Origin of the sequence: Kosakonia sp. H02 (assembly GCA_030704225.1) — a bacterium.
GTDB lineage: Bacteria > Pseudomonadota > Gammaproteobacteria > Enterobacterales > Enterobacteriaceae > Kosakonia.
Window position 1 is genome coordinate 860,666 of record CP131915.1, and the last position, 57,671, is coordinate 918,336.

The 57,671-nt window shown below is 54.5% G+C and carries 50 protein-coding genes and 1 tRNA gene (1 of these 51 cut by a window edge); 24 read left to right on the plus strand and 27 right to left on the minus strand.

Annotated elements, in window-relative coordinates; genetic code table 11:
- Positions 1-278: 278 nt before the first annotated feature.
- On the minus strand, positions 279-1,217 hold the full coding sequence (gene dusC, locus Q5705_04165; protein WLI77761.1) for a tRNA dihydrouridine(16) synthase DusC: 939 nt from the start codon (positions 1,215-1,217) through the stop codon (positions 279-281).
- A 281-nt stretch (positions 1,218-1,498) separates the two neighbouring features.
- Here dusC and Q5705_04170 point away from each other — a divergent pair, with 281 nt between their 5' ends.
- The 5 genes from Q5705_04170 (at position 1,499) to sanA (ending at position 6,497) form a co-directional block, all read left to right on the plus strand.
- Positions 1,499-3,379 (plus strand): TonB-dependent copper receptor, encoded by a 1,881-nt coding sequence (locus tag Q5705_04170; protein WLI78966.1) that lies wholly within the window; start codon positions 1,499-1,501, stop codon positions 3,377-3,379.
- 173 nt (positions 3,380-3,552) lie between these two features.
- Positions 3,553-3,951, plus strand: a complete 399-nt coding sequence (locus Q5705_04175; GenBank protein ID WLI77762.1) for a CidA/LrgA family protein — start codon at positions 3,553-3,555, stop codon at positions 3,949-3,951.
- Positions 3,948-4,643 (plus strand): CidB/LrgB family autolysis modulator, encoded by a 696-nt coding sequence (locus Q5705_04180; GenBank protein WLI77763.1) that lies wholly within the window; start codon positions 3,948-3,950, stop codon positions 4,641-4,643. Before Q5705_04175 ends, Q5705_04180 begins: the two co-directional genes overlap by 4 nt.
- A gap of 128 nt (positions 4,644-4,771) precedes the next feature.
- Positions 4,772-5,653 (plus strand): cytidine deaminase, encoded by an 882-nt coding sequence (gene cdd, locus Q5705_04185; protein WLI77764.1) that lies wholly within the window; start codon positions 4,772-4,774, stop codon positions 5,651-5,653.
- 124 nt (positions 5,654-5,777) lie between these two features.
- Complete coding sequence (sanA, locus tag Q5705_04190) at positions 5,778-6,497, plus strand: outer membrane permeability protein SanA (GenBank protein WLI77765.1); 720 nt, start codon at positions 5,778-5,780, stop codon at positions 6,495-6,497.
- A gap of 10 nt (positions 6,498-6,507) precedes the next feature.
- Here the strand turns inward: sanA and Q5705_04195 are convergent, their stop codons facing one another.
- The 8 genes from Q5705_04195 to Q5705_04230 form a co-directional block, all read right to left on the minus strand.
- Positions 6,508-6,933: a hypothetical protein gene (locus Q5705_04195; protein ID WLI77766.1), complete on the minus strand. Its 426-nt coding sequence runs from the start codon at positions 6,931-6,933 to the stop codon at positions 6,508-6,510.
- Between the two features lie 317 nt (positions 6,934-7,250).
- Complete coding sequence (gene mglC, locus Q5705_04200) at positions 7,251-8,261, minus strand: galactose/methyl galactoside ABC transporter permease MglC (protein ID WLI77767.1); 1,011 nt, start codon at positions 8,259-8,261, stop codon at positions 7,251-7,253.
- 15 nt (positions 8,262-8,276) lie between these two features.
- The gene (gene mglA, locus Q5705_04205) at positions 8,277-9,797 is read right to left on the minus strand and encodes a galactose/methyl galactoside ABC transporter ATP-binding protein MglA (protein WLI77768.1); all 1,521 of its coding nucleotides are present in this window, start codon (positions 9,795-9,797) and stop codon (positions 8,277-8,279) included.
- Positions 9,798-9,881: 84 nt separating this feature from the next.
- Positions 9,882-10,880 (minus strand): galactose/glucose ABC transporter substrate-binding protein MglB, encoded by a 999-nt coding sequence (gene mglB, locus Q5705_04210; GenBank protein ID WLI77769.1) that lies wholly within the window; start codon positions 10,878-10,880, stop codon positions 9,882-9,884.
- 295 nt (positions 10,881-11,175) lie between these two features.
- Positions 11,176-12,201, minus strand: coding sequence for an HTH-type transcriptional regulator GalS (gene galS / locus Q5705_04215; protein WLI77770.1), 1,026 nt, complete (start codon positions 12,199-12,201; stop codon positions 11,176-11,178).
- A 155-nt stretch (positions 12,202-12,356) separates the two neighbouring features.
- The gene (yeiB, locus tag Q5705_04220) at positions 12,357-13,517 is read right to left on the minus strand and encodes a DUF418 domain-containing protein YeiB (protein WLI77771.1); all 1,161 of its coding nucleotides are present in this window, start codon (positions 13,515-13,517) and stop codon (positions 12,357-12,359) included.
- Positions 13,518-13,531: 14 nt separating this feature from the next.
- Positions 13,532-14,200, minus strand: a complete 669-nt coding sequence (folE, locus tag Q5705_04225) for a GTP cyclohydrolase I FolE (protein WLI77772.1) — start codon at positions 14,198-14,200, stop codon at positions 13,532-13,534.
- Between the two features lie 123 nt (positions 14,201-14,323).
- A complete protein-coding gene (locus Q5705_04230) occupies positions 14,324-15,451 on the minus strand; it encodes a YbfB/YjiJ family MFS transporter (GenBank protein ID WLI77773.1) in 1,128 nt (375 codons plus the stop codon).
- Between the two features lie 140 nt (positions 15,452-15,591).
- On the opposite strand from Q5705_04230, the gene fghA reads away from it, so the two are divergent.
- Entirely contained in the window at positions 15,592-16,428 is an 837-nt protein-coding gene (gene fghA, locus Q5705_04235) for an S-formylglutathione hydrolase (protein WLI77774.1), read from the plus strand.
- 39 nt (positions 16,429-16,467) lie between these two features.
- Here the strand turns inward: fghA and cirA are convergent, their stop codons facing one another.
- From cirA to yieE, 3 genes are all read right to left on the minus strand, one after another.
- Positions 16,468-18,450, minus strand: a complete 1,983-nt coding sequence (gene cirA / locus Q5705_04240) for a catecholate siderophore receptor CirA (GenBank protein ID WLI77775.1) — start codon at positions 18,448-18,450, stop codon at positions 16,468-16,470.
- Between the two features lie 273 nt (positions 18,451-18,723).
- Positions 18,724-20,193 carry an amino acid permease gene (locus Q5705_04245; protein ID WLI77776.1) on the minus strand — a complete coding sequence of 490 codons (1,470 nt, stop codon included), beginning with the start codon at positions 20,191-20,193 and terminating at the stop codon, positions 18,724-18,726.
- A gap of 165 nt (positions 20,194-20,358) precedes the next feature.
- Positions 20,359-21,225: a DNA-binding transcriptional regulator YeiE gene (yieE, locus tag Q5705_04250; protein WLI77777.1), complete on the minus strand. Its 867-nt coding sequence runs from the start codon at positions 21,223-21,225 to the stop codon at positions 20,359-20,361.
- Between the two features lie 102 nt (positions 21,226-21,327).
- Between yieE and Q5705_04255 the strand changes: the two genes are divergently transcribed.
- Both Q5705_04255 and nfo read left to right on the plus strand, forming a co-directional pair.
- The gene (locus tag Q5705_04255; protein WLI77778.1) at positions 21,328-22,377 is read left to right on the plus strand and encodes a YeiH family putative sulfate export transporter; all 1,050 of its coding nucleotides are present in this window, start codon (positions 21,328-21,330) and stop codon (positions 22,375-22,377) included.
- 72 nt (positions 22,378-22,449) lie between these two features.
- Entirely contained in the window at positions 22,450-23,304 is an 855-nt protein-coding gene (gene nfo, locus Q5705_04260) for a deoxyribonuclease IV (protein WLI77779.1), read from the plus strand.
- Positions 23,305-23,376: 72 nt separating this feature from the next.
- Here nfo and fruA read toward each other — a convergent pair whose 3' ends face one another.
- The 4 genes from fruA to Q5705_04280 all read right to left on the minus strand — a co-directional run bounded on the left by fruA (position 23,377) and on the right by Q5705_04280 (position 27,669).
- Complete coding sequence (gene fruA, locus Q5705_04265; protein ID WLI77780.1) at positions 23,377-25,065, minus strand: PTS fructose transporter subunit IIBC; 1,689 nt, start codon at positions 25,063-25,065, stop codon at positions 23,377-23,379.
- 16 nt (positions 25,066-25,081) lie between these two features.
- On the minus strand, positions 25,082-26,020 hold the full coding sequence (gene fruK, locus Q5705_04270) for a 1-phosphofructokinase (protein WLI77781.1): 939 nt from the start codon (positions 26,018-26,020) through the stop codon (positions 25,082-25,084).
- Positions 26,021-27,151, minus strand: a complete 1,131-nt coding sequence (fruB, locus tag Q5705_04275) for a fused PTS fructose transporter subunit IIA/HPr protein (protein WLI77782.1) — start codon at positions 27,149-27,151, stop codon at positions 26,021-26,023.
- A gap of 263 nt (positions 27,152-27,414) precedes the next feature.
- On the minus strand, positions 27,415-27,669 hold the full coding sequence (locus Q5705_04280) for a YkgJ family cysteine cluster protein (GenBank protein ID WLI77783.1): 255 nt from the start codon (positions 27,667-27,669) through the stop codon (positions 27,415-27,417).
- Positions 27,670-27,834: 165 nt separating this feature from the next.
- Between Q5705_04280 and yeiP the strand changes: the two genes are divergently transcribed.
- The gene (yeiP, locus tag Q5705_04285) at positions 27,835-28,407 is read left to right on the plus strand and encodes an elongation factor P-like protein YeiP (protein WLI77784.1); all 573 of its coding nucleotides are present in this window, start codon (positions 27,835-27,837) and stop codon (positions 28,405-28,407) included.
- Between the two features lie 64 nt (positions 28,408-28,471).
- On the opposite strand, the gene uxuA is transcribed toward yeiP, so the two are convergent.
- On the minus strand, positions 28,472-29,662 hold the full coding sequence (uxuA, locus tag Q5705_04290; GenBank protein ID WLI77785.1) for a mannonate dehydratase: 1,191 nt from the start codon (positions 29,660-29,662) through the stop codon (positions 28,472-28,474).
- 205 nt (positions 29,663-29,867) lie between these two features.
- Between uxuA and Q5705_04295 the strand changes: the two genes are divergently transcribed.
- The 9 genes from Q5705_04295 (at position 29,868) to yejF (ending at position 41,514) form a co-directional block, all read left to right on the plus strand.
- Entirely contained in the window at positions 29,868-31,334 is a 1,467-nt protein-coding gene (locus Q5705_04295; GenBank protein WLI77786.1) for a fructuronate reductase, read from the plus strand.
- A 115-nt stretch (positions 31,335-31,449) separates the two neighbouring features.
- Positions 31,450-32,427, plus strand: a complete 978-nt coding sequence (locus Q5705_04300) for a GTP-binding protein (protein ID WLI77787.1) — start codon at positions 31,450-31,452, stop codon at positions 32,425-32,427.
- Between the two features lie 43 nt (positions 32,428-32,470).
- On the plus strand, positions 32,471-33,172 hold the full coding sequence (locus Q5705_04305; GenBank protein WLI78967.1) for a phosphatase PAP2 family protein: 702 nt from the start codon (positions 32,471-32,473) through the stop codon (positions 33,170-33,172).
- Between the two features lie 423 nt (positions 33,173-33,595).
- Complete coding sequence (mepS, locus tag Q5705_04310; GenBank protein ID WLI77788.1) at positions 33,596-34,162, plus strand: bifunctional murein DD-endopeptidase/murein LD-carboxypeptidase; 567 nt, start codon at positions 33,596-33,598, stop codon at positions 34,160-34,162.
- Positions 34,163-34,329: 167 nt separating this feature from the next.
- Entirely contained in the window at positions 34,330-35,886 is a 1,557-nt protein-coding gene (locus Q5705_04315; protein ID WLI77789.1) for a cyclic di-GMP phosphodiesterase, read from the plus strand.
- Between the two features lie 93 nt (positions 35,887-35,979).
- The gene (locus Q5705_04320) at positions 35,980-37,788 is read left to right on the plus strand and encodes an extracellular solute-binding protein (GenBank protein WLI77790.1); all 1,809 of its coding nucleotides are present in this window, start codon (positions 35,980-35,982) and stop codon (positions 37,786-37,788) included.
- Between the two features lie 9 nt (positions 37,789-37,797).
- Positions 37,798-38,898 carry a microcin C ABC transporter permease YejB gene (locus Q5705_04325; protein WLI77791.1) on the plus strand — a complete coding sequence of 367 codons (1,101 nt, stop codon included), beginning with the start codon at positions 37,798-37,800 and terminating at the stop codon, positions 38,896-38,898.
- A complete protein-coding gene (locus tag Q5705_04330) occupies positions 38,898-39,923 on the plus strand; it encodes a microcin C ABC transporter permease (protein ID WLI77792.1) in 1,026 nt (341 codons plus the stop codon). Before Q5705_04325 ends, Q5705_04330 begins: the two co-directional genes overlap by 1 nt.
- Position 39,924: 1 nt before the next feature.
- The gene (yejF, locus tag Q5705_04335; protein ID WLI77793.1) at positions 39,925-41,514 is read left to right on the plus strand and encodes a microcin C ABC transporter ATP-binding protein YejF; all 1,590 of its coding nucleotides are present in this window, start codon (positions 39,925-39,927) and stop codon (positions 41,512-41,514) included.
- Between the two features lie 3 nt (positions 41,515-41,517).
- On the opposite strand, the gene Q5705_04340 is transcribed toward yejF, so the two are convergent.
- From Q5705_04340 to rsuA, 3 genes are all read right to left on the minus strand, one after another.
- Positions 41,518-41,862: a YejG family protein gene (locus Q5705_04340; protein WLI77794.1), complete on the minus strand. Its 345-nt coding sequence runs from the start codon at positions 41,860-41,862 to the stop codon at positions 41,518-41,520.
- A gap of 336 nt (positions 41,863-42,198) precedes the next feature.
- Positions 42,199-43,392 carry a Bcr/CflA family multidrug efflux MFS transporter gene (locus Q5705_04345; protein WLI77795.1) on the minus strand — a complete coding sequence of 398 codons (1,194 nt, stop codon included), beginning with the start codon at positions 43,390-43,392 and terminating at the stop codon, positions 42,199-42,201.
- Between the two features lie 15 nt (positions 43,393-43,407).
- A complete protein-coding gene (gene rsuA / locus Q5705_04350; protein WLI77796.1) occupies positions 43,408-44,115 on the minus strand; it encodes a 16S rRNA pseudouridine(516) synthase RsuA in 708 nt (235 codons plus the stop codon).
- A gap of 148 nt (positions 44,116-44,263) precedes the next feature.
- On the opposite strand from rsuA, the gene Q5705_04355 reads away from it, so the two are divergent.
- Positions 44,264-46,024, plus strand: coding sequence for a DEAD/DEAH box helicase (locus Q5705_04355; GenBank protein WLI77797.1), 1,761 nt, complete (start codon positions 44,264-44,266; stop codon positions 46,022-46,024).
- Between the two features lie 123 nt (positions 46,025-46,147).
- A complete protein-coding gene (rplY, locus tag Q5705_04360; protein ID WLI77798.1) occupies positions 46,148-46,432 on the plus strand; it encodes a 50S ribosomal protein L25 in 285 nt (94 codons plus the stop codon).
- 49 nt (positions 46,433-46,481) lie between these two features.
- Here the strand turns inward: rplY and yejK are convergent, their stop codons facing one another.
- Positions 46,482-47,489, minus strand: coding sequence for a nucleoid-associated protein YejK (gene yejK / locus Q5705_04365; GenBank protein ID WLI77799.1), 1,008 nt, complete (start codon positions 47,487-47,489; stop codon positions 46,482-46,484).
- A gap of 133 nt (positions 47,490-47,622) precedes the next feature.
- Here yejK and Q5705_04370 point away from each other — a divergent pair, with 133 nt between their 5' ends.
- From Q5705_04370 to Q5705_04380, 3 genes are all read left to right on the plus strand, one after another.
- On the plus strand, positions 47,623-47,850 hold the full coding sequence (locus Q5705_04370) for a YejL family protein (protein WLI77800.1): 228 nt from the start codon (positions 47,623-47,625) through the stop codon (positions 47,848-47,850).
- An 18-nt stretch (positions 47,851-47,868) separates the two neighbouring features.
- Complete coding sequence (yejM, locus tag Q5705_04375; protein ID WLI77801.1) at positions 47,869-49,629, plus strand: LPS biosynthesis-modulating metalloenzyme YejM; 1,761 nt, start codon at positions 47,869-47,871, stop codon at positions 49,627-49,629.
- Positions 49,630-49,705: 76 nt separating this feature from the next.
- Positions 49,706-49,782 (plus strand) — tRNA-Pro (locus Q5705_04380).
- 99 nt (positions 49,783-49,881) lie between these two features.
- Here the strand turns inward: Q5705_04380 and Q5705_04385 are convergent.
- From Q5705_04385 to mqo, 3 genes are all read right to left on the minus strand, one after another.
- Positions 49,882-50,271: a hypothetical protein gene (locus tag Q5705_04385; GenBank protein WLI77802.1), complete on the minus strand. Its 390-nt coding sequence runs from the start codon at positions 50,269-50,271 to the stop codon at positions 49,882-49,884.
- Between the two features lie 3 nt (positions 50,272-50,274).
- A complete protein-coding gene (locus Q5705_04390; protein ID WLI77803.1) occupies positions 50,275-50,823 on the minus strand; it encodes a type IV secretion protein Rhs in 549 nt (182 codons plus the stop codon).
- A 202-nt stretch (positions 50,824-51,025) separates the two neighbouring features.
- Complete coding sequence (gene mqo, locus Q5705_04395; GenBank protein ID WLI77804.1) at positions 51,026-52,681, minus strand: malate dehydrogenase (quinone); 1,656 nt, start codon at positions 52,679-52,681, stop codon at positions 51,026-51,028.
- Positions 52,682-52,957: 276 nt separating this feature from the next.
- On the opposite strand from mqo, the gene Q5705_04400 reads away from it, so the two are divergent.
- A complete protein-coding gene (locus Q5705_04400) occupies positions 52,958-54,193 on the plus strand; it encodes a SulP family inorganic anion transporter (protein ID WLI77805.1) in 1,236 nt (411 codons plus the stop codon).
- Here Q5705_04400 and mgtE read toward each other — a convergent pair.
- The 3 genes from mgtE to alkB all read right to left on the minus strand — a co-directional run.
- Positions 54,156-55,592: a magnesium transporter gene (mgtE, locus tag Q5705_04405; protein WLI77806.1), complete on the minus strand. Its 1,437-nt coding sequence runs from the start codon at positions 55,590-55,592 to the stop codon at positions 54,156-54,158. The genes Q5705_04400 and mgtE overlap by 38 nt on opposite strands.
- Before the next feature lie 142 nt (positions 55,593-55,734).
- Positions 55,735-57,378: a multidrug ABC transporter permease/ATP-binding protein gene (locus tag Q5705_04410; protein ID WLI77807.1), complete on the minus strand. Its 1,644-nt coding sequence runs from the start codon at positions 57,376-57,378 to the stop codon at positions 55,735-55,737.
- A gap of 68 nt (positions 57,379-57,446) precedes the next feature.
- On the minus strand, positions 57,447-57,671 hold the final stretch of the coding sequence (alkB, locus tag Q5705_04415) for a DNA oxidative demethylase AlkB (protein WLI77808.1). The gene runs 432 nt beyond the window's last position; the window shows 225 of its 657 coding nt (coding positions 433-657); its start codon lies off the right edge, out of view — the gene reads right to left on this strand; the stop codon is at positions 57,447-57,449.

Below are 57,671 nucleotides of genomic sequence, written 5' to 3' on the forward strand. Positions count from 1 at the left end.
CGATGCTAAAGGCTCAGACAATTCCTTTTAATTATTTCGTTTTACTGTTGTTATTTACGCACGCCATGAAAACAAAAAAACCCAAACCCGAAATTCACACGCGGTGAATTCTGACGGTTTAGGTTTTGCCTGTTTAACAGTAACAACCCTGATATGGCGTGGAGAGATAAATACCATTTCAGGAAAAAATAATCTATCCGCAATTTAACTAAGTGATAAAAGTGTGACTTAGATAACGCTACGATTTTTTTGATATTTCATAACGCGACAAGTTTCGTTTATATTTCGGCGCGCGCGATCGCTGCGGCAATTTCGCCCGACGTTTTATAAGTACGGATTTCAGTAAAGAGATCGCTGGCTTGTGTATATTCTTTGCGCAAATAGCCGAGCCACTGTTTAATACGCGCGACGTGATACAGACCCGTATCGCCTTGTTTCTCCAGCCGGGAATATTTTGCCAGTAGCGCCACCACTTCGGGCCACGGCATACGCGGTTCATTGTATTTCACCACCCGGCTGAGGTTCGGCACATTCAGCGCGCCGCGCCCGATCATCACCGCATCACAGCCGGTAATGGCCATACACTCCTGCGCGCTTTGCCAGTCCCAAATTTCGCCATTAGCGATAACCGGAATCTTCAACCGCTGGCGGATCTTGCCGATCGCCTGCCAGTTAATACACTCCGCTTTGTAACCCTCTTCTTTGGTACGCCCGTGCACCGCAAGTTCACTGGCTCCTGCCTGCTGCACGGCATCGGCAATCTCAAACTGCCGCGCCGGGCTGTCCCAGCCGAGACGGACTTTCACCGTCACCGGCAGATGCGACGGCACCGCTTCGCGCATCGCTTTCGCACCGCGATAAATCAGCTCAGGATCTTTGAGTAACGTTGCGCCGCCACCGCTACCGTTCACCAGTTTCGACGGGCAACCGCAATTCAGATCAACGCCCCAGGAGCCAAGCTCCACCGCGCGCGCAGCGTTTTCCGCCAGCCACTCTGGGTACTGACCGAGTAATTGAATGCGCACCAGCGTGCCGGAAGGGGTGCGGCTCTGGCGTTGCAACTCGGGGCAGATTTTATGAAAGGATTTTACCGGCAGCAGTTGATCGACCACGCGCAAAAACTCGGTGATGCACAGATCATAATCGTTAACCTCGCTCAGCAGCTCGCGCACCAGCGAGTCGAGCACGCCTTCCATTGGAGCCAGTAATACACGCATAAATCACCCCGGAAAAATGAGGCGACATAGTAGCTTCTCTGTCAAAGGGAGGAAAGCGCCTTTATCGCCCCGAGGTTGCTGACCAGCTTCACATTCTGCAAACAGCGATTTACGAATCTGTAACAGTACAAATTCTCTTCAGTTACACTGCGCCAAACGCATTTCCATGGATGAATTGCGCATAACGCTCAGGGCTGTATCCGCGTTATGCATTATCAACAGTAAGGAAGCTTATGAAAATACAAACAGTTATACCCGCAATCCTGGCACCATCATTCCTGATGGTGCCGCTGACACAGGCCGCTTTGCCACACGATTCGCTGATGATTGTGACGTCACCCATCCCCTCCCCGCTTGAAATTATCACCTCGCCGAAAGCGTCCCACCCGCTGCTTCCCGCCAGCGACGGTGCAGATTACCTGAAAAACCTGCCCGGATTTTCACAAGTGCGCAACGGCGGCACCAACGGCGACCCGGTGTTTCGCGGCATGTTCGGCTCGCGCCTGCGTATTTTGGCCGACAACGGCGAAATGCTCGGCGCCTGCGGCGGCAGAATGGATGCGCCGAGTGCTTATATCTCGCCGGAAAATTTCGATCTGCTGACGCTCATCAAAGGCCCGGAAACGGTGCTGTGGGGGCCGGGCAACTCCGCCGGGACAATCCGTTTTGAGCGCGAACCGCCGCGCTTTGATAAACCGGGAATGGAAGGAAGCGCTTCGCTGCTGGCGGGCTCCAGCACGCGCCGGGATGAACGTGCCGATGTGAGCCTCGGCAACGAAGAGGGATATTTACGCCTGCTCGGCAATCACGCTCGTGCCGGGGATTATAAAGACGGGCGCGGCGATCGGGTGCCGTCGAAATGGCGAAAATGGAATGGCGATCTGGAACTCGGCTGGACGCCGGATAAAACAACCTTGCTGGCGCTCACCGCCGGGAAAGGCGACGGGGAAGCCCGCTACGCCGGGCGCACCATGGACGGAACGCAGTTCAAACGTGAAAGCCTGGGCCTGCGGGTGGAAAAATCCGCGCTGGGCGAGGTGTTCGAGAAGTTCGAGGCCAGTCTCTACAGCAACGCTGCCGACCACATTATGGATAACTACACGCTGCGCCCGCAGCCAAAGATGCCGATGCGCAAGCAGGTTGAGCGTAAAACCCTCGGCGGGCGAATGATGGGCACCTGGCACTGGTCACAGGTTGAACTACGCGGCGGCACGGACGCGCAGCACAATACCCATTACCGCCATATTGCGAGCCACCAGGTGCAGGATGCCCGTTTTCGCGATGCGGGTGTGTTCAGCGAATTAACCTGGCATGCCACAGCGCAGAGCCATCTCGTTAGTGGCGCGCGTGTCGACAGCGTTAAAGTGACGCGCTTTGCCGCGCACCGTACAGAGACGCTACCCGCCGGGTTTGTGCGTATCGAACATCAACCTGTGGGTTTGTCGACCATGCTCTATGCGGGGCTGGGTTATACCGAACGCTTTCCCGATTATTGGGAACTGTTTTCCTCAACCCGTAGCGATCAAGCATTCGCCAGGCTCAAGAGCGAAAAGACCACCCAGCTTGATATCGGCGCACATTATACCGGGACACAACTCAATGGCTGGGTGTCGGCGTATCTGGGTCGGGTGCATGATTTTATCCTGTTTCGCTACGCCCCGCCCAAGGCGCGGTTAAGCCAGGTGGATAACATCAACGCCACGATTTTGGGCAGCGAAACCGGGGTCAGTTATCAGCTCACGCAAGCCTGGAAAACCGAGGCCAGCCTGGCCTATGCATGGGGAGAAAATCGTGATGATCACCGGCCATTACCGCAAATCCCCCCGCTTGATGCCCGTTTCGGGCTGAGCTGGCAACAAGGCGACTGGAGCAGCAGCGGCTTGCTGCGCCTGGTCAGCGCCCAGCACCGCGTGGCGATTAACCAGGGCAATGTGGTCGGCAAAGACTTTTCCCGCAGCGCCGGGTTTGCGGTGCTTTCAGCCGATGCGGCGTATCGTATGACGACACAGGTTAAGCTGAGCGCCGGGGTCGATAATCTTCTCAACAGAACCTACAGTGAGCATTTGAATCTCGCGGGAAATCGCAGTTTTGGCTATACGGCCAACAGGCCGATAAATGAACCCGGCAGAACCGTTTGGGGCAAACTGAACGTCACCTTCTGAACGCATCCCGGCTCCATGAGCCGGGACGTTCACCCGCAGCGCACAGCAAATCCTGGAGGAATGCATAACCTTACTCAATGGAATGTTTGGTATGCTCAGAATTCATGATGTGATCAGTAGCACGTTTTTCGCTTTAATTGTATGATGAATGCGTTTCGGCAAGGGCTTTCACCATGAGTAAATCATTGAATATTATCTGGCAGTACCTTCGTGCTTTTGTGCTTATCTACGCGTGTTTATACGCCGGTATTTTTGTCGCCTCGCTGCTGCCTATTGCCATTCCCGGCAGCATTATTGGCATGCTGATTATGTTTGTCCTGCTGGCGCTGCAAATCCTGCCCGCCAAATGGGTAAACCCCGGCTGCTTTTTCTTTATCCGCTATATGGTGTTGCTGTTCGTGCCTATCGGTGTGGGTGTGATGCAGTATTACGACCTGCTGCGGGCGCAGTTCGGCCCGATTATTGTTTCCTGTGCGGTCAGTACCGCGATTGTCTTTTTGGTGGTGAGCTGGAGCACGCATCTGGTGCACGGCGAGCGTAACGTGGTCGGCAAAAAAGGGCGTAAGAAATGATGACGTATATCTGGTGGTCGCTGCCGCTAACCCTGGCGGTATTTTTTGCCGCGCGTAAACTTGCCGCCCGTTTCAAATCGCCGCTGCTTAACCCGCTGCTGGTGGCGATGGTGGTGATTATCCCGATCCTGCTGTTGACCGGCACGCCGTACGATCACTATTTCCAGGGCAGCAAAATCCTCAACGATCTGCTGCAACCCGCCGTCGTCGCGCTGGCCTTTCCACTGTATGAGCAGTTACACCAGATCCGCGCCCGCTGGAAATCCATCATCACTATCTGCTTTATCGGCAGCCTGGTGGCGATGATCAGCGGTACATTGATTGCGCTGTTGATGGGTGCGACGCCGGAAATTGCCGCCTCAATTTTGCCCAAATCCGTTACCACACCGATTGCGATGGCGGTGGGCGGCAGCCTCGGCGGTATCCCGGCGATCAGCGCCGTGTGCGTAATTTTCGTCGGCGTATTGGGCGCAGTATTTGGTCATACCTTGCTGAACCTGATGCGTATCAAAACCAAATCGGCGCGCGGGCTGGCAATGGGAACGGCGTCCCATGCATTGGGGACTGCGCGTTGTGCCGAGCTGGATTATCAGGAAGGGGCGTTCAGTTCTCTGGCGCTGGTGATCTGCGGGATAATCACCTCGCTGCTGGCTCCGTTCCTGTTCCCGCTGCTCCTTGCGCTGTGGGGTTAAAATTTGCGATGCGTCGCGCAATATTCATCTGAGTTACATAAGTTGCACATGCAATGTGAAGTGAGTCACACATAAGAGCGATACGGACCCGTAAACTACGGTTCCAATACACGCTATGAGGCACTGCTATGCATTCACGTTTTCACACTGCTTATTCCGGGCTTGCGGAGAATTTACAGGCCGCGTTGGCTCCTCTGCTGGCGGATGATCATTTCCCCGCCATGCTGAGTGCAGAGCAGGTGGCAACGTTGCAAAGCGCGACGCAACTGGACGCCGATGCATTGGCCTTCGCCCTGCTTCCTCTCGCCGCCGCGTGTGCCCGCACTGACCTTTCCCATTTTAATGTCGGGGCCATTGCGCGAGGCATCAGCGGCAACTGGTACTTTGGTGCCAATATGGAGTTTCGCGGCGCGACCATGCAACAAACGGTACATGCCGAACAGAGCGCCATCAGCCACGCCTGGCTGCGCGGTGAAAACGCGCTGGCCGCTGTCACGGTCAATTACACGCCCTGCGGCCACTGCCGCCAGTTTATGAACGAGCTCAACAGTGGGCTGAGCCTGCGCATTCATCTGCCAGGCCGTGCGCCGCACACGCTGGGCGATTACCTGCCGGATGCGTTTGGCCCAAAAGATCTCGACATCAAAACATTGTTGATGGATGAGCAGAACCACAGCTTCCCGCTGCGCGGTGATAAGCTGACGCAAGCGGCAATCGCTGCCGCGAATCAAAGCCATTCCCCTTATACCCAGTCGCCTTCTGGTGTGGCCCTTGCCGGTCGTAACGGGCAGATTTTCAGCGGGCGCTACGCCGAAAACGCCGCTTTTAACCCCACATTGCCGCCGCTGCAAGGCGCGTTAAATCTTCTGAGCCTGAGCGGTTTTGATTATGCGGATATCGAGCGCGCGGTGCTGGCAGAACGTGCCGATGCGCCGTTAACGCAGTGGGATGCCACGCTGGCAACCTTGCGGGCGCTGGGTTGCGAGCAGGTTGAACGCGTGCTGCTCTAAGCGTATTACTGCGGGTTCCGGCCCGCAGTGATGAAAAACCCCGCAATTGAACCTGCGTTTCTTGCGCTTGCCGTGCGGGTAAAGTAGCCTGAGTGAAATTTCCATTCCCTACCGAGTCAGCTTCATGTTTAAGCGTTTTTTCTACAGCCTGTTAGTCCTGATCGGCCTGCTGCTGTTGACTGCGCTTGGCTTAGACCGCTGGATGAGCTGGAAAACCGCCCCCTATATTTACGACGACTTGCAGGATCTCCCCTGGCGTCAGGTGGGCGTTGTACTCGGCACCGCCAAATATTACCGCACTGGTGTTATCAACCAATATTATCGCTACCGCATTCAGGGCGCGCTTAACGCCTATAACAGCGGCAAGGTCAATTACCTGCTGCTGAGCGGTGACAATGCCCTGCAAAGCTATAATGAGCCGATGACCATGCGCAAAGACTTGATTGCCGCAGGCGTCGATCCTGCGGACATCGTGCTCGATTACGCGGGTTTCCGCACGCTGGACTCAATAGTCCGTACCCGCAAAGTGTTTGATACCAACGATTTCATCATTATCACCCAGCGTTTTCACTGCGAGCGGGCGCTGTTTATCGCCCGGCATTTAGGCATTCAGGCGCAGTGTTATGCGGTGCCGTCACCAAAAGATATGTGGAGCGTGCGGGCGCGTGAGTTTGGCGCGCGGCTCGGCACCATTGCCGATTTGTATCTGTTTAAGCGCGAACCCCGTTTTCTGGGGCCGCTGGTGCCAATCCCTTCAATGCAGGAAGTGCCAAACGATGCGCAAGGCTACCCGGCGGTCACCGCCGAGCAGCTGATTGATATGCAAAAGAGAGGAAAAAACTGACAGTGCGCCGTTAATTCAGCGGTGCAGGACGGTTATTACTTTTAATTGGGCGGATAAGCGTAAATGCCCGCGCCATAAAGTCCTGATGGTTAATCCGCGCGGCGGTAGTTTTATCCAGCGTCCACATGCCGTTAAGTGCGTTAAATGGCAGCACAATCTCCCCTTCCGGTGTATTCACCAAATAGTCACCGGTCTTTAAATAACCTGCGCTACAAACGACACGCGCTGGCGGATTATTGTTCATTCTGAATTCTATTTTGCGAAACCCGGTCGGCACGCTACAAAAGTAGAAGAATGGCAACGCGGTAACGTTAATATCGCCGGGCGTGGCGATAACGTCACCGTCACGAAGAAGTTCAACGTTCTTTAACTGGAAATTGACCTGATTCGTTTTTTCATGCGGCAGATTATCCACCTTAAAATAGACAATATTCATAAGCATCCCCCTGAGCTGCGCTTACAACTTTCACAGATTCATTGTTTCAAGCGTAAGTAGCGAGCGGAAAGATGGCCTTCAGAATTCCCTTAAATTTAACAGAATCTTCAATGAGATGCGTTTTCAGGGGCCTTTTCAGCCCAAAAAAGAGGTATGCAAAAGCGTAGCGAATGCTGGCTGACGTATGCCATTCAGGCAGGGATAGAGCGTAGCAGCGAAGTGAAATTTCACCATGGCGAAGCGGTGAAGTTTTTTAATAATCGAACGCCATAAAAAAAGCCCGCTAAAATAAGCGGGCTTGAAGTGCAGAACAGAAATTATTTTTTACGCGCGTACTTCAGGGAGTCCAGTGCCACGGCGAAGATAATAATGCCGCCCTTGATGATGTACTGCCAGTACGGGTTGATACCGATATAGGTCAGGCCGTAGTTGATAACGGTGAAGATAATCACACCGGTCACCACGCCCACCACGGTGCCTACCCCGCCGCTGAAAGAGACGCCGCCCACCACACACGCGGCGATAGCATCCAGTTCATACATAAAGCCAAGGTTATTGGTCGCTGAACCGATGCGGCCCGCTTCCAGCATTCCGCCGAAGGCGTAGAACACACCGGAGAGCGCATAAATCATCAGCAGGTTCAGGGCAACGTTCACACCAGAAACTTTTGCTGCTTCCGGGTTACCGCCGATAGCGAAAATGTTTTTACCGAAGCGGGTTTTATTCCACAGCACCCAGACAAAGCCGACGGCAATCAACGCGTAGAAGGTGATATAGGAGAGGCGGAAACTGCCCATCGCAATAAAGCCTTGCGTAAAGGTCGAGAAGCCGCTGTCGAAGCCGGAGATCGGCGACGCACCCACAAAGTCGTAATAGAGGGAGTTGATACCGTAAACGATAATCATCGTACCCAGCGTGGTGATAAACGGCGTCACATTCAGGTAAGCAATGATGATACCGTTGACCAGGCCGATAATCGCGCCGATGACGCAGACAATCAGCACCACCACCGGAATCGGCATGGTGGCCATGTCCGGGAAGACTTTGTTGACGTTTTCCATTGACTGCAACAGCGTAGCGGCAACCACCGCCGCCAGACCGACCTGACGCCCGGCAGAAAGATCCGTCCCCTGGGTCACAATCAACCCCGCGACGCCGAGCGCGATAATAATGCGCACGGAAGATTGGGTCAGAATATTACTTAAGTTCAGCAAACTTAAGAACGTGGGATCCTGAAAAATAATAATGGCCAGTAACACTAAAAGAACAACGTAAATCCCGCCGTCTTTCAGATAAGTGAGAAAAGTTTTTTTATTTAACGCACTCATGAGGAGCCCCTGATCTTAAAGGTGCAAAGACGCAAGACGGAGAATTTCGTTTTGCGTGGTCGTTTTAGTATCAACAATTCCGGAAACAAGGCCATTGCTCATTACCAGAATACGGTCAGTGATGCCTAACAACTCAGGCATTTCAGAAGAGATAATAATAATCCCCTTATTCTTCTTCGCCAGCTCGGCAATCAGTTGATAAATTTCAAACTTCGCACCAACGTCAATACCGCGAGTCGGTTCATCAAGCATCAGAATTTCCGGCTGAGTTAACAGCCAGCGGCCAATAACCACTTTCTGCTGGTTACCACCCGATAATGAACCAATTTGTGTGCGGTGCCCTGGTGTTTTTACCCGCATCGAATCAATAACCCATTGGGTATCGCTTTTCATGCGGCTGTTATCCAGCAAACCGACTTTATTTTTGTAATTTTGAATATTGGAAATCAATGAGTTAAATCCAATATCTAAATAAGCATAGATACCGGTAGAACGGCGCTCTTCAGTCACTAGCGCAAAGCCATTATTAATGGCTTCATTAGCATTGTGATTATTAATCTGCTTGCCATGTAATTTAATGGTACCGGCTGATTTCTCACGAATGCCAAATAAGGTTTCGACGATATCGGTACGTTTTGCGCCGACCAGGCCGGCAATCCCGAGAATTTCGCCTTTGCGTAAATCAAAGCTGACGTCGCGAATCGACGGCTGGCGCAACGAGGTGAGATTACGCACTTCGAGAATGGTTTCCCCCGGCGTGTTGTGCTTGTCCGGGAAGCGTTGGTTCAACGAGCGGCCCACCATCATGGCGATGATCTTATCCATATCCAGCCCTTCGAGCGGCTGGGTGGCAATCCACTGACCGTCGCGCAGAATAGTGATTTCATCACACAGCTGGAATATTTCTTCCATTTTGTGGGAGATATAAACAATACCGCAGCCGCGCTCTTTCAGCTTGCGGATAATTTTAAACAGATGATTAACCTCTTTTTCGGTCAGCGAAGAAGTAGGCTCATCCATAATAACGATCTTAGCGTTATAGGAGAACGCTTTCGCTATTTCAATCATCTGCATTTGCGACACGGATAATGTGCCTACGCGCGCGCGTGGATCGATATCAATATCCAGCTCATCAAAGATATCTTTGGTGTCGCGGAACATTTTATCCTGATCAACAAACATGCCTTTGGTGGGGTAACGCCCCAGCCACATATTATCCATAACGGATCGTTGCAGTACCAGGTTTAATTCCTGGTGAACCATGGAAATACCGTTTTCCAGCGCCTCTTTAGCTGAGTGGAAATCGATCTCTTTGCCCTGAAAAAGGATGCTGCCGGAATCTTTTTGATAGATCCCAAAAAGACATTTTAATAATGTTGATTTACCCGCACCGTTTTCCCCCATTAATGCATGAATGGAGTGAGGACGGACTTTTAAATTGACATTATCAAGTGCCTTTACGCCGGGAAATGACTTGTTGATATTGCTCATTTCCAACAAGAATTCACCTGACGACTGAGTATTATTGCTGACCATAATTATACCTTGTTGGCCTGGCATATCATTTTTATAAATGGGCGTATTAATCAATACGCCCAGTGAGAACGGTGTTACAAAAAATTATTTACCGGAGATTTCTGTCAGGTTGTCTTTATCAACGCCGACGTAAGGAATACGGACAATCTTATTCTCAATTTTCCAGCTCGTGCCATCCGCCGCACCTTTACCATCGGCAAGGTTTTTCGCCAGATCGAAGGTGGCTTTCGCCTGGTTGTTAGCATCGTTCAGCACGGTACCGGCCAGCGCACCGGATTTCACCAGCGCCAGGGCTTCTGGCAGCGCATCCACGCCAAATACCGGAATAGCGGATTTGTTGTGCGCTTTCAGCGCTTCTACTGCGCCCATTGCCATCGCATCGTTGTTGGCGATAACCACTTCGATTTTGTTGGCGTTCGGGCCAGAGAGCCAGGCGTCCATCTTATCTTTCGCCTGCGCGGTGTCCCACATTGCGGTATCTAACGCCAGTTGCTGGGTTTTGATGCCTTTCTCATTCAGTTCTTTCACCACGTACGTGGTGCGCGCTTCCGCATCCGGGTGGCCCGGCTCGCCTTTCAGCAGCACGAACTGGATTTGACCATCTTTGTTCAGATCCCAGCCCTGGTTAGCTGCCCAGTGTTTAGCAATCAGGTCGCCCTGAATAACCCCGGATTCTTTCGAGTCAGTACCCACGTAGTAGGCTTTGTCATAGCTATCCAGCGCTTTACGGGACGGCTCTTTGTTGAAGAAGACGATTGGCACATTCTGGCCACGCGCTTTTTCAATTACCGTGCCTGCCGCAGCCGGGTCAACCAGGTTGATCGCCAGCGCTTTCACGCCTTTTGCCAGCAGGACGTCTATCTGATCATTCTGTTTGGATTGGTCGTTTTGGGAGTCGTTCATCAGCAGCTGAACGTCCGGCGCTTCTTTGGCGTCTTTTTCAATAGCCTTACGAACAACGGACATGAAGTTATCGTCATATTTATAGATGGTCACACCAATGCGGGTATCCGCTGCGTGTGCGGCTGCGCCAAAAAGCATGCTTGCCATGACAGCAGACAGAGTCAACACCTTCTTATTCATGGTATCTCCGATATTTTTATATGCAGGGTAGTTCTTGTGAATAATGCTCGGCGGGCCAGTATGTTACGAAGACGTTACTGACTACCGACGTTCACGCTAAAAAATCCATTCGTCCGTGTTCGGTAACGCTCCAGAAGTTCGCTTTATCCGATGTTTCAATGAGAGCACCAAAAGTAAAAGTGAATAATCACCGTTACATCGTGTTTCAGCTTCCAAAACGCTGACATCATAGTCAGCGCCTTGTTAAGATACTGTGAATTTACTCACAGATTGAAAACGGTTACATCACTGTGCGTTATAAGTTAGTGATCGGTGCCACAGTTTGCCGCGCGGTAACAGAGTGGCGGCGCACCAGAGTCGGCATAAAGCAGTGCGCAGCCTCGGGATCCAGCTTGCCTGCCGCGCCCTGTAAGGCGAGTTCTGTCGCCAGCCGCGCCATTGACGCCACCGGATAGCGTACCGTGGTCAGTTGCGGGTCGGTGTAACGGGCAATGGGAATATCATCGAAACCAATGAGTGACAGATGCTGCGGCACCGCAATGCCGTTATCTTTCAGCGCCGTCAACGCCCCCGCGGCCATGCTGTCGTTATAGGCAAACACGGCGGTAAGTTGCAGGTTGCGCCCGAGCAGTTCAACCATTGCCGCTTCGCCGCCCTGCATATCCGGCGAACCGGTGCCGACCCAACTGTCAGGCGCGGTGATGCCCTGCTCTTCCAGCGCGCGGAACCAGCCATTGCGGCGCAGATCGTTATCTTCAATCTGGTGACTGGACGCCAGATAGCCGATGCGCTGATGACCGTTATTAAGCAACATCCGCGTGGCCATCACCGCTCCGCTGACGTTATCAAGGCAGACGCAACGGTGCGCGTAGCCCGGTACCAGCCGGTTAATCAACACCATGCCAGGGATCTGCTCCATAAAGCCCGTGAGTTCTTCATCACTGAGGGCTTTAGAGTGCACAATCAAAGCGTTACAGCGCTGGCGAATCAGCACTTCAATGGCGTGGCGCTCTTTTTCCGCTTCATGGTAGCTATTGCCAATCAGCACATATTTCTGGTGCTGCTGGGCGACGGTATCGACCGCTTTTACCAGCGCGCCGAAAAAGGCATCGGAGACATCCATCACCACCACGCCGATGGTGTCGCTAACCTGCGTCGCCAGCGCCTGGGCGTTGGCATTAGGGCGATAACCAAGCTGGGCGACCGCTTTCATCACGGTTTCCCGTGTTTCCTGGCTGACCAGCGCGCTGTTGTTGAGCACGCGGGAAACCGTCGCGACAGAGACGCCCGCATGACGGGCAACGTCACGAATGGTGATCATTTTTACCCACCTTTTCTGGATTGCGGCAGTTCACAGTCACCCCCTGGGTTAAGTAAGGAGGCTATTCTGGCAGTCGGAACGGGGTTGCTACGTGAGTGACATCACATGAATGGAAACGGTTACATCCGTTTTGTTAATGATTGTGATCCAGATCGTTATCTGGATGTGCGTTGTAATGCGCTCCCCGCAGCACGCGCGGTTAATTGTCGCCACAACCACTCCAGCGGCCCCTGGCGAAAACGCTTAAGCCAGAATACCGAGAAGAGAATGTTAACGACCCATACCGCCGGGACAAAGGCCAGCAGTTGCAGGCGGTCGAACTGCATAAACAGCCCGAGGCGGTTAAACAGCGTGGTGCAAATCAGGGTTTGTAATAGGTAGTTGGTGAGCGCCATGCGCCCGACGCAGGCGATAGCATTCACCAGTTTATAGCCGCAGATCTGCGGCCAGAAGCCCCACGCCAGCGCGGCGTAACCCACCGCCTGGAGCGGCGCGCTCAGCTCGCGCGGTGCTTGCAAAATAAACGCGCACCAGCGGTATGACCAGCCCAATTGCCACTGGGCAATAATCGCCGGAATGTTTATCAGCATCCCCAGCGCAATCATCGATGCGCCAACGCGGCGGTAATGGCGAAGGCTGAACTGCCCTTTCAGCCAGCCGCTGCGCATTAACGCGGCACCCAGCAGCATCAAACCGGCCAGCTGCCAGCCATATTGCGCCCCCAGCGCCAGCATCGTGTTAGATAACAAACCGGCGCGGTTACTCAGCGCTTCCATCATGCCGCCGCTGGTTTTCCACCAGCTTTCATACTGAATATTGGCGGCATCCGGCAACCATGAGCGGTTCGGCGCAGAGCCGGAAATGAAACCCAACAGCAACAACACGGCGATGCCAATGAGATACAGCACCACGCCGGTGTTGAACATGGTTTTGACACTTTGCGCATCGCAGATCATACGCCAGGAAATCAGCCCCACCAGCCCATAAGCCAGCAAAATATCGCCATCCCAGAAAAAGAGCGCGTGAATAAACCCAAGCAGCACCAGCAACGTCAGACGCGACTGGATCCAGCGTTTACCGCGCGGCAGCAGCATTTGCAGGCCCGCGCCGAAAAGAATGGCGAACAGCGAGAGGAATTTAACCTGCGCGAAGAGATCGAGCAGCGCCCAGGTCCAGGCATCACGCGCCGTGATCGCGCCATACCAGGCGGGGTTAAGATAGGCCGCCTTCGGTAAACCAAAGGCGGTGATATTGAGCAGCAGAATGCCGAGAATGGCGATGCCACGAATAAAATCCAGCGTGACATTCCTTTCCATGTCGGCAGCTCCGGTCAATTAGAGATGTGGCGAACGGCGCGCAGGAACTCCTGGCGGGTGTTCTGGCTCGACTTAAACAGGCCGCCGAGCGAGGTCGTCGTGGTCGCGCTGGTCGCATCGCGAATACCGCGCGCTTTCACACAATAATGAACTGCATCAATCGATACCGCGACATTATTGGTGCCAAGCAGGGTTTGCAGGGCAGTCAGGATCTGCTGAGTTAAACGCTCCTGAACCTGCGGGCGCTGGGCAAAAAACTGCACAATGCGGTTAATTTTCGACAGGCCAATCACCGACTCTTTTGGGATATACGCCACGGTGGCTTTGCCGTCGATAGTGACAAAGTGATGTTCGCAGGTGCTGGTAAGCGTGATATCGCGCACCGTCACCATCTCATCCACTTTCATCTTATTTTCGATGACGGTGATTTTCGGGAAGTTGGCGTAATCAAGGCCGGAGAAAATCTCATCGACATACATTTTGGCGATGCGGTGCGGCGTTTCCATCAGGCTGTCATCACTCAGATCGAGATTGAGCAGTTGCATAATCTCGGTCATATGCCCGGCGATAAGACGTTTACGGGATTCATTATCCATTTGCACCGGTGGGCGCAGCGGCGTTTCCAGACCACGGGCAACCAGAGCCTCATGGACGAGCGCCGCTTCTTTACTGAGTGATGACATGTTTTTATTCTCCTGCGGTGTGGCGAGCTTCGCCTGTTACGGCAAAGTGAACGGACATTGTGCGTGAGGCCGCGCACATAATCCAGCCCCGATAATGATAATTATTGAAATCGCCACCGCCTTTCAGGCACTGCGTTTCCACACTAAAAGCCCGCCGATTAACAGCGCAATTGCCGCCACGCCGAGCGCCGGTTCAAGACGCTGTGTCAGCCAGGTTGAGATGGCGGAAGTCATCGGGCCGACCAGTTGCCCCACCGCATAGCCGGTGGTCAGCAGCCCGGCCATATACCGCGTGTGATTCGGCGCAAGCTCGCGACCGTATAACAGCGAAAGCTGCACCGCGCACAGAAAACCGCCGCCGACCAGCAGCGCGCCGCACACCAGCCCGCTCATCCCCGGCAACAGCCACGCCGCCAGCACGCCCGCGCCCTGTAACCACAGCACTATCGCCAGCCGCTGATGGCTGTGGCCGACATGGCGCAACATAATGCTTAACGCAATGCCAATAACCGCGGCGGCGCCGAAGACCGGCCAGACAAACTGAGCAAACAGACTGCCGGGAAAACGCAGCGCCGCCATTTGCGACAAAAATGTCGCCGGGAGGATATAGCCAAACCCGGCCAGGCTGTAGCTCCAGACCAGACGCTTAAGATCGGGCGTTAAGTGCAGCGGCTGTGGCTTTTCCCCTGGCCTGTGCCATTCGCCCGGCCTTGGCAGATAGCGGGCAATAATCGCGACCAGCAGCAGCGCCAGCACGCCATACACCTGCCAGGCGGCACCGGCACTCAGCCCTTTCGCCTGAATGGCCACCGCCAACAAACCACTGAAGGCAATCCCGGCGCCTGGCCCGGCAAACACTGCCGCGCTCAGACCCGGTTTCCCGGCGTGCGCCAGCCGCTCGTTGGTCCATGCGGCAATCAGCACCATCGCCCAGCCGCTCATCGCGCCAATGACCAGCCGCATTGCGCCATGCACAAGGGCGTTATCCGCCACCGCCGATAAGAAGGTCAGCGCTACCGCACCGCCAATGCCCAGATAGAGACGCACTTCGATATGCCGCTGCGCACGCATGGCATCCCATGCACCAAGCAAATAACCGAGGTAGTTAATGGCCGCGACCAGCCCGGCGCTGGTGAGGGTGAGTTGTCCCTCGCGGATCATCAACGGCACCTGCGGCGTAAAAGCAAATCGCCCGATGCCCATCGCCACCACCAGCACGATAAAACCACACAGCGCGACGCGTTGCGCCATCTCAGCCTCCGAAATGTTAATGTAAAGTTATGTTTATGATGCAGTATGTTGTATTGATGCGGAAGTGAAAGTTACTCACAGCGGCGGGAATAATCTGTATTATGAATGTTTCTCTCTGTGAAGACCCTGAGGAGCCCCGCATGGAATTGCTCGAAGAGCATCGCTGTTTTGAAGGCTGGCAGCAACGCTGGCGTCACGACTCCCACGTCCTGAACTGCACCATGACGTTCAGCATCTTTTTACCGCCGCAGCGCAGTGAAACCCGCCCGCCGGTGCTTTACTGGCTCTCCGGCCTGACCTGTAACGATGAGAATTTCACCACCAAAGCGGGCGCGCAGCGTGTCGCTGCCGAGCTGGGTATTGTGCTGGTGATGCCGGACACCAGCCCGCGCGGTGATGATGTTGCCGATGCCGACAGTTACGATCTGGGTAAAGGCGCGGGATTCTATCTCAATGCCACGCAGCAACCGTGGGCGGCGCACTACCGCATGTACGATTACCTGCGCGATGAGTTACCGGCGCTGATCCAGTCTGAGTTTAATGTCAGTCCGCGCGAGGCAATCAGCGGCCACTCAATGGGCGGCCACGGCGCGCTGATCATGGCGCTGAAAAACCCCGGTCGTTACACCAGCGTTTCAGCGTTCGCGCCGATTGTTAACCCGCTGCAAGTGCCGTGGGGGCAAAAAGCCTTTACCGCTTACTTAGGTGAGGATGCCGAGCAGTGGCGCGCGTGGGATAGCTGCGCATTGATGCTGGAAAGTGCAGAAAATGACGCCATCCCGACGCTTATCGACCAGGGTGATGGCGATCAGTTCCTCGCCGATCAACTGCAACCCGCGCGGCTGGCAGAAGTGGCACGGCAAAAAGCCTGGCCGCTGACGCTGCGTATCCAGTCGGGCTACGATCACAGCTATTTCTTTATTGCCTCGTTTATTGAAGATCATCTGCGCTTCCATGCGCAGCACTTGCTGAAATAGTCCATGCCCCGGCGCGAGCGTTGCGCCGGGGTTTTCTTATCAGAAGCGGTAATCCACAGCCATAAAGTAGCGACGGCCATCTTCGTTGTAGCTGTAATCGTCGCGGCTTAAATCTTTGTCCGCCAGGTTCAGCACACCGGCACGCAGTTTGACATTTTTCGTTGCCTGCCACGCGCCGCCGGTGTTCCAGATAACGTAACCGCCCGGCGTTGCGCCCTGCGAGACGGAGCGTTTTTCACCGCTGTAGTTCGCTGAAAGATAGAACGACCACGCCTCTGTGGCCTGCCAGTCCAGCGTACCGTTGGCAGTATGGAACGGCAGATCCTGCAAGGGCTTATTGCCGCCGCCGCTGAGATCGCGCCCGTCGTTATAGGTGTAATTCAGCGTCAGTTTCCATGCCTCATCAAACGGGATCTTCAGCTCGGTTTCCACGCCCTGAATACGCGCTTTGTTGACGTTGTAATAGCGGAACACCGGCACCAGCACGCCGTTGGCATTGCGTTCAAAGCCGACAAAGTTGGAATAGCCAGGCGCCTCGGTCAGGCTCGACGTGCGGTTAATATTGATCATGTCTTCAATATTGTTCTGGAACGCGGTGACACTGCCCTGCACGCCGTCCAGCCAGCCCTCTTCGCCGCTGTAATAGAGCCCCAGTTCAAAGCTTTCACTGGTTTCCGGTTTCAGTTCCGGACTGCCGACAATGCGGCAACCGCCGCGACAAGAGTTGGTCGCCCAGTCCGGGCTTAATTGCAGCAGTGATGGCGCTTTAAACGCCGTCGCCCAGCCGCCTTTCACCGTTACCGTGTCGGTGGCGCTCCACACCAGATAAGCGCGCGGGCTCCAGTGATCGCCGTAGGTATCGTGATCGTCCATACGGATGCCGGTAGTCAGCGCCAGCGGTTCGAAAATCCGCCACTCATCTTCGACAAACAGCGCGTACTGGCTGGTTGAAGTTTGGCTGCTGGTGCCGCCGGTGAGGTTAACGGGATCTTTCAGCTTGTCGTGACGCCACTCGCCGCCGAGGGTAATAAGTTGATTGATGTCACCCAGTGGCAGGACGAATTTGCCATCAATCGTGTTGCTCTCTGAGCTTATCGCGCCGCTATTGCCGGGGTTTTTGTTATCGATCTTCTCGCCGTAAAAGCGCAGTTCGCTGTTTGCCATGCCCCAGCGTCCGTTATGCGCCAGCGAGTAGTTCTGCCGGTCGAGGCGGTTTTTGTCCAGCGAATCGGAGTCGCGATCCTGTCGGTCGTAACCGTAACCGGCGGTAAAGTCGTGATTTTCATCCGGCGTCCAGGCAAACTCCACGTTGCCATCGCGGCTGGTGAAACCTTCAATGCGCGGCGATTCGCCCGTTGCGGCAGTTTGCGAGGCTTGCTGCTGATCTTTTTCGCGCTTCGCCACGCTGCCAAACGCTTTCAACCCCAGCACGCCGTCAATCAGCGGGCCACTGGTGTAGAACTGGCCGTTCCAGGTATCGCCGCGATCGCGGTGCTCCTGAAGCGTGGTGTCGGCGGTGATCGTACCGCTCCAGCGCTGGCCAATTTTTTTGGTAATGATATTCACCACGCCACCGAGCGCATCGGAACCATACAGTGAGGACATCGGTCCGCGCACCACTTCGATACGTTCGATGGCATCGACCGGGATCCAGTTGAGGTCAAAGTCATTGTGGCGGAACACCGCGTTGCGGGAATTGACGCGTTTGCCATCGATGAGAATGAGCGTGTAACTGCTGCTCAGCCCGCGCAAACTGACGCCTTTGCGGTTATCGCCTTCGTTGGTCAGCTGCACGCCGGGGACTTCTTTCAGCACGTCATTCAGGTTTTGCACCGGTTTGCGCTGCAAGTCTTGTTGCGTAATGACGCTGATACTGGCGGGCGCGTCTTTCAGGTTTTGCTCGCTGGCAGAAGCCGTGACCACCAGCGTTTCACCTTCCTCTACGGCAGCCATCACCGGTAACGCCAGCGATAAAGCGGACGCACAGAGGCCTCCCCGGACAATGGGATTCAAGGTAAACATTCCGTAACTCCATGAGGTATCAATAAAAAATAAGAAATATTGCTCACGTACTGCAAAACCGCGCACCGTTACATTGACGGCGGCGTTATCGGTTCAGGAAGCGAATGGCGCGGCAAAGCCCTGCCCTGTTCCCTTTCTTTTCAGACGTTTACATTAATGTAAATGATAATGATTATCAATTTCGAGAATCTAAAGTTATGTAAATTGTTACAATTCTGAAGGCATCTGGCAGGCAAAAAAAAGCCCTCCGGACAGAGGGCTAAGAGAGTGAATTCAGTTTTTGAAACGTTCGGGGAACTCCATTTCGCTGTAACGCACGAAACGGGTGCCTTTGGTGAACTTGTACCCCAGCCAGATAACCAGAAACAGCGGGATACCGATATAGGTCGCCGTGACCGCGCCCCAGTCGATGGAGTCTTCCAGGAAGGCCTGGTAGTTCTGACCAAGAGTTATGACCAGGCACAGCACAAAGGCGAAGATCGGCCCAACCGGGAAGAAACCGGAGCGGTACGGCAAGTCATCCAGCGAATGGCCCTGCGCGACATAGCCGCGACGGAAACGATAATGGCTAATCGCAATGCCCAACCAGGCGATAAAGCCTGTCATCCCGGAGGTGTTCAGCAGCCACAGGTACACCGTCTGGTTGCCAAACATTGAGGTCAGGAAGCACAGCGCGGCAATGACCGTGGTGGCATACAGCGCGTTACGCGGCACGCCGCCTTTCGACAGTTTGGCGAAGATGCGCGGCGCTTTGCCATCGCACGCCAGGGTGTAGAGCATACGGGTGGAGGCATACATGCCGGAGTTACCCGCCGACAGCACCGCCGTCAGGATCACCGCATTCATGACCGCCGCCGCCGAGAGCAGACCCGCGTGCTGGAACACCAGGGTGAACGGGCTGACGCTGATATCTTTCACATCATTGCGCAGCAGGCTCGGGTCGGTGTAGGGAATGATCAGGCTGATAATCAGGATCGCAAACACATAAAATAGCAGGATACGCCAGAACACCTGACGCACCGCACGCGGAATGTTCTTCTCGGGATCTTCGGATTCACCCGCCGCGATACCAATAAGTTCGGTGCCCTGGAAAGAGAAGCCAACAATCATCGCCACGCCAATCATCGCCGAGAAACCGCCCGCGAACGGTGCATCGCCGATGGCCCAGTTGCCCCAGCCCGCCGGTTTTTCGCCCTGGAAAATGCCGACAATCATCATGACGCCAACGACGATAAAGATAATGACCGTCGCGACTTTGATGAGCGAGAACCAATATTCCGCTTCGCCGAAGCCTTTTACCGAGATGTAGTTGAGCAGGAAAATGACTGCCAGGAACAGCGCACTCCAGATCCAGCCTGGCGTGTCCGGGAACCACCAGGCCATCACCAGTTGTGAGGCCACCAGATCCACAGCGATGGTCACCGCCCAGTTGTACCAATAGTTCCAGCCGAGCGCGAAGCCGAAGCCCTCTTCGACATATTTCTGACCATACGTTGAGAACGAGCCGGAAACCGGCATATACGCGGCAAGCTCGCCGAGGCTGGTCATCAGGAAATAGACCATCAGGCCAATCAAAATATAAGAGAGCAGCGCGCCGCCCGGGCCTGCGGAAGAAATGGTCGCCCCTGATGCGACAAACAAACCTGTACCGATGGAACCGCCAATCGCGATCATCGTCAGATGACGCGCTTTCAGTTCACGACGAAGCGTGGTCGCTTCTGTGGTTTTTGTTTCGGAAACCATAAGAAAAAGCTATCCATCCAAAAAATGAGGCGCGATTGTAGCAAACGAAACGGACCCCTTCCGGTATAAAACGCCTCTTATTAGAGACCTTCATGATAGGTCGGGGATTATAAGTAAAGCAGTGAATGGTTGATGTTGCGAGTCTGTTACAGACTCGCCGTAAGATTAAATGTCGCAGTAACGAATAAAGCGGTTTAACGCGCTGGATAAGTGCTTCTGCCGGTGGTGAATGCGCCACAGGGTGCGCACCAGGCGCGGCAAGGGGATGGGCACTTCCGCTAATGTTCCGGTATCCAGTTGTTCGGCAATCACCCGCCGCGACAGGCAACTGATGCCCAGCCCGTGACGCACCGCATGTTTGATGGCTTCGGAATTACCCAGCTCCATACCGAGATGAAACTGCGGCAGATGCGAAAGCAATAAATAGTCGACGATTTCGCGGGTGCCGGAACCGCGCTCACGCAGGATCCACGGCGCGGCGGCCAGTTGCTCCAGCGTCACCTCCCCTTTCAATAACGGCGATGACGGCGGCGCAAACACCACCAGTTCATCTTCCAGCCAGGGTTCGGCAACAATTTCGGCGGCGTGACACGGCCCTTCGATTAAGCCGATATCGACACGAAAATCCGCCACCGCATTAATCACGTCCTGGCTGTTACCGACGCTTAGTTCCAACGGCAAATCGGGGAAATCGCGCCGGTAGTGGGCAATGACTTCAGGCAGGATGTAATTGCCAATCGTGCTGCTGGCGAACACGCGGATTGCGCCATTCTCTTCGCGAAACAACTGCTCGATTTCGCTGGCCTGCTCAAGAGCGGCCAGCGCGCGGGGATAGAGCAAGCGCCCGTGTTCATTGACCACCAGCCGTTTTCCGACCCGGTCAAATAACTGCACACCAAGCTGACCTTCAAGATCGGTGAGCGCCGCACTGACAGCGGATTGTGATAACGCCAGCCGCTGTGAGGCCTGGGTGGTGGAGCCGCTTTTCAGCACTTCAGCAAACACTTCAAGTTGCCGCAAAGTTATATGCATAGGGAGTCGCTTACCACTTATAAAGATTAATTATAAATATATAATCAATTTTACCTTTAAACCAGCGCACCGTACCCTTTTTCTCAACAAGAGGAGAAGGCTATGACTGAAATCACACTACAGACGCATCGACATCCCGGCTGGCATTTTGTGCCTGGATTACTGCTAAGCGGGCTGATTACCGCTGCGGCGTTATGGATGGGCGCAATCCCGGCGGTGACGGGTCTCGGCTTAAGCGCGCTAACGCTTGCGATCCTGTTCGGGATGCTGCTCGGTAACACGCTTTATCCTGCGCTGCATCGCCCTTGCGACAGCGGTGTGTTGTTCGCCAAACAGCATTTGCTGCGGCTGGGTATTATTCTTTATGGCTTTCGTTTGACGTTTTCGCAAATTGCCGATGTTGGCATCAGCGGCATAGTTATTGATGTACTGACCCTCTCCAGCACCTTTTTACTGGCCTGTTTTCTGGGGCAAAAAGTATTCGGGCTGGATAAAAAAACCAGTTGGCTGATTGGCGCAGGCAGCAGCATTTGCGGCGCAGCGGCGGTGCTGGCAACCGAGCCGGTGGTAAAAGCGGAAGCCAGCAAAGTGACCGTTGCCGTTGCTACCGTCGTTATCTTCGGTACGCTGGCAATCTTTATTTATCCTGCGCTATGGCCACTGTTAGCGCACTGGTTTAGCCCGCAAACTTACGGCATCTGGATTGGTTCCACGGTGCATGAAGTTGCCCAGGTGGTTGCCGCCGGGCATGCCATCAGCCCTGATGCGGAAAACGCGGCGGTGATTGCCAAAATGCTGCGCGTGATGATGCTGGCGCCGTTTTTACTGCTGCTGGCGGCGCGGGTTAAGCAGTTAAGCCCGCAGGAAGGGGCGGAGAAAAGCAAGCTGACTATTCCGTGGTTTGCGCTGGGGTTTGTTGCCGTGGCCGTTGTTAACTCATTCCACTTGTTGCCAGAAACCGTGGTGAATGCGCTGAATACGCTGGACACACTCCTGCTGGCAATGGCGATGGCGGCACTGGGTTTGACCACGCATATCAGTGCGCTGAAAAATGCGGGCGCAAAACCGCTGGTGATGGGGCTGCTGCTGTTTATCTGGTTGATGGTGGGCGGCGGCGCAATTAATTTCTCCATTCACTATCTGATGGCATAAACCACTACATTTCTGCCCTGTAGACCCGCTATCATGGCGGCTTTCCCCTGGCGGGTTTTAACAGGAGTTTTTATGAAATACATTGGTGCACATGTGAGCGCCTCCGGCGGCGTGGCGAATGCTGCCATTCGCGCCGCCGAAATCGGTGCGACGGCGTTTGCCCTGTTTACCAAAAACCAGCGTCAATGGCGCGCCGCGCCGCTGAGCACGGAAACCATTGATGCGTTCAAAGCCGCCTGCGAAAAATACCATTTCACCCCGGCACAAATTCTGCCCCACGACAGTTATTTGATTAACCTCGGCCACCCGGTTGCCGACGCGCTGGAGAAATCCCGCGAGGCCTTTATTGATGAGCTGGCCCGCTGCCAGCAACTTGGGTTGACGCTGCTGAACTTCCACCCCGGCAGCCATTTAATGCAGATCCCGGAAGAAAAGTGCCTGGCGCGGATTGCCGAATCGATCAATATTGCGCTGGCGCAGACCGAAGGCGTGACCGCAGTGATTGAAAATACCGCCGGTCAGGGCAGCAATCTGGGTTTCCGGTTTGAACATCTGGCGGCCATTATTGACGGCGTGGAAGATAAATCCCGCGTCGGGGTGTGTATTGATACCTGCCACGCGTTTGCCGCCGGTTACGATCTGCGAAGTGAGCAAGCGACGGCAGAAACCTTTGCGGAATTCGACCGGGTTGTCGGTTTCAACTACCTGCGCGGAATGCACCTCAATGATGCCAAAAGCGCTTACGCCAGCCGGGTCGACCGCCATCACAGCCTCGGTGAAGGCAATATCGGCCACGATGCGTTTCGCTGGATCATGCGCGATGCGCGTTTCGACGGTATTCCGATGATTCTGGAAACCATTAACCCGGATATCTGGGCAGAAGAGATCGCGTGGTTGAAGGCGCAGCAGCAGACAGAAAACGCCTGATGGCGCTGCGCTTATCAGGCCAGCAAAACCATAAAAAAAGGGCCGCTTGCGGCCCTTTTTCGTATCAATTGCTTATGCGACTTTCGCCACCACTTCCGTTTCCGGACGTTTCAGCACAGCATACAGCAGCCCCGCCAGCAGCGTACCGGCCACGATAGCCAGCAGATAACCCAGCACCGGCGTGATTGCGCCCGGGATCAGCAGCACGAACAGACCACCGTGCGGTGCCATCAGTTTCGCGCCGACTGCCATCGAAATCGCACCGGTCAGTGCGCCACCGGCGATACAGCACGGCAGAACACGCATCGGATCGCGCGCCGCAAACGGGATTGCGCCTTCAGAGATAAAGCACAGCCCCAGTACCAGCGCCGCTTTACCGCCTTCACGCTGGCCCTTGTCGAACTTGTTGCGTGCAACAATCGTCGCGAGGCCCATCGCCAGCGGTGGCACCATACCGGCCGCCATAATGGCCGCCATCGGCGCGTAAGTTTGCGTACTCAGCAGACCGACACCGAACGCGTAAGCCGCTTTGTTCACCGGACCACCCATATCGGTACACATCATTCCACCGAGGATTGCGCCCAGCAGAACCGCGTTAGCAGTACCCATGGTTTGCAGCCAGGAGGTCAGACCCGCGAGGATCTTCGATACCGGCGTACCAATCAGGTAGATCATCGCCAGACCGACGATCAGGCTGGACACCAGGGGAATGATCAGGATCGGTTTCAGCGCTTCCATACTCGGCGGCAGCTTCAGACCTTTGCTGATCCCTTTCGCGATATAACCGGCGAGGAAACCGGCAATAATCCCGCCGATAAAGCCAGATCCGGTGCTCACAGCGAGCATACCGCCGATAAGACCTGGCGTCAGACCCGGACGGTCAGCAATGGAGAAGGCAATAAAGCCCGCCAGCACCGGCACCATCAGCGCAAAGGCTGAACCGCCACCAATTTGCATCAGCGCCGCCGCCAGCGTGCCCTCTTCTTTAAAGGCAGTGATACCAAAGGCAAATGACAGGGCGATCAGCAGACCACCCGCCACCACCATCGGCAGCATATAAGAAACACCGGTCAGCAGGTGACGATATGCGCCCGCGCTCTCTTTCTTCCCTTCCGTAGAATCAGACTGCGCTTTACCTGATGGCTGGTAAGGCTTCGCTTCAGCCACGGCTTTATCCAGCTCCTGCGCCGTTTTCTTCAGCGCCAGACCAGTTGTAGTGCGATACATCGGCTTGCCGGCAAATTTCGCCAGATCCACTTCGATATCCGCCGCCACCAGCACCAGATCGGCCTGCGCGACCTCTTCCGGCGTGATAGCGTTGCCAGCGCCCACGGAGCCACGGGTTTCAACTTTCACCCACCAGCCGCGTTTTTTCGCTTCGGTTTCGATGGCTTCAGCCGCCATAAAGGTGTGCGCCACACCGGTCGGGCAGGCGGTTACCGCGACAATACGTTTCGGGCCGGTGGTCGCAGCCGCAGGTGCTACTGCCGGTGCGGTGTAAGGTGCTGCATGGTTTTTCGCTTCGCTCAGGAACAACTCCGGGTGCGCAACGGCGCGATTGATATCGCCCAGCCACACGTTTTTCCCGCTCAGTGCGCCATCGTTCGGCAACTGGCTACCCAGAACGATCGCCAGCTCCGCATCGTCAGGGTTTTCGATGAATTGCAGATTCGCTTTTTGCGCCGCCGCGCCCAGCAAGGTCTTTGCCATATAGGCGCGGGCCTGCCCGAGTTCGGCATCAATTATCAGCAGCGTTTTCATTATGCCTCTCCTGCTGTTAGTTAAAGGGTTTTAAGTCAACGCGCGCCATCATCGCGGCTAACTGGGTACGGTCGGTAATCCCTACGTTACTTTGACTAACTGCCAGTGCAGCAACAGCGGTAGCCAGGCGTAATGTATGTTCACTGGACTCACGCATCAGCAGGCCATAAATCAGGCCGCCAACCATTGAATCCCCTGCGCCAACGGTGCTTACCACTTCCATTGACGGCGGTTTGGCGATCCATTCACCCGAAGCGTTAACCCACAGCGCCCCTTCTGCGCCCAGCGAAATTACCACGTGGGCAATCCCCTGCTCGCGAAGCGCGTGAGCGGCTTCAATAACGTCCTTCAATTCAGGTAATTTGCGACCCGCCCAGATTTCCAGCTCGCGACGGTTCGGTTTCACCAGCCACGGCGCGGCTTTCAGACCCGCTACCAGCGCATCACGGCTGCTGTCGAAAATAATGCACGGACACTGGCTGCGCAGGCGCGTCATCCAGTCGGTGAAGGCTTCCGGGCTGACGCCAGACGGCAGGCTGCCGCTGACGCAGACCATATCGAACTGACCAAGCCAGGTCAGGGAGTCATTAACAAAACGTTCCCAGTCGGCAGGGGTGACTTCGAAGCCGGAGAAGTTAAAGTCGGTCACTTCGCCATCTTTTTCGGTCAGCTTAACGTTGATGCGGGTACGCCCCTGCACCACCTGAAAGCGATTGGCAATCCCCAGCTCGCTGAATAATTGCTGAAAACCATCCTGGTTATCTTTACCGAGGAAACCGCCGACGGTGACATCAATGCCGAGATCTTTCAGCACCTTCGCAACGTTGATGCCTTTGCCCGCTGCATGCAGGCCAGTAGTTCGAACGAGGTTAACTTCACCGCGTTCAACTTCAGGGGTAAAACCGACCAGATCGTAGGCTGGGTTTAACGTAATCGTTGCAACACGTCTGCTCATTTATACACCCTCTCCGAGGCCGGCAGCGATGGCATCGCCAATCGCTTTCAGCGCTTGTTCAGCATCATCACCTTGCGCAGTGAAACGCAGGTGGTGTCCTTTTTTAACGCCCAGCGCAACCACTTTCATCAGGCTACGGCCGTTGGCCGGTTTACCGGAACCGTCAAGGTTAGTGACGGTGATTTCGCTATTGAATTGTTTAATGGTGTTAACCAGCATGGTGCCCGGGCGGGCATGCAGACCGTGTTCGTTGCGCACAACAAACTCCGCACTCAGCAGATCGTCAGCCACGGCATCGTCGCTGGTCAGCAGCGCCAGCAGGGTGGCGGCGTCGGCATTCAGCAGGCGGTCAGCTTTGTTGCTGAGCAGCAAATCGCTCAGGCGTTTCAGCACCGCGACGGGTTGTTCGTCGGCCATCGATACGCTCACCAGCAGCGCGGCAGTTTCACCCTCAACATCAAATGGCGTTGCGGCGCGGCTTACGGCGACGGCGCTCAGCAGGTTGCCTTCAGCACTGTCGTTCAGCCAGATGCCCTGGCCGAGATTCAGCGGTTGTTCGTTAATCGTGCGGGTAACGTACGCGGTATCCACTGCGCCCGCTTCTTTCAGACGCGCGGCGTTCAACGCCTGCAAGGTCACCAGCGAGTTTGCATTGACATTGAGAGACAACGTTTCGTTGTCCAGCTTCAGTGCGGCGCTCTGTTTTTCGCCCATCAGCAGGGCGCGCAGATCGTCTGCGCTGGTGGCAGATTGCAGTTGCGCGGCCACGGAATCATCGCTCAGCACATGCGTCAGCTGACGCAGCAGGCCGAGGTGCTCATCAGAGCTGGCGGCAATACCGATCGCGACATACGCCACCTGCCCTTCGCTCCACAGGATGCCCTGCGGGAACTGGAACACTTTAACGCCGGTTTTCAGCACCTGATCGCGCGTGTCGGTGGTGCCGTGCGGAATGGCAATGCCATTGCCGAGATAAGTTGAGGTCTGCTGCTCACGGGCGAGCATGCCGTTGACGTAGCCGTCAGCAACGTTACCGGCGTCTGCCAGTGCCGCTGCAATCTGGCGAATGGCCTCTTCTTTATTTGCGGCCTGCTGGCCGGGATGGATGTCCTGAACTGATAACTGGAACATGTGAATCCTCTCTCGCTGAAATTGAATCGTTTCAGCTAACTTGAGAAATGAAACGTCACCGCTGGTTTTCAGAGATGGTGCGATGACGCTGAAACGTTTCAAGAAGTCTTCACCTTTTTTGTTCAGCGATCAAGAATTCTCTCTAATGGCGTTTCAGATTTTTGAGGTACTGCACATTTCACAAGCGCTTAGGGCAAATTTGCTGACGCGATTATTGCCGTCAGCAAATTGTTGTTCAGCAGCGTCAGCTTAATAAGAAGAGGTTAAGGCGCGGTCTGGTGTTCGAGGTCGAGCAGGTAAACCATCGCCTGCCCGCGGTTTGCGCCACACATATCAGCACTCGGTTGTAAACCGGCGCAGACTTTCGGGCGCAAGGGAGAACCAAAGAGTTTGCAGCGCTGCCGGGCGTCAAGCTGTACGCAGGGCGTGTTGGCCGGTTTACCGTTGGGCATGCCGGGGATCGGGCTGGAAATGGACGGGGCGGTACAGCAGGCTCCGCAGTCCGGGCGGCATTGCATAGTGGCTCTCTTCGTTGCATATCGCGCTGGATTAGCGCGTTTCGGTGCACGCTATCATCTTTTACCCGACAAACGCAAAACGCATCAATTCCACTTGCCTGAAAAGGCCCTCGCGAGTAGTTTGTCGCGATATTTTCGTCATTTTCAATTTACAGGATCCTTGCAATGCCAAGAGCGAACGAAATTAAGAAAGGTATGGTGCTGAATTACAACGGCAAACTGCTGATTGTGAAAGATATTGATATTCAGTCACCGAGCGCCCGCGGCGCAGCAACGCTCTATAAAATGCGTTTTGCCGATGTCCGTACCGGACTGAAAGTAGAAGAGCGTTTTAAAGGCGACGATATCGTTGATACGGTCTCCCTGAACCGCCGTTTTGTTGACTTCTCTTATGTGGATGGCAACGAATACGTGTTTATGGATAAAGAAGATTACACGCCGTACACCTTCACGAAAGATCAGATTGAAGAAGAGTTGCAGTTTATTCCCGAAGGCGGCATGCCGGATATGCAGGTTCTGCTGTGGGATGGTCAACTTCTGGCGCTGGAACTGCCGCAGACTGTGGATCTGGAAATTGTCGAAACGGCGCCGGGGATTAAAGGTGCATCTGCCAGTTCGCGTACCAAACCAGCAACGTTGAATACCGGCCTGGTGGTACAAGTGCCCGAATACCTGACCACGGGTGAGAAGATCCGTGTTCATATTGAAGAGCGCCGCTATATGGGCCGCGCGGATTGATAAGAAAAGCCTCCGAATGGAGGCTTTTTTTTCGCCCAATGGCGGGCTTCTTGCGGGGCAGTGATTACAGCAGGTCGCGGAACAGGGTTTTCTTCAGCGCCAGTTCCACACCGCGCACTTCGGCCATCCCTTTCAGGCGGCCAATCGCCGAATATCCCGGGTTCGTTTTCTTACGCAGATCGTCGAGCATCTGATGACCGTGATCCGGACGGAACGGGATCGGGCGCAGATCGCCTGCTTTCTTGCGGCGCTGCTCTTCGGTCAGGATCGCCGCAACCACAGAAACCATATCGACATCGCCGTGCAGATGCGCAGCTTCATGGAAGGTCTTCGGGTTCTCTTCACGGCAGGTTGAACGCAGGTGCGTAAAGTGAATGCGATCGCCGAAGGTCTCAATCATGCGCACCAGATCGTTATCTGCACGCACGCCATAAGAGCCGGTACACATGGTGAAACCGTTATTGATACTGTCCACCGCCTCTTTCAGCCATTGCATATCTTCAATGGTGGAAACAATACGCGGCAGGCCGAGGATCGGGCGCGGCGGATCGTCCGGGTGAACCGCCAGACGCACGCCCACTTCTTGCGCCACCGGCACAATGGCGCGCAGGAAATATGCCATATTTTCGCGCAGTTGCGCTTTGTCGATAGCGTCATATTCCGCCAGACGCCCGCGGAACTGATCCAGCGTGTAACCCTCTTCCGCTCCCGGCAGACCCGCGATGATATTGCGCGTCAGCTTTTCCACTTCCGCGTCGCTCATGGCATTGAAATACGCCTGCGCCTGACGCTGCTCTTCGTCGCTGTAGTCCGCTTCAGCACCTTTGCGCTTGAGAATATGCAGCTCGAAGGCCGCAAAAGCGATGTGATCAAAACGCAGCGCTCTGGAGCCGTCCGGCAGTTGATATTCCAGGTCGGTGCGCGTCCAGTCGAGGATCGGCATAAAGTTGTAGCAGACGGTGTCGATGCCGCAGGCCGCAAGGTTACGAATGCTCTGCTGGTAGTTGGCAATCCAGGTTTCATACTGCCCGGTGTGGGTTTTGATCTCTTCATGAACCGGGATGCTTTCCACCACCGACCAGCTAAGCCCTTTGTCCGCCAGCAACGCCTGGCGAGCTTTGATCTCTTCAACCGGCCAAACCTGGCCGTTCGCAATGTGGTGTAGTGCGGTCACAACGCCCGTTGCGCCAGCCTGACGTACATCATCAAGAGATACCGGATCGTTCGGTCCATACCAACGCCAGGTTTGTTCCATCGCCTTCCCCTTAAGAAGTTGTTATACCAATACAGATAATGCGTTGACGACTACCATACATGCTAATTATTGATGGTCAAATCCTGCCACAACAATGATTGATCCAGCTCACATTCCCCGGATATTTACGGCATACCAATTCTTTTTGCTGTCATATAACTTTACACTGCATATTGTTAATTATTGGTTAATCAGGTGTATAGAGATGAAAACAATTGCCTCCGTCACGCTGCCCGCAACGGTGCAACAACCTCAGTATGATCGCACGCAGCTACGTTCGCGAATGGTGCATTTCGGCTTTGGCGCATTTCATCGCGCACATCAGGCGTTGCTGACTGACCGGGTGCTGAACGCACAGGGCGGCAACTGGGGGATTTGTGAAATCAGCCTGTTCAGCGGTGATGTGCTGATGTCGCAACTGCGTGAACAGCAACATCTTTATACCGTGCTGGAAAAAGGGGCGAACGGTAATCAGCCGATTATCGTGGGTGCGGTTAATGAATGCTTAAATGCAAAGCTCGATACCCTGGCGGCGATTATTGAAAAGTTTTGCGAACCGCAGGTGGCGATTGTGTCGCTCACGATCACCGAAAAAGGCTACTGCATCGATCCCGCCAGCGGCAAACTTGATCTTAGCCAGCCGCGTATCGAGCACGATCTTCAGTATCCTGATGAACCGCACTCCGCACCGGGGATTTTGGTGGAAGCTTTGCACCGCCGCCGTGAGCGCGGGCTGCCGCCGTTTACGGTGCTCTCCTGCGATAACATCCCCGACAATGGTCATGTAGTGAAAAACGCAGTGCTGGGCATGGCGCAAACGCGCTCACCGGAACTGGCGCAGTGGATTGAAGAACACGTCAGTTTTCCTGCGACGATGGTGGACAGGATCGTGCCTGCGGCCACGGACGAATCCCTGGCCGAGATAAGCGACGCGCTGGGCGTCTTCGATCCGTGCGCCATAAGCTGCGAGCCCTTTATTCAATGGGTGATTGAAGACAATTTTGTCGCCGGGCGACCCGAGTGGGAAGTGGCAGGCGCACAACTGGTGCAGGACGTGCAGCCGTGGGAGCAGATGAAATTGCGCATGCTCAACGGCAGCCACTCATTTCTGGCGTATCTCGGCTATTTGGCCGGTTTTGCGCATATTAACGACTGTATGCAGGATGACGCTTTTCGCCAGGCCGCGCGCCGCCTGATGCTCAACGAACAAGTGCCGACGCTGCGCATTACCGGGGTCGACCTCACCGCTTATGCCGATAGCCTGATTGAACGTTTCTCTAATCCGGCGCTGAAGCATCGCACCTGGCAAATCGCCATGGATGGCAGTCAGAAACTCCCGCAGCGCATGCTGGAAGGGATCCGCGTACATTTAGAACGCGAGTCCCAATGGCCGCTGCTGGCACTGGGTATTGCCGGGTGGATGCGTTATGTCAGCGGTGTTGATGATGCGGGCCAGGTGATTGATATTCGCGATCCGCTGGCCGATAAAATCCATGCCATTGTTGAGACCAGCAGCAGCGAAGAGCGCGTGACCGCGTTGCTGACACTGACAGAAATCTTCGGCACTGACCTGCCGCGTAACCCGGCCTTTGTTGATGCCATCAACCGGGCGTGGCAAACCATTGAAACCCAGGGTGCGCACGGTGCAGTGAAAAGTGCGTTGAAAAATTAACAATTTCTGCGTTTAACGCGGGCGGTTAATGCAGCGCGCCGTCCGCGCCCTTCTCTTTTTCGCCATTTTTAGCCAGGATTGAGCGTTGTTTTCATTATTTGACGCTGGAGTCCTTGTGACAAAAACCAACCTGATTACCGGCTTTCTCGGAAGCGGCAAAACCACCTCCATTTTGCATTTATTGGCCAATAAAGATCCGCAGGAAAAATGGGCGGTGCTGGTGAATGAATTTGGCGAAGTCGGCATAGATGGTGCGCTGCTGGCCGACAGTGGCGCATTACTCAAAGAGATCCCCGGCGGTTGCATGTGCTGTGTGAATGGGCTGCCGATGCAGGTCGGCCTGAATACGCTGTTGCGCCAGGGCAAACCGGACCGTCTGCTGATTGAGCCAACCGGGCTGGGCCATCCTAAACAAATCCTTGATATGCTCACCGCCCCGGTTTACGAGCCGTGGATCGATTTACGCGCCACGCTCTGCCTGCTCGACCCGCGTCAATTATTAGATGAGAAAACCCGCACCAATGAAAATTTTCGTGACCAACTGGCGGCGGCGGACATTATCGTCGCCAACAAACAGGATCGCGCCAGTGCGCAAAGCCAGCAGGCGCTGGAACACTGGTGGACGGAGTTCGGTGGCGATCGCCTGCAAGTGACCGCGACACAGGGTGCGATCGACGCCACGTTGCTTGATCTTCCGCGCCGTAATCTGCGCCAGCTTCCTGCAAGCGCTGCCCATGACCATGCGCACGCAGAGAAAAAAGGTCTCGCCACATTGAATTTACCGGCGCATCAACGCTGGCGTCGCAGCCTCAACAGTGGCCAGGGCCACCACGCGTGCGGCTGGATTTTTGATGCCGATACGGTTTTCGATACGGTGGGCTTGCTGGAGTGGGCGCGTCTTGCACCGGTGGAGCGGGTTAAAGGCGTAATGCGCATTCCCGAAGGGTTGCTGCGGGTGAATCGCCAGGGGCAGGATTTGCATATTGAAACACAAAATGTCGCGCCGCCAGATAGCCGCATTGAGTTGATTACCGCATCGGAGGCTGACTGGAACAGCCTCCAGTCAGCTTTGTTGAAGCTTCGTTTAGGTTAGTCGGACTAACGTTGCCACCGTGTTACTTACTTATGTCTGAATGATGAAAACTCGACTGCCTCTTATTTTGCTGATGAATGCCGCCGGACTGGCGCTCTTTATGTCGTGGTATCTGCCCGTGAATCACGGTTTCTGGTTCCGGCTGGATTCGGCTATTTTCCACTTTTTCAACCAGGGGCTTGTGGAAAGCCGCGCGTATCTGTGGTTTGTGGCACTGACCAATAATCGCGCCTTTGATGCCTGTTCACTGCTGGCGATGGGCTGTTTGATGCTCTCTTTCTGGCTACCGGCAGACCAGAACGGCCGCCGACGCGTGGTAATGATTGGCCTGACTATGCTGCTGCTGGCGCTGGTGCTGAACCAGCTCGGGCAGCATCTCATCCCGGTGAAACGCGCAAGCCCGTCGATCTCCTTTCCCGATATCTATCGTGTAAAAGATTTGCTTAATTTCCCGACGAAAGATGCGTCTAAAGATAGTTTCCCGGGGGATCATGGCATGATGTTGCTTATTTTCTCCGCCGTGATGCTGCGTTATTTCGGCAAAAAAGCATTTACCATTGCCCTGATAATTTTTGTGGTTTTCGCTTTTCCACGCGTAATGATTGGTGCGCACTGGTTTACGGATATTGCCGTAGGTTCACTGTCGGTGGTGTTGATTGGCCTGCCCTGGTGCCTGATGACACCTCTGAGCGATAAAATTATTGCATTGTTCGATCGTTATTTGCCCAACAGAAACAAAATTTAAACAATTGACAAACATTAATTAACAATATTCATTAGGGATCGTTTTCGATTCCTAATGTAAATTCCCGGCGTTGGCCTAATTCTGTCACTTCCCCGTGATAGCTATCGCTCAAAAAAAGCCCTGTTTGTGCGGTATTTACCTTAATTTGTCCGTTTTTTGAGCAAACTCATAATTTCGCTTTCTGTATCACAATTTCTTATAAAAAAGTGATGAAAACCACTCGCCTTGTATTAGATGTTCAGGTAACCTCGGTTCGTCTTGTCGCAAAGAGTGCTCTTAATACTCGTTGCGCGGTAATTTGTGCGTTCCAGTGCAAATTCAGACCCGACTATTCGTCTTGATGCATACAGATAATTAATCTTGCTGCGTTGGCATTTTTTATAACGATATTATCGTTAAGGACTTCAAGGGAAAATAAGCAACATGGTCAAGTCTCAGCCGATTTTGAGATATATCGTGCGGGCGATCCCCGCGATTGCAGTAGCGGTTCTGCTTTCAGCTTGTTCAACGAATACCGCAAAGAATAATATGCATCCTGAGACGCTTGATGTGGGTGAAAATAGTTCTTCACTGCAAGCTTCTCAGGATGAATTTGAAAACCTGGTACGTAATCTGGATGTAAAAAACCGCATTATGGATCAGTACGCAAGCTGGAAAGGCGTACGCTACCGTCTCGGTGGCGACACCAAAAAAGGCATTGATTGTTCCGGCTTTGTGCAGCGCACGTTCCGTGAACAGTTTGGTTTAGAACTGCCGCGTTCCACATGGGAACAGCAAGAAACCGGCAAGTCCATTTCGCGCACCAGTTTGCGCACGGGCGATCTGGTGTTGTTCCGGGCGGGTTCTACTGGTCGACACGTCGGCATTTATATTGGTAATAACCAGTTCGTTCATGCCTCCACCAGCAGTGGTGTGATGATTTCCAACCTGGACGAGCCGTACTGGAAGAAGCGCTACAATGAAGCGCGACGCATTTTGACGCGTAGTTAATCACTTTTTGCCGGTTACCCTTGGCCGTCATTAAGTTTAAAAACACTGCTCCGGCAGTGTTTTTTTATGCCTTCAATATGCTATACGACACTTTCCGGGTTATAGTCCCCAAACCCTGGCCGCTTCCCATGCGCGCCTCCATGAATATCTGAAATGGGTCCAGCAACATGTTCACCCGCAACGTTTCCTTTCGCCGAAAAGTTTTGCTGATAAGCCTTATTGCGGGTTTGCTTTCAGCACTGTTAGTAGGTGGGATCCAGTTCAGGCTTGAGCAAAAAAATCGTGAAGCCAAATACGATGCGCTACTCACTAGCATCCAGGCATCATTTTCCCGTTATTTTAATGACGTTCGCGCTACGGCCGAATCCTTACAGCCGCTCACGTTAAACCCCTGTCACGATGTCGCCAGCGAACTGACGGCAAAAGCCGCGTTCAGCGCCAATATTCGTGCCTTTCTGCTGGTGAAAGATGAGAAAGCCTATTGCTCTTCGGCGACCGGTGAAATGGATGAATCCATGAAGGCGCTGGTGCCGGATATTGATTTAAATAAATCGACCGACATGGTGATTTTATCTGGTACGCCGATGCAGCCCGACAGCCCCGCTATCGCGCTGTGGTTTCGCAGCCCGCTGCTGGATAACCGGGGCGTTTTTGCTTCGCTGAACATCACTCTCGCGCCTTACATGCTCTCCTCTTCACAACTTCCTGACCTGACAGGAATTGCACTGGGGATTGGCGACCGCGCACTCACCACCTTCGCCACCGGCACCGTTATTCTGAGCAACCTTGAGCAAACACCTTACCTGACACAGAAGGTTGAAGGTTCGCCCGTTACCCTTTACCTCTACGCGCAAAAATGGCGACCGCAAGATGTGCAATTTGCCGTGCTGCTGGGCGCAACTGTTGGCATGCTGGCGGGCTTGCTGAGTGCCTGGATTTTTTCTACCCACCTGCGCCCCGGCAAAGCGATTCTGACCGGCATAAAGCGCGACCAATTTTACGTCGTCTATCAGCCGGTCGTGAGTGCAGCAGAGTTGAAAGTCACGGGCCTCGAAGTCCTGATGCGCTGGAAACACCCGACCGCCGGCGAAATCCCGCCCGATGCCTTTATTCATTTTGCCGAAGCACAGCAACTGATCGTGCCGTTGACGCTGCATCTGTTTAAATTGATTGCCCGCGACGCGCCGGTGTTACAAACCCTGTTACCGGCAGGATCGAAGATGGGCGTGAATATCGCACCGGGTCATCTGCATGCCGCGAGTTTCAAAGAGGATATTCGCCAGTTCGCCCACGCACTGCCGCCGCACCATTTCAGCCTTGTGCTGGAGATAACCGAGCGGGATATGTTGCGTCACAACGAAGTTTCAGCGGTGTTTCAGTGGCTGCATGACGAAGGGTTTGAAATAGCCATTGACGATTTTGGTACAGGCCACAGCGCACTGATTTACCTGGAACGCTTTACCCTCGACTTTTTAAAAATCGATCGCGGTTTTGTAAATGCCATCGGCACCGAAACCGTCACCTCGCCAGTGCTTGATGCGGTGCTGACGCTGGCAAAACGTCTCAATATGCTTACGGTGGCGGAAGGGGTTGAAACGCCGGAACAGGCCAGATGGCTGCGCGAGCATGGCGTGCACTATTTGCAGGGCTATTATTTCAGCCGCCCAATGACGCTTGCGCAGTTTGTCGACTGGCAGCCGCCATCGTTTGCTGCAAAGCTTTAGGCTGAAAAATTTCACAACCGGCCGGGGCTCCCTTATTATTCAACGATAAATGTTAACGCGCCTGTCGCGTTGCGGGTCAAAGGGACACAGCGAATGAAGTTTGCGCGCATTTCGGCTCTATTATTGGCGTTTATCGGCCTGGCTTGTCAGGCTCAGACCATCAAAGAAAGTGGCTCATTTGCCGTTATTGGCGAACCTAAATATGCCGTCAACTTTTCCCATTTCGATTATGTAAACCCCGCCGCGCCAAAAGGCGGCAATGTCACGCTGTCGGTGATTGGCACATTTGATAACTTCAACCGCTTTGCCCTGCGCGGTAATGCGGCGGTACGCACTGAATCCCTTTACGACGCGCTGTTTACCACCTCCGACGATGAACCCGGCAGTTATTACCCGCTGATCGCCGAAATGGCGCGCTACGCTGATGATTATTCATGGATGGAGATAACCCTCAATCCCCGCGCGACGTTTCACGATGGTTCGCCGATTCGCGCCAGTGACGTCGCCTTCACCTTTGGCAAATTTATGACCGAAGGCGTGCCGCAATTTCGCCTGGTCTATAAAGGCACCACGGTAAAAGCCATTTCCCCGCTCACCGTGCGTATCGAACTGGCGAAGCCGGGCAAAGAGGATATGCTCAGCCTGCTGACGCTGCCGGTGATGCCGCAGAAGTTCTGGAAAGATCATAAACTCAGCGATCCGCTTGGTCGCCCGCCGCTCGGCAGCGGGCCTTATCGCATCAGCACCTGGCGGATGGGGCAATATATTGCCTATACCCGCGTGCGGGATTACTGGGCCGCTAACCTGCCGGTAAACCGGGGTCGCTGGAATTTCGACAACATTCGCTATGACTACTATCTCGACGACAATGTCGCTTTCGAAGCCTTTAAAGCCGGCGCTTACGATCTGCGTAGCGAAGCAGACGCCAAAAACTGGGCCACGCGCTATATCGGGAGCAACTTCAAACAGGGTTATATCGTCAAAGATGAACAGCCCAACACCTCGGCGCAGGACACGCGCTGGCTGGCGTTCAATACTCAGCGCCCGGTGTTCAGCGATCGGCGGGTGCGTGAAGCCGTCTCGCGGGTGTTTGATTTTGAATGGATGAATAAAGCCCTGTTTTACGGCGCGTACAGCCGGGCCAATAGCTATTTCCAGAATACTGAATACGCCGCGCGTAACTATCCCGATGCGGATGAGTTAACGCTGCTGGCCCCGCTGAAAGCGCAACTGCCGCCGGAAGTGTTCACGTCCATTTACTCCCCTGCCGTCTCGAAAGGCGATGGTTACGATCGGGAAAACCTGTTGAAGGCGGATAAACTGCTGGTCGACGCGGGCTGGGTGCTGAAAAACCAGCAGCGCGTGAATGCCAAAACCGGGAAACCTTTTGTCTTTGAACTGCTGTTGCCTTCCGGTGGTAATACCCAGTGGGTGCTGCCGTTTCAGCATAATCTTGCCCGCCTTGGCATCACCATGGAGATCCGCCAGGTGGATAACTCGCAGGCCACCAACCGGATGCGCAGCCGCGACTACGATATGATGCCGCGCCTGTGGCGGGCGCAGCCGTGGCCGAGCGGCGATCTGCAAATCGCCTGGAGTTCTGAATATATCGACTCCTCCTATAACGCGCCGGGAGTCAAAAACCCCGCCGTGGATAATCTCATCGCGCAGATTAACCGCTGGCAGGGAAATAAAGAGAAACTGTTGCCGCTTGGGCGCGCGCTGGATCGCGTGCTGACGTGGAACTATTACATGCTGCCAATGTGGTATATGGCGGCCGATCGCCTCGCATACTGGGACAAGTTCTCCATGCCCGGCATTCGCCCCGTCTACTCGCTTGGGTTTGATACCTGGTGGTATGACGTAAACAAGGCGGCAAAATTGCCCGCCGCCAGACGTTAAGGAGACGGGATGGGCGCGTATCTTATTCGCCGCTTATTGCTGATAATCCCCACCATTTGGGCCATTATCACCATCAACTTTTTTATTGTGCAAATCGCGCCTGGCGGGCCGGTCGATCAGGCCATCGCCGCGATTGAGTTTGGCGATCAGGGGAATCTGCCCGGTAGCGGCGGTGGCGACATGGGCGCAACGCATGCCCGCACTGGCGTGGGCGATGTGCTGAGTAACCAAAGCCATTATCGCGGTGGGCGCGGTCTGGATCCGCAAGTCATTGAAGAGATTAAACAGCGCTACGGTTTTGATAAGCCGATGTATCAGCGCTATTTCACCATGCTGTGGGACTATGTACGCTTCGATTTTGGCGACAGCCTGTTTCGCAGCGCGTCGGTATTGCAACTGATTAAAGACAGCCTGCCGGTGTCGATAACCATTGGGCTGTGGGGCACGCTGATTACCTATCTGGTGTCGATCCCGCTCGGTATACGCAAAGCAGTGTATAACGGCAGCCGCTTTGATATCTGGAGCAGCGCGCTGATCATTATCGGCTACGCCATTCCCCCGTTCTTATTCGCCATTTTGCTGATTATCTTTTTCGCCGGGGGCAGTTATTACGACTTCTTCCCGTTACGCGGGCTGGTTTCGACCCATTTCGATACCCTGCCGTGGTACAAGCAGGTAACTGATTATTTGTGGCATATCACCCTGCCGGTGCTGGCGACGGTGATTGGCGGTTTTGCCGCGCTGACTATGCTGACCAAGAACTCGTTTCTTGATGAGATCCGCAAACAATACGTGGTCACCGCGCGCGCCAAAGGGGTGAGCGAGCGCAACATTATGCGCAAGCATGTGTTTCGTAATGCGATGCTGCTGGTGATTGCCGGTTTTCCGGCCACCTTTATCAGCATGTTTTTTACCGGCTCGCTGATGATTGAAGTGATTTTTTCCCTCAACGGCCTTGGCCTGTTGGGCTACGAAGCGACCGTCTCGCGGGATTACCCGGTGATGTTTGGCACGCTCTATATTTTCTCTCTGATCGGCCTGCTGCTGAATATCCTCAGCGATATCAGCTATACGCTGGTGGATCCGCGTATCGATTTCGAGGGGCGCTGATGTTTCAACTTAGCTACGTTAACCAGGCGCGCTGGGCGCGGTTTCGCCACAACCGCCGTGGATACTGGTCGTTGTGGATTTTCCTGCTGATTTTTGTGCTTAGCCTGTGTGCCGAACTGGTGGCGAACGACAAACCGTTGCTGGTGCGCTATCAGGATCGGTGGTTCGCGCCGGTAGTGAAAAATTACAGCGAGAGCGATTTCGGCGGCCCGCTTGGCACCCCTGCCGATTACCAGGATCCGTGGCTGCAACAGCAGCTAAAAGAGCATGGCTGGGTGCTATGGGCGCCGGTACGTTTCGGCGCGCGCAGCATTAATTACGCCACCACGGAGCCGTTCCCTTCCCCGCCGTCGGCGCAAAACTGGCTTGGCACCGATGCCAACGGCGGCGATGTGCTGGCGCGTATTCTGTACGGCACGCGGATTTCGTTGTTGTTCGGCCTGATGCTCACCCTGTTATCCAGCGTGATTGGTATTCTGGCCGGTGCGGTGCAGGGTTATTACGGCGGTAAAATCGACCTGTTGGGGCAGCGCTTTATTGAGGTGTGGTCCGGCTTACCGACGCTGTTTTTGATTATTCTGCTGTCCAGCGTGATCCAGCCCGATTTCTGGTGGCTGCTCGGCATTACCGTGCTGTTCGGCTGGATGACACTGGTCAGCGTGGTGCGCGCCGAATTTCTGCGCACGCGCAATTTCGACTACATTCGCGCCGCCCAGGCGATGGGCGTCGGCGATCGCGGCATTATGCTGCGTCATATGTTGCCGAACGCAATGGTGGCGACGCTGACATTTCTGCCGTTTATCCTTAGCGGCTCGGTGAGCACCCTGACTTCGCTCGATTTTCTCGGTTTCGGCTTGCCGCTCGGCTCTCCTTCTCTTGGCGAGCTGCTGTTACAGGGGAAAAATAATTTGCAGGCGCCGTGGTTAGGGATCGCCGCGTTTGTCTCCACCGCCCTGCTGCTCTCGTTATTGATATTTATCGGCGAAGCTGTGCGCGACGCGTTTGATCCGAATAAGGCGGTATAAGATGAGCGCTCCTCTGTTAACAGTTGATTCATTAACCATCGCTTTTCGCCAGCAAGGTGCGTTACGCACCGTGGTGCAGGATTTATCGCTGCGCGTAGAGGCCGGTGAAACCCTGGCGCTGGTCGGCGAATCCGGTTCCGGCAAAAGCGTCAGCGCGTTATCTATTCTGCGTTTACTCCCCTCGCCGCCGGTGGTGTATCCGTCCGGCGATATTCGCTTTCACGGCGAATCCCTGCTCCATGCCAGTGAACGCACCCTGCGCGGCGTGCGCGGCAATAAAATTGCCATGATTTTCCAGGAGCCGATGGTTTCCCTAAACCCGCTGCATACGCTGGAAAAGCAACTTTATGAAGTGCTCTCCCTGCACCGGGGAATGCGCCGGGAAGCCGCGCGGGCCGAGATGCTCGATTGCCTGGATCGCGTCGGCATCCGTAATGCCCGCAACCGGTTGAGCGATTTCCCGCACCAGCTTTCCGGCGGCGAGCGCCAGCGCGTGATGATTGCGATGGCGTTGCTGACCCGCCCGGAGCTGCTGATTGCAGACGAACCCACCACCGCGCTGGATGTGTCGGTGCAGGCGCAGATCCTCACCCTGCTGCGTGAATTACGCGATGAGCTGAATATGGGTTTGCTGTTTATCACCCATGATTTAAGCATTGTGCGCAAGCTGGCAGATAACGTGGCGGTAATGCAAAACGGCCAGTGCGTGGAGCAAAACCGTGCCCCGGCGCTGTTCAGCGCCCCGGCGCATCCTTACACGAAAAAGCTGATTAACAGCGAACCCCACGGCGACCCCGTTACGCTGTCGCCCGCCAGCCAGCCGCTGTTGCAGGTGGAAAACCTCGGCGTCAGCTTCCCGGTACGCAAAGGGGTGTTTAAGCGCGTGGTTGACCACAATCAGGTCGTGAAAAATATCAATTTCACCCTGCATCCGGGGGAAACGCTCGGGCTGGTGGGCGAGTCCGGTTCCGGCAAAAGCACCACCGGCCTGGCCCTGCTGCGCCTGATACGCTCGCAGGGCACCATTTTGTTCGACGGGAAACCGCTGCATCTGTGGAACCGCAAGCAGATGCTGCCGGTGCGCCATCGCATTCAGGTGGTGTTTCAGGATCCGAACTCGGCGCTGAACCCGCGGCTGAACGTGCAACAAATTATCGAAGAGGGTTTGCGGGTGCATCATCCCGAACTTTCGCGCGAGGCTCGCGAGCAGCGCGTTATCGAAGTCATGCAGGAAGTAGGTCTGGATGCACAGACGCGGCGGCGCTATCCCGGCGAGTTTTCCGGTGGCCAGCGTCAGCGTATTGCCATTGCGCGGGCGCTGATCCTCAAACCGGAGCTGATTATTCTGGATGAACCGACCTCATCTTTAGACAGGACAGTGCAGGCGCAAATCCTCGCCTTGCTGAAGTCACTCCAGCAGACGTACCGGCTGGCCTATATTTTTATCAGCCATGATTTGCACGTGGTGCGCACCTTGTGCCATCAGGTAATTGTGCTGAAAGAGGGCGAAGTGGTGGAACAGGGAGAGTGTCGGCGTGTCTTTGACGAACCTCAGCAGGCGTATACACGCCAGCTTCTGGCGCTGAGCTGAGGTTCAGAAAGGGTTGTAGTTCGAAAAGGGCTCTGCGATAGCAACGCCAAAGTTTTTCAGGCGGCAGGTGGCGGCGAACTCATCCTGGCGGTTAACGAACAGGCACGGTTCCCCTTCGCACTCCACAACGGAACAATCCACTTCGATATCGCTAAGCGCCTGGCTAAGTGTATGCATCACCGGCCAGGCTTTTTCGCCGTCCGGGCTTAACAGTTTCAACGCCACCAGCGCATCTTCCGCAGATTGACCATTTTGCGGAATCGGTTCAACTTTCGCGCCTGCAAAACCATCGAGCCAGCGATAGCACTGGGGCAAACGATGGATGATTGAGAGCTGTAATGTATTCACTTTCTTTCCCCAGAAGCACGTTTACTTCACAAATATTTCACACTTATATTAACACACTATTGACAAATCATCCTGCCAGTCACGTAGAAAAGGTCACATCCCGCGTAGCGTGTGGGCTAGCCGCTCATTTATCAGGGTCTTATGGGAGCGAGGGCAAGCCAACTTTTCGGCTATATGTACCCGTTTCTGCGATCTAACTCAACTTTTTTCACTACAATAGTGTGACTTTTTACACCAAGAGATTTTACATAAAATAAACAAACATGTCTGAAGGTAAGTGGTTTCAGGTTGACATGTATCAAAGAAGGGAGCGTTTTCGCTCCCTGTTCAGGCGGGTTATGCCGGTTTTTTTGCCCGGCTGGCGTAGAGATAGAAAAGAATGGAGCAGGTCGCGCAGAAGGTGATTGACCAAATCATCGGCCAGGCGGAGTTGAATGTCGCCAGCGACAACAGCGCACCAACAATGGCCCCAATACCGAAACGGAAGGTGCCCGCCAGCGATGACGCCGTACCCGCCATATGCGGAAACTCGTCGAGAATAACGGCCATCGCGTTGGAGGCCACAAGCGAAACGCAGCCGACAAACGCCGCCACGCCGACAACCAGCGCCCAGAAACCGACATCCAGCAGCGCGGTCACCACCATCCACAGCGCCATTGCGAACTGGATCCACAGCCCACTGCGGAACATGTTCAGCGCCCCGACCCGGCGCACAAAGCGGCCATTAATGATGGTCATCACAAACAGGAACACGATATTCAGCGCGAAGTAGTAACCAAAGTCCTGCGGCGAGACGTGGTTAATTTCGATATAAACAAACGGCCCGGCGCTGAGGAATGAGAACATCCCTGCAAAGCTGAAGCCGCTCGCCAGCATATAGCTGAGCACGCGTTTATGGCGAAACAGCGAGGCAAAGTTGCCGAGCGTGGTACGGATACGGAATTTCTGCCGCTTTTCGACCGGCAGCGTTTCGCGGATAAACACGGCAATCATCACCGATGCCAGCAGCGCGGCAATCGCCAGGATCCAGAAAATTGCATGCCAGTTAAACCAGACCAGCACCGCGCCACCGATCATCGGCGCCAGCAGCGGCGCAATGGTGGTGACCAGCATCACAAACGACATCATGCGCGAAAACTCTTCTCGCGGGTAGATATCGCGCATCAGGGCGTTAATCACTACACTTGCAGCCGCGGCGGCAAGGCCGTGGAAAAAGCGCATGGTGATTAATTGCTCGATACTCTGCGCCAGCGCACAGGCCACGGCGGCAGCGGCGAAAATCAACGTGCCGCCAAGAATGACCGGCTTACGCCCGATGCTGTCGGCCATTGGCCCGTAAAGCAACTGTCCCAGCGCGAAGCCCAGAATATAAGTGCTGAGCGTCATCTGCGCGCTGCCCGCCGGTACGCCAAACTGGCCGGCAATCACCGGCAACGCGGGCAGATACATATCAATAGAGAGCGGCATTAACATGGCCAACAGGCCAAGAATAAACACAATACTCAATGATGAGTGTGGCCTGCTGGTCACGAAAGTCTCCTGAAATTAACGAACGGGCATGCCAACACTGGCAATTTCATCTTCGGTAAGCGGACGGTATTCGCCCGGCGCCAGATCTTCATCCAGCGTAATCGCGCCAATGCGCTCGCGGTGCAGTGCGACGACATGATTACCGACGGCAGCAAACATGCGTTTTACCTGGTGATAACGCCCTTCGCTAATGGTCAGGCGCACCTGCGTGGGGGTAATCACCTCCAGTACCGCGGGTTTAGTGAGATCTTTTTCATTATGTAACTGCACGCCATGGGCGAACTGCGCGCCGGTGTCGTCCGCCACCGGCGATTCGAGGGTCACCAGGTAGGTTTTTTCGCAGTGATGGCGCGGCGACGTAATGCGGTGCGACCATTGACCATCGTCGGTCATCAGCACCAGCCCGGTGGTATCAATATCCAGCCGTCCGGCGGCGTGCAGCTTGTACGCTACCGGCTCATCAAGGAAATAGAGCACCGTTGGATGATCCGGATCGTCCGTTGAACAGACGTAACCTTCCGGTTTGTTGAGCATAAAATAACGCGGACCATTTTGCTGAACCAGGGTATTGCCGTCGTATTCAACCTCGTGCTCAGGTTGCAATTTAAATGAAGAATCTTTGACGATATCGCCGTCGACAGTAACACGGCTGCCGCGGATTTCACGCCCTGCAATGGCGCGGCTTACGCCGAGTTGCTGAGCGATAAACTTATCAAGTCGCATGAAATTTTTTAGCCTGTATGGTGCTGGATGCGGGCAAATCGCCTGCAAAAGAAATGAATGCCCTGACAGTATAGCGAGCATCCCAAACCGCTCAAAGGAAAGATTCGTGGCATAATAAGCGCCGTTAATCTGTAACCCCGTCGAGACAATGACTTTTACGCTACGCCCCTATCAACGCGAAGCGGTGGATGCCACCCTCGCCCATTTTCGTCAACACGCCGAGCCTGCGGTGATTGTGCTGCCAACCGGTGCAGGGAAAAGCCTGGTCATTGCCGAGCTGGCACGGCTGGCGCGCGGTCGTGTGCTGGTGCTGGCGCATGTCAAAGAGCTGGTCGCGCAGAACCACGCGAAATATGTCGCGCTGGGGCTGGAAGCGGATATTTTCGCCGCCGGGCTAAAGCGTAAACAGAGCTTCGGCAAAGTGGTGTTCGGCAGCGTGCAATCCGTGGCGCGCAACCTTGCGCAATTTCAGAGCGAGTTTTCCCTGCTGGTGGTGGATGAGTGCCACCGTATCAGCGATGACGATGACAGCCAGTATCAGCAAATCCTCACTCACCTGCGCGAAGTGAACCCTCACATCCGTTTGCTCGGGCTGACGGCGACCCCGTTTCGCCTGGGCAAAGGCTGGATCTATCGCTTTCATTATCACGGAATGGTGCGCGGCGATGAAAAAGCGCTGTTTCGCGACTGCATTTATGAATTACCGCTGCGCTATATGATCAAGCACGGCTATCTCACCCCGCCGGAGCGGCTGGATATGCCAGTGGTGCAGTACGATTTCAGCCGCTTGCAGGCACAAAGTAATGGCTTGTTCAGCGAAGCGGACATGAACCATGAACTGAAGAAGCAGAAGCGTATTACGCCGCACATTATCAGCCAGATAATTGAGTTTGCGCAGACCCGCAAAGGGGTGATGATTTTTGCCGCCACCGTCGAGCACGCGCGGGAAATCACCGGCTTGCTGCCCGCTGACGACGCGGCATTAATCACAGGAGAAACGCCCGGCCCGCAGCGTGATGCATTGATTGAAGCCTTTAAAAATCAGCAGTTCCGTTATCTGGTGAACGTCGCGGTATTGACTACGGGTTTTGATGCGCCGCACGTCGATCTGATTGCCATTTTGCGCCCGACCGAGTCTGTCAGCCTGTATCAGCAAATTGTTGGTCGAGGTCTGCGCCTGGCGCCCGGCAAAACCGACTGCCTGATTCTGGATTACGCTGGCAACCCGCACGACCTCTACGCACCAGAAATCGGTGCGCCGAAAGGCAAAAGTGATAACGTCCCGGTGCAGGTTTTCTGCCCCGGCTGCGGGTTCGCCAATACCTTCTGGGGAAAAACCACCGCTGACGGCACGCTGATTGAACATTTTGGCCGCCGCTGCCAGGGCTGGTTTGAAGATGATGAAGGCCACCGCGAGCAGTGCGATTACCGCTTCCGCTTTAAAAACTGCCCGCAGTGCAACGCGGAAAACGATATTGCCGCCCGCCGCTGCCGCAGTTGCGATACGGTGCTTGTCGACCCGGACGATATGCTGAAAGCGGCGCTTAAGCTGAAAGATGCGCTGGTTCTGCGCTGTAGCGGCATGGCCTTGCAACACGGGGCCGACGAGAAAGGCGAATGGCTGAAAATCACCTATTACGATGAAGATGGCGCGGATGTGAGTGAGCGCTTCCGTTTGCAGACACCGGCTCAGCGCACCGCCTTTGAACAACTGTTTATTCGCCCGCACACGCGTACGCCGGGTGTGCCGTTACGCTGGATTGTCGCGGCGGACATCATTGCGCAGCAGGCGCTATTGCGCCATCCCGATTTTGTCGTTGCGCGCATGAAAGGCCAGTACTGGCAGGTGCGGGAAAAAGTGTTCGATTATGAAGGCCGTTTTCGTCGGGCACATGAATTACGCGGTTAAACGTGCTTTTGATTGATGTATCGAACATTCGGGGATAGAATACCGCCCGCTTTTGCATCCGCAAAGCCGATCATCTGCCTGTTGCTGGGTCGCCTGTAACAGGATTATTTAAGAGAGATTCAAATGTTTACTATCAACGCTGAAGTACGTAAAGAGCAGGGTAAGGGTGCGAGCCGCCGCCTGCGTATTGCTAACAAGTTCCCGGCTATCGTTTACGGTGGAACTGAAGCACCTATCGCTATCGAACTGGATCACGACAAACTGTGGAACATGCAGGCAAAACCTGAGTTCTATAGCGAAATTCTGACCATCGCTGTTGATGGCAAAGAAGTGAAAGTTAAAGTTCAGGCTGTTCAACGTCATCCGTTCAAAGCCAAACTGAGCCACATCGACTTCGTTCGCGCTTAATCGCTGACAAGTTGAAGGAAACCCCGCTCCGGCGGGGTTTTTTTATGGCTTATTTTCCGCCGTTAAAACGACGCTGTAGCTGGTCGCGCAGGTTCGGCGGCGTGCCTTTGATAGTCAGCGTGTCCGTTGCCGGATCCCAGAAAATACGCTCCCCGAGCAACAACGCATCGAAATTGATTGTCAGACCGCCGCCGCTTCCGGCGTATTTGGTCAATTGGCGCAGGGTGCTGCGATCCGCCGGGAAACTCTCTTCCAGCTCGTAGCCCTGATCTGCGGTGAACGCTTCAAAACTGACTTCGCTAACGCCCGCCAGCTCTTTAGAGAGCGAGGCCAGTTCAATCTCTTCGCCCGCCTGCAATTGTTCATTGCAGTAGGTATAAACCTGCTGGCGTACCGTCTGGCGCTCTGATTTATCCAGCTCTGCCTGAGCGGTAAAGTCATCCACGGCTTGCAGCAAACCCCGGTTTTGCGCTTTGGCGTTCAGCCCTTCGCTGGCCCCGAGGAAATCCATAAAGAAATCGGCAACTTTACGCCCTACCCGCCCTTTCAGGAAGGTCAGATAGCGGGTAGATTCCGGGTTGGTTTCCCACTCGGTAAGATCAATTCGCGCGACGATATCGGCGTGATTGATATCCAGATAATGCGTCGAGCTGATATCCAGATTTTCATTAACGCGCATGCTGCTTAAGTTGTTCAGCACCGCGACCAGCAAGTACTCCACGGCCAGGTAACGGTAGTGGCAAAACAGCACAATGCCGCCATCGGCAAAGGGATATTTCGCCAGTTCATCACGTAAGCGCCCGGTTGCCGCGCGGCTGAAGGCAAGGAATTCTTCTTCGCCCTGACGCTGGAGACGCAGCGCCTGCGCCAGTTCGCTCTCTTCATTAAACAGGCCGTAGGCTTTATTTTTCGCGCTATAAACCCGGTGCAGCTCTGCCACCATCTCTTCAACAGGCGCGGTAGGTTCCAGCAAAGAATCGCGCAACACCAGTTCAAGGGTCTGCTCATCACGCTTGATAAGCTGGTGCAGGGCAATCTGGTTGATGTCCAGACTCATGATAAACTCTCCTTTTAGACCGGCGGTATTCAACCACCACCAACGCGACTGTGCAACTGCTGATAAAAAAGCAGAAAAAAAGCTGTTGCTACGGTAAGATGTTGCCCTTTCATGAACAGACTGATTTCGATTTATGCCACAAATCTCCCGCTACAGTGATGAACACGTTGAACAACTGCTCAGTGAGTTAGCCAACGTGCTGGAAAAACACCACGCCCCGACCGATCTCTCTTTGATGGTGCTGGGTAACATGGTGACAAACCTGATTAATACCAGCGTCGCGCCAGCGCAGCGTCAGGCAATCGCGAAGTCGTTCGCTCAGGCGTTGCAATCGTCCATTGGCGACGACAAAGCGCATTAAGGGAAATATCGACAGTTTATGGTGACCAATCGTCAGCGCTACCGTGAAAAAGTCTCCCAGATGGTGAGCTGGGGGCACTGGTTTGCGTTGTTCAACATTTTGTTGTCCATCGTGCTCGGTAGCCGTTATCTGTTTGTTGCCGACTGGCCGACCACCTTATCAGGCAGGATTTACTCTTACCTGAGCGTGGTCGGGCATTTCAGCTTTGTGGTGTTCGCTACCTACCTGCTGATTCTGTTCCCGCTGACATTTATCGTGATGTCGCAGCGGCTCATGCGCGTGTTGTCCGCGATCCTCGCCACCGCCGGTATGACGCTGCTGCTGATTGATAGCGAAGTTTTCACCCGTTTTCACCTGCACCTCAACCCCATCGTCTGGGAACTGGTTATTAACCCGGACCAGAACGAGATGGCGCGCGACTGGCAACTGATGTTTATCAGCGTGCCGGTTATTTTGTTAATTGAGATGCTGTTCGCGACCTGGAGCTGGCAAAAACTGCGCAGCCTTACCCGCCGTCGCCACTACGCCAAACCGCTGGCCGCATTTTTCTTCGTCGCCTTTGTTGCCACCCATGTGATGTACATTTGGGCAGACGCCAATTTCTATCGACCGATTACCATGCAACGCGCCAACCTGCCGCTTTCCTACCCGATGACCGCGCGTCGTTTTCTTGAAAAACACGGGCTGCTGGATGCGCAGGATTATCAGCGCCGTCTGGTGGAGCAGGGCAACCCGGAAGCGGTATCGGTGCAATATCCGTTAAGCGATCTGCGCTATCTCGATATGGGTTCCGGCCAGAATGTGCTGTTGATTACCGTCGACGGGCTTAATTACTCCCGCTACGAAAAACAGATGCCGCAACTGGCGAGCTTCGCCGGGCAAAACGTTAACTTTACGCAGCATATGAGCGCGGGCAATAACGCAGATAATGGCTATTTCGGTCTGTTCTACGGGATTTCACCGAGCTATATGGATGGCGTGCTGTCGGCGCGCATTCCGGCTGCGCTGATTACTGCCCTGAATCAGCAGGGTTACCAGCTGGGCCTGTTCTCGTCCGACGGGTTTAGTAGCCCGCTCTATCGCCAGGCATTGCTATCTGATTTCTCGCTGCCACCGGCCAAAACCCAGAGCGATGAGCAAACTGCCGATCAATGGATCAACTGGCTGGGGCATGATGCGCAGGAAGATAACCGCTGGTTCTCGTGGATCTCATTAAACGGCACCGCAACACCGGATCCCTCTCAGCCAGGCTTCACCCGCAAGTACAGCCGTGCAGCCGCCGATGTTGATGCGCAGATTGCCCGCGTGCTGGATGCCCTTCGCGCCTCCGGGAAAATGGACAATACCGTGGTGATTATTACCGCCGGGCGCGGTATTCCGGCGAACAAAGACGAGGCGAATTTCGACTGGTCACGCAGCAAATTACATGTTCCGTTGGTGGTGCACTGGCCGGGTACGCCAGCGCAGCGTATTGCGAAGCTGACCGATCATCAGGATGTGATGACGACGTTAATGCAGCGTCTGCTGCACGTCAGCACGCCAGCTAATGAATATTCACAAGGTCAGGATCTGTTTACCGCCGCCCGTCGCCATAACTGGGTGACCGCCGCCAATAGCAATACGCTGGCGATCACCACGCCGCAGATGACCCTGGTGCTGAATCAGAATGGCAGTTACCAGACCTGGGACGCGCAGGGGAATAAAATCCACGATGAGAAACCGCAGTTGAGTCTGCTGTTGCAAGTCCTTACGGATGAAAAACGTTTTATCGCTAACTGATTGATTATTTATGAATCACTCAGGCGACCCGTCACTTGCAATCAGCCAGGAAACGGGTAGTATTAGCGCCACATGTCGGCACGTAGCGCAGCCTGGTAGCGCACTGTCATGGGGTGTCAGGGGTCGGAGGTTCAAATCCTCTCGTGCCGACCAAAAAATCCCCAACGTTTTGTTTGTTGAAATCCGGACAAGGCGACAAAAAGATTAAACAGCAAGTTATTTATAACTTGCTGCTTTTTTTTGCTAACTTAGTCACTCCCCTTCGGCCTGAAAACCAGTATCTGCGTGGAGAGCAAAATCAGCCTGAATTATCCTCTCTCTCTTCCGATTGTCATTGTCCACGCTGTAATAAACTACGTATTGTTTACCTGATTCAAAGCGATAGCCGAAAGTGGGAAGGCATTTACCGCTCGCTGGAGTGAATGCTTGTTCATTCAGTGATTTTCGAAAACTGTCACTCTCCCCGGACTTACTGCCTATTTGAACATAGGAAATATGATCGCCGGGTTTAACGGCATAGGTAATACAGGGAGTAGTGCCCTTGAGCCGAACCTCAGCATTCTGAGTGTCTGGTAAACGATCGCCGACGCCAGGGCAACCTGCAAGGAGGCTTAGCGGACATAACAGCAGTAGCTTTCTCATGACTCAGCCTCTTCCGGTAACAATTTTTTGATAGAGATAGGGGATATCACGAAAGTTATCATCGCCTCTGTATCTTCCCTGCTTCCCTTCCCTCTGAAACAACGACCAGGTGCTCATACCATAAACAAGAAGAAGCCAGTAGTCGGCAATAATAGATGCCTGCTGTTCAAGGGGATAATCAATAAGGTTTTTTTTATCAAGCTTATAGAAGTAATCAGCGGCCCAACTAAAAAGCCCTCTTGTCCTGACCCATTGTCCATGCTGATGTTGCCAGACGTGGCCTAACTCATGGATGAAGACATGTTTACTCTGATCCAGCACATCACTGGCAGAAAAATCCGTCCTGTATCCTTCTTTCCTGAACCAGAGTTCTCCGTTAGGAGCCATTGCATATCCGGGTCTCTGCAAACCGAACGGAAAATAACTGTCACAGTGAACCCATACATGGCTATAAACGATACTGTCGCCAAACACACGTTTTGCCATGGCAATTTCGCCTAAAGTCATCAGGCGCAACGTGCCTTCTTCTGGCTTAGTGCTATCGTTCTGCATTGGTATAATCCTTTTTACGCATTCAGAAACCTCATCGTATTGATTAGCAATAACTGAGTCCAGTGAGGTATGCGTCCGAATAAAATTCTTGCGACGAGCAGTCCATCATTGCCTCACAAAATTAGGATCCCAGTCCTGATGCGCATTTCAGACAAAAAAATCCCGGCCATTTAGCCGGGATGACTATTTATAAGCAAGAAAGTTACAGTGCAATATCCGCAACCTGTTCGCCGTCGTTATGCGGCTGCACGGCAGGTTTCTGCACCGGTGGGGTGACATCGGCCACCAGCGACTCGTCGCATTTCAGGCCGAGGATCTCACTGGTGTAACGGAGTTCTGCGTCGGCGGCGTCGATGTTGCCATTCAGCTCGGTGCCAAAAGAGGGAATTATCTCCTTCAGCTTCGCCTGCCAGGCATCTGAGGCAAAGCGTTCGGTGAACACTTTTTCCATCAGTTCCAGCATAATCGGTGCAGCAGTTGACGCGCCAGGTGATGCACCAAGCAGTGCGGCAATCGTCCCTTCTTTATCGCTCACCACCTCAGTGCCAAGGCGCAGCACTCCGCGCTTGCCTGCTTCGCGCTTGATTATCTGCACGCGCTGCCCGGCCTGCCACAAACGCCAGTCCTCTTTCTGCGCCAGCGGGTAATATTCACGCAACGCATCGAAGCGATCGTCCTCATTTTGCAGCACCTGGTTCACCAGATATTTCACCAGGCTGAAATTGGTCATCCCGACCGTCAGCATTGGCAAAATATTAGAGGAGTTGGTGGAGCGCAGCAGATCCCACAGGGATCCGTTTTTCAGAAAACGCGTGGAGAACGTCGCGAACGGCCCAAATAACAACACGCGTTTGCCATCAATAATACGGGTATCAATATGCGGCACCGACATGGGCGGTGCGCCGACCGTCGCCTGACCATAGACTTTTGCCAAATGGTGATTGACCACCGCCGGGTTCTCCGCCACCAGGAACTGGCCGCCCACCGGGAAACCGGCGTAATCTGCTGCTTCAGGAATGCCGGACTGCTGTAAAAGTTTCAGCGCCGCACCGCCCGCGCCAATAAAGATAAACTTCGCCTTGATAACCTGCTCAGCGCCGCTTTTCGGGTTATGCAGGGTCACGCTCCAGCTGTTATCGGCATTGCGCTTAAGGCCGCGCACTTCGCTGCCCAGTTGCAAAGAGAAGTTCTCTTTTTTTTGCAGCGAGCCAATCATCTGGCGGGTCAGTTCGCCGAAGTTCACATCCGTACCGATCTCTGTGCGGGTGGCGGCTATTTTCTGTTTCGCATCGCGCCCTTCCATCACCAGCGGAGCCCACTGCTTGATCTGCTCGGGATCTTCGGAATAACGCATGCCACGGAACAGGGAACATTGCTGTAACGCTTTGTAGCGGGCGCGCAGGAAGTTGACGTTATCGTCGCCCCAGACGAGGCTCATATGCGGCACGGTATTGATAAATGAACGCGGTTCACGTAGCACACCGGTTTTCACCTGGTGCGCCCAGAACTGGCGAGAAATACGAAATGCTTCGTTGATTTCTATCGCTTTTTTGATACTGACAGAGCCGTCCGCGCTGCGTGGGGTGTAATTAAGTTCCATTAAGGCAGCATGCCCGGTACCGGCGTTATTCCAGCCGTTCGAGCTCTCTTGCGCCAGGGCGTCCAGCCTTTCCACCATCGTAATCGACCAATCCGGTTCGAGATCTGAAAGCCAGGTTCCCAACGTGGCACTCATGATCCCACCACCGATTAAAAGCACATCTGTTTCCTGCTCTTTCGATGCGGACGCTTGTGCTGCTTTTGAGACAGCATTTAGCCCGACAGCCATCGAAAACAGCCTGGCAGTCATTCTTTTCATGATGATATTGCCTTACTTTTAGTGCTGCTTTATTCGCATTTATTGAGGGTAAAGTTGTTAGCTCGTCTAACGTAGCACTTAAAAAGCGAGATTTAAATAATGTTTAAACATTAAATAATAATTATATAAATGTTACTAATAAGTTGATTATTGGCGTTAGTTTTAACACTAATTGTTCGCCGCTGGCGGCAAAATCCTGCTATCATCCTGCGCTTTGCCAAACGCACGGATGCCGTTGGCCTTGCTGATTGTGGCAACACTCACCTGCGAACTGTTATGACCGAAAAAACACCCTCTTCTTCCCCTTTGTTAAGCCATATCCTGCGCTCGCCGCAATTATTAACCCGCGAAGTGCTGGCCGGGGTAATCACTGCCCTGGCGCTAATCCCGGAAGTGATCTCCTTCTCGGTCATTGCCGGTGTCGATCCGAAAGTCAGCCTGATTGCCTCTGTGGTGCTTTGTCTTGGCATGTCTTTTCTCGGCGGTCGCCCGGCGATGGTCACCGCGGCTGCCGGATCTGTTGCTCTGGTTATTGGTCCAATGGTTCACCATAACGGAATGGAATACATCTTACCGGCGGTGTTACTGGCGGGCGTTATCCAGATTATTTTCGGTCTGACCGGCATGGCGCGGCTGATGCGCTTCATTCCCCACGCGGTAATGACCGGCTTTGTTAACGCGCTGGGTATCCTGATTTTCTTCGCCCAGGTGCCGCACTTCTGGAGCAAAGATCCGCTGGTTCTGGCGCTCTTTGCCCTCACGCTGTTGATTGTATTGTGGCTGCCGCGCTGGCTGAAAAGTATCCCCGCGCCGCTGGTGGCGATTGTTGTGCTCACGGCGTACACGGTTTTCAGCGGCCAGCTTTTACCTACCGTCGGAGATGAAGGCCCGATGCAGGGCGGTTTACCGGGGCTGACGCCTTGGCTGGTGCCGTTTAACCTGCACACGTTGAGCATTATCTGGCCCTGCGCGCTGAGTATCGCGTTTGTGGGTTTGATGGAGTCATTGCTGACCGCCAAACTGGTCGACGATCTCACGCACACGCCATCGAACAAAGGGCGAGAAAGTACCGGGCTTGGCATCGCGAATATTCTGGCCGGTTTTTATGGCGGCATTGCTGGCTGCGCGATGATCGGCCAGACCATCGTTAACGTTGAGATGGGCAAAGGCCGCACCCGCATTTCCACCCTCGCCGCCGCGCTGGTGTTACTGCTGCTGGTGACCGCATTAAGCGAAGTGATGGCAAAAATCCCGATGGTGGTGCTGGCTGGGATCATGGCGATTGTGGCGTTTAAAACCTTTAACTGGGGCAGCCTGCGACCGGTAACGCTGAAACACGCGCCGGTCATTGAAAGCGTGGTGATGCTGGTCACCGTGGTTGCGACGGTCAGCACTGGCAACCTGGCGATCGGCGTCGTGGCCGGGATGATTGCCCTTGCCGTGACGCCGGTGAAATGGCGGGAAAAACTGCTGGTTACAACAGAAAAATTGTCGCCAGACCAAGAAAAATAAAGAAACCGCCGGTGTCGGTAATGGCGGTGATCATCACGCTGGAGCCGACCGCCGGGTCGCGCCCCAGCCGGATCATAATCATGGGAATTAACACCCCCATTAATGCTGCCATCAGCAGGTTGAGCACCATGGCGAGCATCATCACTCCGCCTAATGCCGGGTCGCCATAGAGCCACCAGGTAATGCAGCCCATAATGCCGCCCCACACCAGACCGTTAATCAACGCCACGCCCATCTCGCGCAGAATGAGAAAGGAGAAGTTCCCCGGCTGAATGTTCTGTAATGCCAGCGCGCGAACGATCATGGTGATGGTCTGGTTGCCGGTGTTACCGCCAATCCCGGCGACGATCGGCATCAGTGAGGCCAGCGCCACCAGTTGCGAAATAGTGTGTTCAAAGCCATCAATCACCCGCGAGGCAATAAACGCGGTACAGAGATTAACAGCCAGCCACGCCCAGCGGTTTTTTACCGCTTTGGCCACCGGCGCAAAGACATCTTCTTCCGTGCTCAGGCCGCCCATCTGGCGCATATCGTTGTCGGATTCTTCATACACCACATCGACAATCTCATCGATGGTCAGACGCCCCATTAACACGCCGTTTTCATCGACCACCGCCGCACTGAGCAAGTTGTCACGCTCAAAGGTACGCGCCACTTTCTCCGCCTCTTCTTCCGGGGAGAACGTCACCGGATCGGCATCCATCACCTCGCTCACTTTCCGCCCGGCAGGGTTGAGCAGAATGGTTTGCAGCGCCAGCTCGCCGATCAAGCGGTTATCGCGCCCGATGACAAACAGTTTGTCGGTGTTTTCCGGCATCTTACCCAACCGGCGCAGATAACGTTGCACCGCCGCGAGCGATACCCCGGCGCGCACCGTCACCACTTCAAACTCCATGATTGCGCCGACGCAGTTTTTACCGTAACGCATCACCTGGCGCACGCGCGCACGCTCTGTCGGCGGCAGCGTTGCCATTAGCCGCCCGGTCAGGTTGCGCGGAAGATGCTGCACCAGATAAATCTGCTCATCGATGTCCAGCGTTTCCAGCGCATCAAGCAGCGCACGGTCGCTCATCTCCTCGATCAGATCGTCCCAGACATTTTCCGAAGCCTCGAGCAGGACTTTGCCGCGTTTTTCATCTTCAACCATCCGCCACAATGCATGGCGCTCATCCACCGGCAACGCTTCAAGGACGTCGGCCAGATCCGGCGGCGGCAGATGCGACACCAGCGCCCGCACTTCGATGAGATCGTGATCGAGGGCTTCGCCATCAACCTGCTCAACCAGAGTAATTTCGCCGAGCAGCGTGGCGGTCAACGCTTTATGAGTGGTGAGAAGCCAAATTAGCCGCGCGCGTTCTTCATCGCGCAGCCTTACGCTGTTTTTTTTGATAACCGACATGGGGATCCTGAACCTGAGAGCGCCCGTAAATCAGGGCTGAGCAGCCTTAAGCATAGCGGCAGGTTGGTAAAAGTGACTAAACGGCACGGGCGTTCGACTAAAAAAGCGGCAAATTACCCCCTTCCGCAGAAGGGGGGAGACATCAGGCCGTACGGGAGACCGCATCGCGGGAAGCCAGCGCGCGTTCTTCACCGACCAGCTCGCTTAACTGGCCGTCGCGCATCTCCAGCAGCCGATCGGCGTGGATAAAGTAGTGATCGTCATGGCTGATGGCAAAAATGGTTTTCCCCATCTGTTGCATCAGCGGCAGCAGCGCCTGGTAGAAGTCGCGGCGAAAATGCGGATCCTGATCCGCCGCCCATTCATCAAGCAGCAGAATGTCGCGCTCTTCCGCCAGCGCCAGCAGCAGCGCAACGCGCTTTTTCTGCCCTTTCGACAATTTGAGATTAAGGATTTTGCCGTCTTTCAGCTCCAGCTTATGCGACATCTTTAACTGCTCAAGCCACTTCTCCACCAGCGCCGGGTCAGCCTGTTTCCCTTCCGGGCCAAGCAGATCATCAAACAGCCAGACATCGGTAAACACCGCGGAAAAGAGCTTGCGGTAATCTTCCGGCTTCTCCTGCGCCATCGGTTTACCGTCGAGCAAAATCTGGCCCGATACCGGCTGATACAGCCCGGTGAGCAGCATCGCTAGCGTTGATTTGCCGCTGCCGTTACCGCCAATCAGGAACACCAGTTCGCCGCGCTTGAGGGTCATATTGATGGGTCCCACGGAGAAGTCGTTATCCTGATATTTAAAGGTCACATCGCGCAGTTCCAGGGTTTGCCAGCCCGGAAACGCCTGCGGGCGCGGGAACGCTGCCTGATAAGGTGCCAGGGCAAATTGCTTAAGCTTTCTGAAAGCCACTTGCGCAGTAAGCAGTGTCGGCAGCGCACCCACGGCGGAAAGCAGCGGCGTGCGCAAAAACAGCACGGTTAATGAGTACGTGGCGGCAACGTTGGTGTTCGCCCAGCCAAGGCCATTCGCCATCCAGAACACCAGGCCAATTGCCCCGAGCATCATAATGTTCGACCAGTTCACCGCGCTTAAATGGAAGGTATCGGCACGAATAATATGGTGGCGGTATTCGCGGGCATCCGGCAGGTACATATTGTCGAACACGTACTCGGCGCGCTCGCGGTTCAGGTTCAGCTCTTTGCGCCCTTCCAGCACAGTCTGGAAATCGTTGTACAGCTTATCTTCCGTTTCGCGCAGCGTCGCCATATGTTTGTAAACCCGTGACACCAGCACAAAACCGCCCCAGATGGTGAGCGCCATCCACAGCGCAGTGACCACCAGCATCTTCCCGGAGAGCATCGCAAGATAGATACAGGAACCGATAGTCAGAATGATCCCCTGCACCAGTTCCGGCAGGCGGACAAAGGCGATGGTGATATTGCGCACATCGCTGGTTAGCCCCGCCAGCAGCGACGCGCTGCCCAGTTGCTCGATGCGCTCGACCGGCGTGTCGAGAATACGTTTGATAAATTCGCTACGCAGGCGATAAACGAAATGGTGGCCGAGCGTAGTCAGCGCCAGTTGTGAGCCGAGCGTCACCGCCATTAACAGCACCAGCAGACCGAGAAACTCCGGCAGCACGGCCAGTGACAAATTCACGGATTCAATCAACCGCTGGTTAATAAAGGCAATCAGCCCAATGCCAAATGCGGCGCTGACAAGAGTGAGCGTCAGCACCGCCACGAACGGCCAGCGATACTGCCGCCAGACAAGAAGGAGAAGTTCCATAATGACAACCCGGTCAACAAAAACAGCCAGCAGTTTAAACGGCTAACCATTTACATCAAGAATAATTCTTATTTTTGTTCGCTCTTACTGGCCTGGCGGAAAGTGAGGTTGTACCGGCACTCGCCGGTGGCGGGATGATAGCCGGGTTTAAGCGGCGCAATGCCGTGGTAAAAGAGGCGCGATTCGCCGCCCCACACCACGATATCGCCGTGTTCCAGCATCAGGCGCTGTAACGGATCGCTACGCTTAAGCCCGCCGAACTGGAAAATAGCCGGTAACCCCAGCGAGACAGA

Bases quoted from the DNA above. Each gene is read 5' to 3' on its own strand.
- dusC (WLI77761.1), bottom strand. From the start codon at position 1,217: ATGCGTGTATTACTGGCTCCAATGGAAGGCGTGCTCGACTCGCTGGTG.
- Q5705_04170 (WLI78966.1), top strand. From the start codon at position 1,499: ATGGTGCCGCTGACACAGGCCGCTTTGCCACACGATTCGCTGATGATT.
- Q5705_04175 (WLI77762.1), top strand. From the start codon at position 3,553: ATGAGTAAATCATTGAATATTATCTGGCAGTACCTTCGTGCTTTTGTG.
- Q5705_04180 (WLI77763.1), top strand. From the start codon at position 3,948: ATGATGACGTATATCTGGTGGTCGCTGCCGCTAACCCTGGCGGTATTT.
- cdd (WLI77764.1), top strand. From the start codon at position 4,772: ATGCATTCACGTTTTCACACTGCTTATTCCGGGCTTGCGGAGAATTTA.
- sanA (WLI77765.1), top strand. From the start codon at position 5,778: ATGTTTAAGCGTTTTTTCTACAGCCTGTTAGTCCTGATCGGCCTGCTG.
- Q5705_04195 (WLI77766.1), bottom strand. From the start codon at position 6,933: ATGAATATTGTCTATTTTAAGGTGGATAATCTGCCGCATGAAAAAACG.
- mglC (WLI77767.1), bottom strand. From the start codon at position 8,261: ATGAGTGCGTTAAATAAAAAAACTTTTCTCACTTATCTGAAAGACGGC.
- mglA (WLI77768.1), bottom strand. From the start codon at position 9,797: ATGGTCAGCAATAATACTCAGTCGTCAGGTGAATTCTTGTTGGAAATG.
- mglB (WLI77769.1), bottom strand. From the start codon at position 10,880: ATGAATAAGAAGGTGTTGACTCTGTCTGCTGTCATGGCAAGCATGCTT.
- galS (WLI77770.1), bottom strand. From the start codon at position 12,201: ATGATCACCATTCGTGACGTTGCCCGTCATGCGGGCGTCTCTGTCGCG.
- yeiB (WLI77771.1), bottom strand. From the start codon at position 13,517: ATGGAAAGGAATGTCACGCTGGATTTTATTCGTGGCATCGCCATTCTC.
- folE (WLI77772.1), bottom strand. From the start codon at position 14,200: ATGTCATCACTCAGTAAAGAAGCGGCGCTCGTCCATGAGGCTCTGGTT.
- Q5705_04230 (WLI77773.1), bottom strand. From the start codon at position 15,451: ATGGCGCAACGCGTCGCGCTGTGTGGTTTTATCGTGCTGGTGGTGGCG.
- fghA (WLI77774.1), top strand. From the start codon at position 15,592: ATGGAATTGCTCGAAGAGCATCGCTGTTTTGAAGGCTGGCAGCAACGC.
- cirA (WLI77775.1), bottom strand. From the start codon at position 18,450: ATGTTTACCTTGAATCCCATTGTCCGGGGAGGCCTCTGTGCGTCCGCT.
- Q5705_04245 (WLI77776.1), bottom strand. From the start codon at position 20,193: ATGGTTTCCGAAACAAAAACCACAGAAGCGACCACGCTTCGTCGTGAA.
- yieE (WLI77777.1), bottom strand. From the start codon at position 21,225: ATGCATATAACTTTGCGGCAACTTGAAGTGTTTGCTGAAGTGCTGAAA.
- Q5705_04255 (WLI77778.1), top strand. From the start codon at position 21,328: ATGACTGAAATCACACTACAGACGCATCGACATCCCGGCTGGCATTTT.
- nfo (WLI77779.1), top strand. From the start codon at position 22,450: ATGAAATACATTGGTGCACATGTGAGCGCCTCCGGCGGCGTGGCGAAT.
- fruA (WLI77780.1), bottom strand. From the start codon at position 25,065: ATGAAAACGCTGCTGATAATTGATGCCGAACTCGGGCAGGCCCGCGCC.
- fruK (WLI77781.1), bottom strand. From the start codon at position 26,020: ATGAGCAGACGTGTTGCAACGATTACGTTAAACCCAGCCTACGATCTG.
- fruB (WLI77782.1), bottom strand. From the start codon at position 27,151: ATGTTCCAGTTATCAGTTCAGGACATCCATCCCGGCCAGCAGGCCGCA.
- Q5705_04280 (WLI77783.1), bottom strand. From the start codon at position 27,669: ATGCAATGCCGCCCGGACTGCGGAGCCTGCTGTACCGCCCCGTCCATT.
- yeiP (WLI77784.1), top strand. From the start codon at position 27,835: ATGCCAAGAGCGAACGAAATTAAGAAAGGTATGGTGCTGAATTACAAC.
- uxuA (WLI77785.1), bottom strand. From the start codon at position 29,662: ATGGAACAAACCTGGCGTTGGTATGGACCGAACGATCCGGTATCTCTT.
- Q5705_04295 (WLI77786.1), top strand. From the start codon at position 29,868: ATGAAAACAATTGCCTCCGTCACGCTGCCCGCAACGGTGCAACAACCT.
- Q5705_04305 (WLI78967.1), top strand. From the start codon at position 32,471: ATGAAAACTCGACTGCCTCTTATTTTGCTGATGAATGCCGCCGGACTG.
- mepS (WLI77788.1), top strand. From the start codon at position 33,596: ATGGTCAAGTCTCAGCCGATTTTGAGATATATCGTGCGGGCGATCCCC.
- Q5705_04315 (WLI77789.1), top strand. From the start codon at position 34,330: ATGTTCACCCGCAACGTTTCCTTTCGCCGAAAAGTTTTGCTGATAAGC.
- Q5705_04320 (WLI77790.1), top strand. From the start codon at position 35,980: ATGAAGTTTGCGCGCATTTCGGCTCTATTATTGGCGTTTATCGGCCTG.
- Q5705_04325 (WLI77791.1), top strand. From the start codon at position 37,798: ATGGGCGCGTATCTTATTCGCCGCTTATTGCTGATAATCCCCACCATT.
- Q5705_04330 (WLI77792.1), top strand. From the start codon at position 38,898: ATGTTTCAACTTAGCTACGTTAACCAGGCGCGCTGGGCGCGGTTTCGC.
- yejF (WLI77793.1), top strand. From the start codon at position 39,925: ATGAGCGCTCCTCTGTTAACAGTTGATTCATTAACCATCGCTTTTCGC.
- rsuA (WLI77796.1), bottom strand. From the start codon at position 44,115: ATGCGACTTGATAAGTTTATCGCTCAGCAACTCGGCGTAAGCCGCGCC.
- Q5705_04355 (WLI77797.1), top strand. From the start codon at position 44,264: ATGACTTTTACGCTACGCCCCTATCAACGCGAAGCGGTGGATGCCACC.
- rplY (WLI77798.1), top strand. From the start codon at position 46,148: ATGTTTACTATCAACGCTGAAGTACGTAAAGAGCAGGGTAAGGGTGCG.
- yejK (WLI77799.1), bottom strand. From the start codon at position 47,489: ATGAGTCTGGACATCAACCAGATTGCCCTGCACCAGCTTATCAAGCGT.
- Q5705_04370 (WLI77800.1), top strand. From the start codon at position 47,623: ATGCCACAAATCTCCCGCTACAGTGATGAACACGTTGAACAACTGCTC.
- yejM (WLI77801.1), top strand. From the start codon at position 47,869: ATGGTGACCAATCGTCAGCGCTACCGTGAAAAAGTCTCCCAGATGGTG.
- Q5705_04385 (WLI77802.1), bottom strand. From the start codon at position 50,271: ATGAGAAAGCTACTGCTGTTATGTCCGCTAAGCCTCCTTGCAGGTTGC.
- Q5705_04390 (WLI77803.1), bottom strand. From the start codon at position 50,823: ATGCAGAACGATAGCACTAAGCCAGAAGAAGGCACGTTGCGCCTGATG.
- mqo (WLI77804.1), bottom strand. From the start codon at position 52,681: ATGAAAAGAATGACTGCCAGGCTGTTTTCGATGGCTGTCGGGCTAAAT.
- Q5705_04400 (WLI77805.1), top strand. From the start codon at position 52,958: ATGACCGAAAAAACACCCTCTTCTTCCCCTTTGTTAAGCCATATCCTG.
- mgtE (WLI77806.1), bottom strand. From the start codon at position 55,592: ATGTCGGTTATCAAAAAAAACAGCGTAAGGCTGCGCGATGAAGAACGC.
- Q5705_04410 (WLI77807.1), bottom strand. From the start codon at position 57,378: ATGGAACTTCTCCTTCTTGTCTGGCGGCAGTATCGCTGGCCGTTCGTG.